50 protein-coding genes and 1 pseudogene (1 of these 51 only partly in view) are annotated in these 56913 nt (G+C 71.9%); 23 read left to right on the forward strand and 28 right to left on the reverse strand.

What is annotated here, in order from left to right; translation table 11 throughout:
- Positions 1–399 (forward strand): annotated as a pseudogene (locus ACWGDE_RS03695) (hypothetical protein); the annotation flags it as partial.
- Positions 400–502: 103 nt separating this feature from the next.
- Here the strand turns inward: ACWGDE_RS03695 and ACWGDE_RS03700 are convergent.
- Together ACWGDE_RS03700 and ACWGDE_RS03705 are read right to left on the reverse strand one after the other, a co-directional pair.
- Positions 503–2092, reverse strand: coding sequence for an FAD-dependent oxidoreductase (locus ACWGDE_RS03700; protein WP_453387338.1), 1590 nt, complete (start codon positions 2090–2092; stop codon positions 503–505).
- A complete protein-coding gene (locus ACWGDE_RS03705) occupies positions 2089–3057 on the reverse strand; it encodes a methyltransferase (protein WP_453387339.1) in 969 nt (322 codons plus the stop codon). The genes ACWGDE_RS03700 and ACWGDE_RS03705 overlap by 4 nt, the downstream gene beginning before the upstream one ends.
- Positions 3058–3349: 292 nt before the next feature.
- Here ACWGDE_RS03705 and ACWGDE_RS03710 point away from each other — a divergent pair, with 292 nt between their 5' ends.
- From ACWGDE_RS03710 to ACWGDE_RS03730, 5 genes are all read left to right on the forward strand, one after another.
- A complete protein-coding gene (locus tag ACWGDE_RS03710) occupies positions 3350–3850 on the forward strand; it encodes an SgcJ/EcaC family oxidoreductase (protein ID WP_453387340.1) in 501 nt (166 codons plus the stop codon).
- A 79-nt stretch (positions 3851–3929) separates the two neighbouring features.
- The gene (locus ACWGDE_RS03715; RefSeq protein ID WP_453387341.1) at positions 3930–4445 is read left to right on the forward strand and encodes a MarR family winged helix-turn-helix transcriptional regulator; all 516 of its coding nucleotides are present in this window, start codon (positions 3930–3932) and stop codon (positions 4443–4445) included.
- A gap of 142 nt (positions 4446–4587) precedes the next feature.
- Complete coding sequence (locus ACWGDE_RS03720) at positions 4588–5172, forward strand: DUF4865 family protein (RefSeq protein WP_453387342.1); 585 nt, start codon at positions 4588–4590, stop codon at positions 5170–5172.
- A 92-nt stretch (positions 5173–5264) separates the two neighbouring features.
- A complete protein-coding gene (locus ACWGDE_RS03725) occupies positions 5265–7445 on the forward strand; it encodes an MMPL family transporter (protein ID WP_453387343.1) in 2181 nt (726 codons plus the stop codon).
- 456 nt (positions 7446–7901) lie between these two features.
- Positions 7902–9395, forward strand: coding sequence for a peptide MFS transporter (locus ACWGDE_RS03730; protein WP_453387344.1), 1494 nt, complete (start codon positions 7902–7904; stop codon positions 9393–9395).
- A 93-nt stretch (positions 9396–9488) separates the two neighbouring features.
- Here the strand turns inward: ACWGDE_RS03730 and ACWGDE_RS03735 are convergent, their stop codons facing one another.
- Both ACWGDE_RS03735 and ACWGDE_RS03740 read right to left on the reverse strand, forming a co-directional pair.
- The gene (locus tag ACWGDE_RS03735; protein WP_453387345.1) at positions 9489–10163 is read right to left on the reverse strand and encodes a hypothetical protein; all 675 of its coding nucleotides are present in this window, start codon (positions 10161–10163) and stop codon (positions 9489–9491) included.
- 94 nt (positions 10164–10257) lie between these two features.
- A complete protein-coding gene (locus ACWGDE_RS03740; RefSeq protein ID WP_453387346.1) occupies positions 10258–11766 on the reverse strand; it encodes an MFS transporter in 1509 nt (502 codons plus the stop codon).
- A 127-nt stretch (positions 11767–11893) separates the two neighbouring features.
- Here ACWGDE_RS03740 and ACWGDE_RS03745 point away from each other — a divergent pair, with 127 nt between their 5' ends.
- Positions 11894–12622 (forward strand): TetR/AcrR family transcriptional regulator, encoded by a 729-nt coding sequence (locus ACWGDE_RS03745; RefSeq protein ID WP_453387347.1) that lies wholly within the window; start codon positions 11894–11896, stop codon positions 12620–12622.
- A 23-nt stretch (positions 12623–12645) separates the two neighbouring features.
- Here the strand turns inward: ACWGDE_RS03745 and ACWGDE_RS03750 are convergent, their stop codons facing one another.
- The 16 genes from ACWGDE_RS03750 to ACWGDE_RS03825 form a co-directional block, all read right to left on the reverse strand.
- Positions 12646–13593 (reverse strand): ornithine cyclodeaminase family protein, encoded by a 948-nt coding sequence (locus ACWGDE_RS03750; RefSeq protein WP_453387348.1) that lies wholly within the window; start codon positions 13591–13593, stop codon positions 12646–12648.
- 2 nt (positions 13594–13595) lie between these two features.
- Positions 13596–14303: an ABC transporter ATP-binding protein gene (locus tag ACWGDE_RS03755; RefSeq protein WP_453387349.1), complete on the reverse strand. Its 708-nt coding sequence runs from the start codon at positions 14301–14303 to the stop codon at positions 13596–13598.
- Positions 14296–15192 (reverse strand): ABC transporter ATP-binding protein, encoded by an 897-nt coding sequence (locus ACWGDE_RS03760; protein ID WP_453387350.1) that lies wholly within the window; start codon positions 15190–15192, stop codon positions 14296–14298. Before ACWGDE_RS03760 ends, ACWGDE_RS03755 begins: the two co-directional genes overlap by 8 nt.
- A complete protein-coding gene (locus ACWGDE_RS03765) occupies positions 15189–16193 on the reverse strand; it encodes a branched-chain amino acid ABC transporter permease (protein ID WP_453387351.1) in 1005 nt (334 codons plus the stop codon). The genes ACWGDE_RS03760 and ACWGDE_RS03765 overlap by 4 nt, the downstream gene beginning before the upstream one ends.
- Positions 16190–17083 carry a branched-chain amino acid ABC transporter permease gene (locus ACWGDE_RS03770; RefSeq protein ID WP_453387352.1) on the reverse strand — a complete coding sequence of 298 codons (894 nt, stop codon included), beginning with the start codon at positions 17081–17083 and terminating at the stop codon, positions 16190–16192. Before ACWGDE_RS03770 ends, ACWGDE_RS03765 begins: the two co-directional genes overlap by 4 nt.
- A 9-nt stretch (positions 17084–17092) precedes the next feature.
- On the reverse strand, positions 17093–18253 hold the full coding sequence (locus tag ACWGDE_RS03775) for a branched-chain amino acid ABC transporter substrate-binding protein (protein WP_453387353.1): 1161 nt from the start codon (positions 18251–18253) through the stop codon (positions 17093–17095).
- A gap of 43 nt (positions 18254–18296) precedes the next feature.
- Entirely contained in the window at positions 18297–19514 is a 1218-nt protein-coding gene (locus tag ACWGDE_RS03780) for an aminotransferase class I/II-fold pyridoxal phosphate-dependent enzyme (RefSeq protein ID WP_453387354.1), read from the reverse strand.
- A gap of 37 nt (positions 19515–19551) precedes the next feature.
- Positions 19552–20541 (reverse strand): aldo/keto reductase family protein, encoded by a 990-nt coding sequence (locus ACWGDE_RS03785; RefSeq protein ID WP_453387355.1) that lies wholly within the window; start codon positions 20539–20541, stop codon positions 19552–19554.
- Entirely contained in the window at positions 20538–22619 is a 2082-nt protein-coding gene (locus tag ACWGDE_RS03790) for a molybdopterin-containing oxidoreductase family protein (protein WP_453387356.1), read from the reverse strand. The genes ACWGDE_RS03785 and ACWGDE_RS03790 overlap by 4 nt, the downstream gene beginning before the upstream one ends.
- A 67-nt stretch (positions 22620–22686) precedes the next feature.
- The gene (locus ACWGDE_RS03795) at positions 22687–23949 is read right to left on the reverse strand and encodes an ATP-grasp domain-containing protein (RefSeq protein WP_453387357.1); all 1263 of its coding nucleotides are present in this window, start codon (positions 23947–23949) and stop codon (positions 22687–22689) included.
- Between the two features lie 43 nt (positions 23950–23992).
- Positions 23993–25243 (reverse strand): MFS transporter, encoded by a 1251-nt coding sequence (locus ACWGDE_RS03800; protein ID WP_453387358.1) that lies wholly within the window; start codon positions 25241–25243, stop codon positions 23993–23995.
- Entirely contained in the window at positions 25240–26169 is a 930-nt protein-coding gene (gene dapF / locus ACWGDE_RS03805; protein WP_453387359.1) for a diaminopimelate epimerase, read from the reverse strand. The genes ACWGDE_RS03800 and dapF overlap by 4 nt, the downstream gene beginning before the upstream one ends.
- 29 nt (positions 26170–26198) lie before the next feature.
- Entirely contained in the window at positions 26199–26888 is a 690-nt protein-coding gene (locus tag ACWGDE_RS03810; protein ID WP_453387360.1) for a 2OG-Fe dioxygenase family protein, read from the reverse strand.
- 60 nt (positions 26889–26948) lie between these two features.
- The gene (locus ACWGDE_RS03815; protein WP_453387361.1) at positions 26949–27992 is read right to left on the reverse strand and encodes an iron-containing redox enzyme family protein; all 1044 of its coding nucleotides are present in this window, start codon (positions 27990–27992) and stop codon (positions 26949–26951) included.
- A gap of 181 nt (positions 27993–28173) precedes the next feature.
- On the reverse strand, positions 28174–28362 hold the full coding sequence (locus tag ACWGDE_RS03820) for a hypothetical protein (RefSeq protein ID WP_453387362.1): 189 nt from the start codon (positions 28360–28362) through the stop codon (positions 28174–28176).
- A gap of 170 nt (positions 28363–28532) precedes the next feature.
- On the reverse strand, positions 28533–28829 hold the full coding sequence (locus ACWGDE_RS03825; RefSeq protein ID WP_453387363.1) for a hypothetical protein: 297 nt from the start codon (positions 28827–28829) through the stop codon (positions 28533–28535).
- 266 nt (positions 28830–29095) lie between these two features.
- Here ACWGDE_RS03825 and ACWGDE_RS03830 point away from each other — a divergent pair, with 266 nt between their 5' ends.
- The 8 genes from ACWGDE_RS03830 (at position 29096) to ACWGDE_RS03865 (ending at position 37598) form a co-directional block, all read left to right on the forward strand.
- Positions 29096–30043: a LuxR C-terminal-related transcriptional regulator gene (locus ACWGDE_RS03830; protein WP_453387364.1), complete on the forward strand. Its 948-nt coding sequence runs from the start codon at positions 29096–29098 to the stop codon at positions 30041–30043.
- A gap of 209 nt (positions 30044–30252) precedes the next feature.
- On the forward strand, positions 30253–31506 hold the full coding sequence (locus ACWGDE_RS03835; protein WP_453387365.1) for an ATP-grasp domain-containing protein: 1254 nt from the start codon (positions 30253–30255) through the stop codon (positions 31504–31506).
- A 3-nt stretch (positions 31507–31509) separates the two neighbouring features.
- Positions 31510–32775 carry an ATP-grasp domain-containing protein gene (locus ACWGDE_RS03840; RefSeq protein WP_453387366.1) on the forward strand — a complete coding sequence of 422 codons (1266 nt, stop codon included), beginning with the start codon at positions 31510–31512 and terminating at the stop codon, positions 32773–32775.
- Complete coding sequence (locus tag ACWGDE_RS03845; RefSeq protein WP_453387367.1) at positions 32772–33971, forward strand: MFS transporter; 1200 nt, start codon at positions 32772–32774, stop codon at positions 33969–33971. The genes ACWGDE_RS03840 and ACWGDE_RS03845 overlap by 4 nt, the downstream gene beginning before the upstream one ends.
- Before the next feature lie 7 nt (positions 33972–33978).
- Entirely contained in the window at positions 33979–34977 is a 999-nt protein-coding gene (locus tag ACWGDE_RS03850; RefSeq protein ID WP_453387368.1) for a diiron oxygenase, read from the forward strand.
- Positions 34978–35007: 30 nt separating this feature from the next.
- Positions 35008–35844, forward strand: a complete 837-nt coding sequence (locus ACWGDE_RS03855; RefSeq protein WP_453387369.1) for a methyltransferase domain-containing protein — start codon at positions 35008–35010, stop codon at positions 35842–35844.
- A gap of 15 nt (positions 35845–35859) precedes the next feature.
- Positions 35860–36801: an FkbM family methyltransferase gene (locus tag ACWGDE_RS03860; RefSeq protein WP_453387370.1), complete on the forward strand. Its 942-nt coding sequence runs from the start codon at positions 35860–35862 to the stop codon at positions 36799–36801.
- Positions 36802–36809: 8 nt separating this feature from the next.
- Complete coding sequence (locus ACWGDE_RS03865; protein WP_453387371.1) at positions 36810–37598, forward strand: gamma-glutamyl-gamma-aminobutyrate hydrolase family protein; 789 nt, start codon at positions 36810–36812, stop codon at positions 37596–37598.
- Here the strand turns inward: ACWGDE_RS03865 and ACWGDE_RS03870 are convergent.
- Both ACWGDE_RS03870 and ACWGDE_RS03875 read right to left on the reverse strand, forming a co-directional pair.
- The gene (locus ACWGDE_RS03870) at positions 37549–37902 is read right to left on the reverse strand and encodes a hypothetical protein (RefSeq protein WP_453387372.1); all 354 of its coding nucleotides are present in this window, start codon (positions 37900–37902) and stop codon (positions 37549–37551) included. The two genes, ACWGDE_RS03865 and ACWGDE_RS03870, sit on opposite strands and share 50 nt — an antisense overlap.
- A 106-nt stretch (positions 37903–38008) precedes the next feature.
- Entirely contained in the window at positions 38009–38977 is a 969-nt protein-coding gene (locus ACWGDE_RS03875) for a helix-turn-helix transcriptional regulator (RefSeq protein WP_453387373.1), read from the reverse strand.
- 63 nt (positions 38978–39040) lie between these two features.
- On the opposite strand from ACWGDE_RS03875, the gene ACWGDE_RS03880 reads away from it, so the two are divergent.
- The 5 genes from ACWGDE_RS03880 (at position 39041) to ACWGDE_RS03900 (ending at position 44421) form a co-directional block, all read left to right on the forward strand.
- Entirely contained in the window at positions 39041–40180 is a 1140-nt protein-coding gene (locus ACWGDE_RS03880; protein ID WP_453387374.1) for an epoxide hydrolase family protein, read from the forward strand.
- 111 nt (positions 40181–40291) lie between these two features.
- Positions 40292–40855: a dihydrofolate reductase family protein gene (locus ACWGDE_RS03885; RefSeq protein ID WP_453387375.1), complete on the forward strand. Its 564-nt coding sequence runs from the start codon at positions 40292–40294 to the stop codon at positions 40853–40855.
- Positions 40856–40929: 74 nt separating this feature from the next.
- A complete protein-coding gene (locus ACWGDE_RS03890; RefSeq protein WP_453387376.1) occupies positions 40930–41142 on the forward strand; it encodes a hypothetical protein in 213 nt (70 codons plus the stop codon).
- Between the two features lie 126 nt (positions 41143–41268).
- On the forward strand, positions 41269–42825 hold the full coding sequence (locus ACWGDE_RS03895; protein WP_453387377.1) for a multicopper oxidase family protein: 1557 nt from the start codon (positions 41269–41271) through the stop codon (positions 42823–42825).
- 87 nt (positions 42826–42912) lie between these two features.
- Positions 42913–44421 (forward strand): hypothetical protein, encoded by a 1509-nt coding sequence (locus ACWGDE_RS03900; protein WP_453387378.1) that lies wholly within the window; start codon positions 42913–42915, stop codon positions 44419–44421.
- A 10-nt stretch (positions 44422–44431) separates the two neighbouring features.
- Here ACWGDE_RS03900 and ACWGDE_RS03905 read toward each other — a convergent pair whose 3' ends face one another.
- A complete protein-coding gene (locus ACWGDE_RS03905) occupies positions 44432–45577 on the reverse strand; it encodes an epoxide hydrolase family protein (RefSeq protein ID WP_453387379.1) in 1146 nt (381 codons plus the stop codon).
- Between the two features lie 62 nt (positions 45578–45639).
- Between ACWGDE_RS03905 and ACWGDE_RS03910 the strand changes: the two genes are divergently transcribed.
- Positions 45640–48063: an ATP-binding protein gene (locus ACWGDE_RS03910; protein ID WP_453387380.1), complete on the forward strand. Its 2424-nt coding sequence runs from the start codon at positions 45640–45642 to the stop codon at positions 48061–48063.
- Between the two features lie 338 nt (positions 48064–48401).
- On the opposite strand, the gene ACWGDE_RS03915 is transcribed toward ACWGDE_RS03910, so the two are convergent.
- Positions 48402–49697 carry a ricin-type beta-trefoil lectin domain protein gene (locus ACWGDE_RS03915; protein ID WP_453387381.1) on the reverse strand — a complete coding sequence of 432 codons (1296 nt, stop codon included), beginning with the start codon at positions 49695–49697 and terminating at the stop codon, positions 48402–48404.
- A gap of 326 nt (positions 49698–50023) precedes the next feature.
- Between ACWGDE_RS03915 and ACWGDE_RS03920 the strand changes: the two genes are divergently transcribed.
- Positions 50024–50674, forward strand: a complete 651-nt coding sequence (locus tag ACWGDE_RS03920) for a GNAT family N-acetyltransferase (RefSeq protein WP_453387382.1) — start codon at positions 50024–50026, stop codon at positions 50672–50674.
- 167 nt (positions 50675–50841) lie between these two features.
- On the opposite strand, the gene ACWGDE_RS03925 is transcribed toward ACWGDE_RS03920, so the two are convergent.
- On the reverse strand, positions 50842–52269 hold the full coding sequence (locus ACWGDE_RS03925; protein ID WP_453387383.1) for a phospholipase A2: 1428 nt from the start codon (positions 52267–52269) through the stop codon (positions 50842–50844).
- 49 nt (positions 52270–52318) lie between these two features.
- Entirely contained in the window at positions 52319–53356 is a 1038-nt protein-coding gene (locus ACWGDE_RS03930) for a hypothetical protein (protein WP_453387384.1), read from the reverse strand.
- A 281-nt stretch (positions 53357–53637) separates the two neighbouring features.
- On the opposite strand from ACWGDE_RS03930, the gene ACWGDE_RS03935 reads away from it, so the two are divergent.
- Entirely contained in the window at positions 53638–54741 is a 1104-nt protein-coding gene (locus ACWGDE_RS03935) for a hypothetical protein (RefSeq protein WP_453387385.1), read from the forward strand.
- A gap of 501 nt (positions 54742–55242) precedes the next feature.
- On the opposite strand, the gene ACWGDE_RS03940 is transcribed toward ACWGDE_RS03935, so the two are convergent.
- Together ACWGDE_RS03940 and ACWGDE_RS03945 are read right to left on the reverse strand one after the other, a co-directional pair.
- The gene (locus ACWGDE_RS03940) at positions 55243–56781 is read right to left on the reverse strand and encodes a DUF2637 domain-containing protein (RefSeq protein ID WP_453387386.1); all 1539 of its coding nucleotides are present in this window, start codon (positions 56779–56781) and stop codon (positions 55243–55245) included.
- 87 nt (positions 56782–56868) lie between these two features.
- Positions 56869–56913: the 3' end of an RICIN domain-containing protein gene (locus ACWGDE_RS03945; protein WP_453387387.1), read on the reverse strand. It continues 1305 nt past the right edge of the window; only the last 45 of its 1350 coding nucleotides appear in the window; the start codon falls outside the window, past its right edge; the stop codon is at positions 56869–56871.

Here is a 56913-nt window from a genome sequence, read left to right on the forward strand (position 1 = left end):
GAGGCGAAGACGGCCAGTTCGGTGTTCCGGGGTGTGGGGCGTCTGGGTGACGTGGCCTTCGAGAGTGCGCACGGCACGGTCAAGCTCGACGAGGCCGCCAGCGCCCAGCTGACTCTGATGGCCGGTGATGTCTCGGTCGGCCGCCTGGGCGGTCCGGCGCAGATCAGCACGCAGAAGGGTGACCTGAGCATCGGCGAGGCCATGCGCGGCACGGTCACGCTGCGGACCGAGCACGGCGAGATCTCGGTGGGTGCTGCTCGTGGTGTTTCGGCCACGCTCGACGCCGGCACCGGCTACGGCCGGATCGTCAACACGCTGAGCAACACCGAGGGTGCCGCCGCGGGTCTGAACATCCAGGCGACCACCTCGTACGGCAACGTCACCGCCCGCAGCCTCTGAACCCGCGGTGTCCGACCGGACCGGCAGGGTGTCCATCGAGGAACGCCGGCCCCCGAGACCACCACCAGGTCTCGAAGGCCGGCGTCACGCCTCGCGCCGCGCCCTACCCCAGTACCGCGTCCAAATGGCGTTCCAGCGCCGCGCCGTCGTGCGCGCCGCCGCGGAAGGCCACGTATCCGTCCGGCCTGACCAGGAAGACCGCCCCGGCCGCCGCGCCGAACGCGGCGCGCAGCGCCCCGTCAGGGTCCGCCAGCGTCCGGGTGCCGCCGCCCACCGTGCCGCCGAACGAGTTGCCCACCACACGGGCGGTGACGCCGGCCCGCACCGCGGCCGGTCCGACCTCCTTGGCCACCACGCCCGCCGATTCGGCGTCCGCCGGGTCCGCGGGGAAGGCGAGCAGGGTCCAGGAGTCCCGCCCGATCAGGCGGAACAGCCGGCCCTCGGGGGAGTGCAGCGGCGCGTCCGGCACGCGGTCGCCCGCAGCCGGCCCCGGCCCGTCCGCCGCGACGGCCTCCGAGCTCGCGCTCAACGGGCTGTCGCCGTAGGAGAGCGGCAGTCCGGTGTGGCCCGCGCCCATGTGGTCGAGCGCCTCGTACAGCCGGTCGAAGGGCGGCACGGGTCCCGTACCGCCCCAGTACGTACGGTGGTTGCGCTCGGCCAGCCCCAGGGCGACCGGCCGCCGCTCCGCCTCGTAACTGTCGAGCAGGGCGTCCCCGGCCTCCCCGCGGACCACCGCGGCGAGCTTCCAGCCCAGGTTGAAGGCGTCCTGGATGCCGGTGTTCATGCCCTGGGCGGTCACGGGCATCAACGTGTGGGCGCTGTCGCCCGCCAGCAGCAGGCGGCCGTCCCGGTAGGAACCGGCGACCGCGTTGTACAGCCGCACCCGCCAGTTGAAGCGGGAGTCGTGGAACTCCAGGTCCTCGACACCGGTGACCCGGCGCGCGGCCTCCAGTACCTCCTCGACCTCGGGATCGCCGGTCCGCCCGGTGTCGGCGACGCCGATGTAGAAGCGGTGGCGCCCGTCCGGCAGGGGCGCGCTGCCCAGCGAACCCGCCTCCGTCAGGAACAGGTGGCAGTGCGAGGGATCGCCGGGGAGCGAGCCGGTCCAGCGCGTGTCGACCTGGAGCAACTGGGTGCCGGGGTAGTGCTTCTTCTCCCAGGAGGAGTCCATCCCGTCGCGGACCGAACTGTGCGGGCCCTGCGCCCCCACCACCCAGCCCGCGCGGACCAGTTCGGCGCTGCCGTCGGACGATTCGAGGCGCACGGTGACGCCGTCGGCGTCCTGCGCCACGGGCTCGGCCGTACGGTCGCGCTCCACCTCGACGCCGAGCGCCGACAGGTGGCGGGTGAGCATCGCCACGGTGTCCTGCTGCCCGATGAGCAGGGGCAGCGGGTACGGGGTGTCCGGCTGGGCGGCGTCGCGGACGTGCGGGGGGTGCCCGCTGAAGTGGTGGGTGCGGAAGGTGTACGGAACGCCCGAGGCCACGTACTCCTCGATCGGCAGGCCCATGAGGTCGAAGACCTCCAGGGACCGCTGCCACACGGTGCACGCCCGGGTTCCGGTACGCGGCTCCGGCCGCCGGTCGACGACCCGGACGCGCACCCCCCGCCGTACCAGCTCGACGGCGGTGCAGAGCCCGACGGGCCCCGCACCGACCACCAGTACGTCGGGACCGGATGTGCCGGCGGTCACGCGCGCTCCCACTCGAGGAGCGAGTGGTAGGAGGGCAGTCCGGTCACCCCGCGCAGCTTGAGTCCGGCCCGCGCGGCCAGCGCGGCGAACTCCTCCACCGTGCGTTCGCGGCCCTTGTTGAAGACGAGCATGCGCAGGTCGTACTCGGTGTTCAGCTGCTTGCCCTCGTCCTCGGCGATGACGCGCTCGACGATCATGACGCGGCCGTCCTGGCCGGCGGCCTCGGCGCAGCGCTTGAGGATGGCGACGGACTCCTCGTCGTCCCAGTCGTGCAGGATCTGGCTGAGGACGTACATGTCGGCGCCGGCCGGGAGTTCGTCGAAGAAGCTCTGGCCGACCAGCTCCGTACGGCCGGACAGCCCGGCCGCCTCGAAGCGCGCCGCGCCGCCCTCCACCGTGCCGGGCAGGTCGACGACGGTGCCGCGGGTGCCGGGGGCGACCTTGAGTATCTCCGCGAGCAGGGCGCCCGTGCCGCCGCCGATGTCCGCGACGTGGCCCAGGGTGTCCCAGGGGTAGGCGCCGGCGGCCGCGGGGGCGAGCTTGCCCTGGACGGCGGCCATCTGGTCGTTGAACGTGTCGGTCAGCACCTGGTCGTCGGCGAGGTCGTCCCAGAAGGGGCGGCCGAAGACCTGGTCGTAGCCGGGCTCGCCGGTGCGGACCGCGTGCAGCAGACCGCCGCAGGCCGCGAGGTCGATGCGTCCGCTCGCGCCCTCCAGGTCCAGCCAGTGGCGCATCCGGGAGGGGTGGGTGTCGAGCAGGAGCTTCGAGGTGTCGGTGAGCGCGTAGGTGCCGGACGCGGTCTCCTCGAAGATCCCCCGGCAGGACAGGAAGCGCAGCAGCCGGCCCAGGGAGTCCGCGTCGGTCGTGGTCTTCGCGGCGAGTCCGTCGCGCGTGTCGATCCCTGCCGCGATGTGGTCGGCGATGCGCAGGGTGGCCGCGACGCGCACCCCGATGGGGGTGAACACGTCCAGGAACGCCGGGCGCCCGCCCGGACCCCGCGGCGCGGTCTGTGCCTGCGGCGGCGTCGGACCACCGGTCTGCGCGGTCTCGTGGTTGTCGATGGGAATGCACCTCTTCCGAAATCTCCGGTGCCCCTGGCGGGTGGCCGGGCTCCTCTGACGGGCGGCCCGATGGTCCAGAAGGTTCCTCGACACCGGCTCAAGCGCGGCTGGCGGGGTTGACAGACTCCACTACACCTCTCTAAATTAGAGATACACGGAAAGCGAGAAGCGCGAAAATAGAGAGAAAGGGATGATCATGCAGACCACCGCCACCAGCCCCGCAGTCCTCGAAGAGGTCCGTTCCCTGCTGGACGAGCTGTCCGACCGCTGGGACAGCGCCGACGCCGCCGGCTACGGCCGGCTCTTCACCTCGGACGCCGCGTACGTCCAGTTCAACGGGGTGATGCTGGACGGCCGCCAGGAGATCGAGGACATGCACGACCTGATGTTCCGCACGATGCTCTACGGCACCCGGCTGCGGTGCGAGGAGATCGAGAGCGTCCGCATGATCGACGAGCACACCGCGGTCGTCGTCTCCACCGGAGCGGCGCTCTTCCCCTGGCAGCGCGAGGTCACCGCCAAGCGCCTGTCGCGGCAGACGCTGATCCTGGTCCGCGAAGGAGGCCGCTGGATGATCGCGTCCTTCCAGAACAGCCGGGTGAAGCCGTTCCCGACCTCCGGACCGCTGTTCGCGGTCGCCGCCAAGGCCGTGCGCCTGCGCGTCGACCGGGCCCTGCGCTCCCGGCAGACCCGCTGACCGGCCGGGACCCGGCGTACACATGGGGGCCCTCGCCAGTACTCTGTCCGCACCGGACCGGCAGAGAGGCAGCTCGAGGATGCAACCGCACAGCGAAGAAGACCGCTCCTTCGCCACCCTGCTGTCGCTCGCGACGGCACTGCGGGTGCAGGCCGCGCGCACCGTCCTCTTCCAGTCCGCGGTGGCCCAGTCGGTGGGCCTGAACGCCACCGACTTCAACTGCCTGAGCCTGCTCGACCTCGAAGGCCCGATGAGCCCCGGCCGGCTCGCCGAGCGCGTCGGACTCAGCCGCGGAGGGGCCATCACCGCGGTGATAGACCACCTCCAGAAGGCCGGATTCGTACAGCGCCGCCCCGACCCCGAGGACCGCAGACGGGTCATCGTCGAAGCCGTTCCCGAAGCCTTCGCGGAGCGGGTCGAGACGGTCTTCGCCGAGTACCGCGCCGCCCTCGGCAAACTGCTCTCCGGACTGACCGAGGAACAGCAGCAGCTGCTCCTGGAAGTCACCACCAAGGGCAACGAGATCTTCCACACCGAAACCCTGCGACTGCTCTCCCGCGAACCGGCGAAGGCCAAGGTCCCGGCAGGCTCCTGACCTCCGCGGGCTCCTGAACCCCGCAGGCCCCTGAAATCACAGGCTCCAGCAGTACTCGGGCCGCACCACCGCCGCTCGAGCGCGGCGCGCCACACTCCGGTTACCGGCTGCCTTGTCCGCCGGTCAGAGCAAACCGGATGAGGTGACCGAGACCGTGCTGAGCGCCCACTACTCCATCACGCTGCCGGCCGACTACGACATGACCGGCATCGTCCGGCGCGTGGCCGACCGTTCGGCTCCCTGGGACCGGCGGACCGGGCTCCTGATGAAGGCCTTCTGCGTCTCGGAGGCCGCCGACGCGGGCCACAACAGCTACGCCCCCTTCTACATATGGGCCGATCCGGCCGAGTTCGGATCGTTCCTCACCGGCGCCGAGTACGCGGGACTGTGCGCGGCGTTCGGCCCGGTGCCCGTCCACACGGGAACCGTCCTCCAGCACCACCTCGGCACCGGGGGTACCTCGTACCTCCTCTCCGAGAGCGAACCGCTCGGGCCGCTGACCGACCTCAGGGACGTCGCGCGGGCCGAAGAGGCCCGCCACCGGACCGTCCTGGAAGACCCGGCCGTCCACTCGCACATCACCGAACTGGATCCGGCCACCATGACGGTGACCCGGCGCACCTTCCTCCACGAGGGACAGGAAGCCCCGCGGCCCAAGGACGGCGTCCGTGTCCTGCGGGTACTGCACCTGTCCCGCCCACGCCCACCGCAAAACACCACCAGCTGAGTCCAGGCACATCCGCCCGGTGCTTGAGCGGGGCTCCGGCCGCGCTCGACGCCGCTGTGGAGATCTGGGCGAGTTGCCTAGACAAGGAGTGCATGGTGACCACCACCCCGGTCAGGGGCGTCGGCAGCCCCGCCACGCCGCCACCCCCCCGCAAGACCCTTCTGGAACGTACTTCTGCCTTCAGCCAGCGCCACCGCTGGACCGCCCTCCTCCTGTGGACCGTCATCCTTTTCGGTGTCTGGGGCGGCGCCTCGGCGGTCGGAGACTCCTACCGGGACGACTTCTCGCTCCCCGGCACGGAAACCCAGCAGACGCTGGAGGTCCTCGGCAAGCACGGCTCGGCCCAGGCCGGCGACACCCTGGAGATCGTCCTGCGCGACGAGGCCGGAATCGCCGGTGAGGACACCAAGCAGCGGGTGACCGCGATGCTGGACGAGGTCGCCAAGCTCCCCACGGTCGCCCAGGTCCAGAGCCCCTACACGGAGACCTCGGCCGTCTCCAAGGACGGCACGATCGGCTACGCCACCGTCGTCCTCAAGGGCAAGTCCGAGGAGATGAAGAAGCCCGATACCCAGAAGATCCTCGACACCGCGCGTACGGCCCAGAGCGACAAGCTCCAGGTCGACCTCGGCGGTGACGCCGCCCGCAAGATCGCCGAGCAGGAGAGCGGGGCCGCCGAAGGCATCGGCATGCTCGCCGCCCTGGTGATCCTCGCGATCATGTTCGGCACGATCATCGCGGCCGGGCTGCCCATCATCACCGCCGTGTTCGCCGTGGGCAGCACCCTCGGCGGGATCGTGATCGTCTCGCACGTCTTCACCGTCGCCAGCTACACGCCGTACATCCTGATCCTCGTCGGCCTCGGCGTCGGCATCGACTACGCGCTGCTGATCTTCGCCCGTTACCGCGCCGAACTGGTCAAGGGGGCGAGCCCGGAGGAAGCCTCAGCCAAGGCCCTCGACATCGCCGGGCGCACGGTCTTCTTCGCCGGCTGCACGGTCATCGTCGCCCTGCTCGGCCTGGTCGCACTCGGTCTCGGCTCGCTCCAGGGCACCGCCGTCGCCCTCGCGCTGACCGTTCTGGTCACCATGCTGGCCTCGCTCACCCTGCTGCCCTCCCTGCTGGCGATCTTCGGCAAGCGCTTCGCCCGCCAGTTCACCGCCAAGGCGCAAAAGCGCGTCGCCAAGGGCAAGTCCATCGAGGGCGGGGCCGCTTGGCGCCGCTGGGCGAGTGGTGTGCAGCGCCGTCCGCTGGCCGCCCTGCTGCTCGCCGTGGTCGCCCTCGGCGCGCTGGCCGCACCGGCCCTCGACATGCGCATGGGCTTCTCCGACGCCGGCAACGACCCGGCCGCCTCCACCAGCCGCCGGGCGTACGACCTCCTTGCCGAAGGCTTCGGCCCCGGCTTCAACGGCCCGCTCGTCGTGGTCGCCGAGGGCGACGGCCAGGCCGGCGAGGCCCTGTCGGCCAAGCTCAACTCCACGCCCGGCATCGCCGCGGCCACCCCCGCCTTCCCGTCCAACGACCAGCAGGCGTTCACCGTCATCGCCTTCCCCACCTCCGCGCCCCAGGACGCCAAGACCTCCGACCTCGTCCACGAGCTGAGGGACAACGTCCTGCCCGGGCTCGCCAAGGAGCACAAGGCGACGTACCTCGTCGGCGGCGCCACCTCGGCCGTCGTCGACTACTCCGACACCGTCGCCAAGCGCATGCCGGTCTTCATCGCCATCGTCGTCGGCCTCTCCCTGGTCCTCCTGGTGATCGTCTTCCGCTCGATCCTGATCCCGATCAAGGCCGCCCTGCTGAACCTGCTGAGCATCGGCTCCGCGCTGGGCGCCATGACCCTGGTCTTCCAGAAGGGCATGTTCGGCGTCGAGCCGGGACCGATCGAGGCCTTCCTCCCGATCATGATCTTCGCGATCGTCTTCGGCCTCTCCATGGACTACGAGATCTTCCTGGTCTCCCGGGTCCGTGAGGAGTGGGACCGCACCAAGGAGCCCGCCACCGCCATCCGCGAGGGCGTCGCCCACACCGGATCGGTCATCGTCGCCGCCGGCCTCATCATGATCTCCGTCTTCGGCGCCTTCATGCTGGGCGGCGACCGGATGCTCCAGCAGTTCGGCTTCGGCATGGCCGTCGCGGTCTTCGTCGACGCCATCGTCATCCGCCTCCTGATCGTCCCGGCCGCCATGCAGCTGATGGGCCGCAAGGCCTGGTGGATTCCGGCGGGCCTGGACCGGCTCCTGCCCAAGCTCAACATCGAGAAGCACGGCTGACCGAGGACCAGCGCGTGCGAGCGGCCCGGGACGGATACCGTCCCGGGCCGCGGTGCGTCCCGCCCGGCGCCGATGGAACAGGTCCGGCAACCCTGTAGTCCATCGCGAGCGGCGGGCGCTTTCCTGACGGTGTGCGGGGCGAGTCACCGGGGCGGCCCCACCCGACGGCGGGCATCCCCCCGCCCCGTCGTCGCGGGCCGCCCTGGACCCCGCCTTCCTCACCGCGGCGCCCGGCATCCCCCTGCCCGGGCGCCGCAGGTCTTTCCCGCCCGCGCCGCAGGCGCCCCCGCGCCGCACACCCGGATCCGCCCGGGAGCCGGCCCCGAGCCGCCCTCCACCAACGCTCGATCCGGGCTCTGTCCGGGCTCCGTCCGTCCTCCGGTCGTCCCCGAAGGGCCACCGCCACCCTCTCCCCCTCTGCCCGAATGCCCGTACGCACGGAGGAGCCGAAGACAGATGGCCGCCCCGACCCAGCCCCGTCTCGCACCGCACCCGCCCGAGCAGTCCGACGCCGGGCCGTTCGGCCAGCCCCGCTGGTTCCTCACCCTGTGGGGCACGGACATGTGGGAGCGCTTCAGCTTCTACGGGATGTCGGCCATCCTCGTCCTCTACGCGACGGAGCCGTCCTCCGACGGCGGCCTCGGCATGTCCAACGAGGACGCGGCCCTCCTCTTCGGCCTCTACATGGCCTCGGTGTTCATCTCCTCCGTACCCGGAGGCTGGATCGGGGACCGCGTCCTCGGCTCGTACCGCGCGGTCCTCTACGGCGGCGTCACCATCGGCCTCGGCCACCTCTGCATGGCCGTGCCCCTCACCGGCTTCTTCTACCCCGGACTGCTGCTCATCGCCGCGGGCACCGGCCTGCTCAAGCCGAACATGGCCAGCCTGCTGAGCGCCTTCTACGACCGCCAGGACCGGGCCGGACGCGACGCCGGATTCGCCATCTTCTACATGAGCGTCCAGGTCAGCGCCCTCATCGCGCCCATCGTCGTGGGCGCGGTCGGCGAGGGGGTGAACTGGCACCTCGGGTTCGCACTGGCCGCCCTGGGCATGGGCGCGGGACTCGTCCAGTACGTACGCGGCGGCCGCCACTTCCAGGGCGTCGGCAGCGCGCCCGAACGCGCCGCGACCCCCCTGCAGCGCACCCGCGTCCTGCGCGTCTCCCTCGCGGCGGCCGCCGTGGTGCTCGCCGGATACGGCACGGACGCCCTGCTGGGCTCGTTCGAGATCGGCCACGTCATGGCCCTGATCGGCCTGCTCTGCGTGGTCTCGCCCGTGGTCTGCTTCTGGCGGCTGATCCGCAACCCCCTGCTGAGCGCGGGGGAGCGGACCCGGGTCAAGACCTACATCTGGCTCTTCCTGGCCTCCGCGGTCTTCTGGGCACTGTTCCTCCAGGGCGGCTCCGTCTTCACCCTCTTCGCCAAGCACTCCACCGACCGGGAGGTGTTCGGGAACACCGTGCCCGCCAGCTGGTTCCACTCGGCGATCCCGCTGTTCGTCCTCGTCACCGCGCCCGTGTTCGCCTGGCTGTGGAAGCGCGCCGGAGACCGTGTCCCCACCGCCGTGAAGTACGGGATCGGCATGGGCTTCACCTCCTCGGCCTACCTGCTGATGGCCCTCGCCGCGCTCGCGGGCTCCGGCGGGGAGCTCGTCTCGCCGCTGTGGCTGGTGACCGCCTTCCTCCTGCTCGCCGCGGGGGAGGTCGCGTTCGCCCCCGTCGGGATGAGCGCCACCACGGCCATCGCCCCCGCCACCTTCACCAGTCAGATGGTCTCCCTGTTCTGGCTGTCCGGCGCGCTCGGCGGCGGCGTGGGCGGCAACGCCCTGAAGATCTCCGGCGAACAGGTCCCCGGCCCCGGCTACTTCCTCGCCCTGGGCCTCGCCGCCCTGGTCGTCGCGGCCGCCCTCGTCCTGGCCCGCCGCCCCCTCACCCGGCTCCTCGGCGTCTGATCCGACCCGCGAGCGACCAGGGTCCCGTACGCCGACCGGGCAAGGCGTGCGGGGCCCTGGCCGTCGTGGAAACCGCCCGGCCCCCGCGCGAGTTCAGCCCCGCAGCGCCGCCACGAGCGCCAGGACCACGCAGCCGACGGCGCAGACCCCGAGCAGTTCGGAGCCGATCGACCGGGTGAAGCGGCGCCTCACCCGGAAGGACGGGCCGTTCTGCGTTCCCCGGCTGCCGCTCCGCGTACCCTTCCGGCTGCCCCTGCGGGGCACGGCGTGGGCCCGCATCGCGTCCTCACTGACGGAGGAGAAGTCGTACAGCAGGTCCCAGAGGGACCCGTCGAACCAAGGGAAGTCGACCGTCTCCCCTCCGGACGTCTCCAGCCTGAGACCGCCGCGGTACGTCTCGCGGTGCAGCCTCGTGACGGCGGCGGTGGGCACGATGACGCGCTGCCACACGCCGAACCGGACGATCTCGCCGGGCCGCAGCACGACCCTGATGAGGGAGAGGCGCCAGACCAGGGACGCGAAGGCCAGGTACCCGGCGCACAGCAGGGCACCCTGCCAGACGGTCAGGCCGTTGCCCACGGCAGCCAGGAGTACGAGGGGGCACATGGCCATGACGCACGCCAGGGCCCGTATGAACAGCACGCGCAGCCAGCGGACGAGCTTGACGTCCCCGCGGCGGTTCGGCCGGTACGCGCGGAACTTCCGGACGACCGGAGTGGCCGGTCCGTACCACGCGTTCAAGCCGGCGTCCCACAGTCCACCCGTCATGTTCAGAACGTACGCCGCCCGGCCGGTCGCCCGGCGGGCGGGTACGCGAAAGGCCGGCGCCCCGTGGGGCGCCGGCCTTTTCGAAGGTGCGGGATCAGGCGGCGAGTTCGTTGAGCTCCTTCTCCCCGGCGGGGGCCTCGGCGGCCTCCGGCTTGGTGTCCCGCATGACGAAGGCGGCCAGTACGGCGGCGGCCAGGACACCGATCGCGCTGATGGTGAAGGTGGTCGACATCGAGGAGGTGAAGGCCTCCCGGGCGGCGTGCACCAGGCCGGTGTCGCCCTGGGCGACGGCCAGCGCGCCGCCGATCGACTGCTTGGCGGCCTCGGGGGCGTCGGCCGGCATCCGCTCGGTGAACCCGCTGGTCAGGAGCGAGCCGAGGATGGCGATGCCGAGCGCGGTGCCGGCCTGCTGGATGGTGTCGTTGAGGGCCGAGCCGACGCCCGCCTTCTCCTGGGGGATGGTGCCCATGAGGGCGCCGACGGCCGCCGGCATCGCGAGGCCGGCACCGAGGCCGAGGAGACCGAGCGCGGTGGCGGGGACGGCGAACCCGGTGCCGGCCGAGACGGTGGTCAGCAGGGCGAAGGCGGAGGCCATGACGACCATGCCGGCCAGGACCAGGAGGCGGTTGCCGATCTTCGCGGCGAGACCGGCGCCGGCGCCGTTCCCGATGAGCGCGGCCACGGCCAGCGGCACGAAGGCCAGGCCCGCCTTGACGGGCGAGTAGCCGAGCACGAACTGCAGGTACTGGGTGAGGACCAGCAGCAGGCCGCCGTTGCCGATCTGCACGAGGGTCAGCGAGAGCGAACCGCCGCTGAAGTTGCGGTGCTTGAACAGGACCAGCGGCACCATCGGCGAGGGGGTGACGTTCTCCCAGACGACGAACCCGGCGAGCGAGACGACCGCGATGGCCAAGGTGACGGCGGAGCGGCCGCCGAAGGCGCCGTGCTGCGGGAGCTCGATGATCCACCAGATCAGGGCGGTCATACCGGCCGCCGAGAGCACCGCGCCGAGCGGGTCGGGCTTCTGCCAGGGCCCCTTGGACTCCGGCATGAGGACCAGGGCCGCCACGATGGCCAGGACGACGACCGGGACGTTGATGAAGAAGATCGAGTGCCAGGAGAAGTGGTCGATCAGGACGCCGCCGAGCACCGGGCTGCCGACCAGGCCGAGCATGGACACCGAACCCCACGCCGCCATCGCCTTGCCGCGCTCGTCCTCGTCGAAGACGGTGATGAGGATCGACAGGGTCGAGGGCATGATCAGCGCTCCGCCGACGCCCATCGCGATGCGTACGGCGATCACTTCGCCGGGGTTGGTGCAGACGGTCGCGGCCAGTGAGGCCGCCCCGAAGAGCAGCAGGCCGATGATCATGATCTTCCGGCGGCCGAACCGGTCACCCAGGCTTCCCGAGGTGAGCAGGAGCCCGGCGAAGACCAGGATGTAGGAGTCGAGTATCCACTGGGTGTCCTGGGCGCTCGCCCCGATGTCCCCGGTCATGGACGGCACCGCGACGGTCAGGGCCATGCTGTCCACGACCAGGACCAGCGTGCTGAGGCAGAGCACGATCAAGATCCACCAGCGACGTGGGTTGCGGGTTTCCATCGGGGTTTCCTTCCGGCTTGAGCACGCTGTTCCTTCGATGCGCACACTGTACGCATGACGGAACAGTGTGCGCAAGAGGGGAGGTGTGTACGCTGGATGCGAACGATGTACGCAAGGAGGAGCGCCCATGACCGAGAACCCGATCCCGTCCGTGTGGACCCGCCGCCGGCCCGAGGCCCAGCAGCCCGCGCTGAACCGGGCCGCGATCGTCCGCGAGGCGGTCCTCATGCTCGACGCCGAAGGCATCGAGGCGCTCAGCATGCGCAAGCTCGGCGCCCGCCTGAACGCCGGAGCGACCTCCCTGTACCGGCACGTCGCCACCAAGGAGGAGCTGATGGAGCTCGCCGTGGACGAGGTGTGCGCCGAGATCCTCGTCCCCTCCGCGGACCTCGCCCGCGCGGACTGGCGCGCCGCCGTCTCCGGGGCCGCCGGGTCCTTCCGTACGACGGCGCTGACCCACCCGTGGCTGTCCTCGGTCCTGGGCCAGGCGGGCCTCGCCTACCTCGGCCCCAACCTGATGTCCTTCTCCGACCGGCTCGCCGCCCTGTTCACGGCCGCCGGCTTCCCCGAGCCGAGTCGGGCGATCGACACCGTCCTGGCGTACGTCATCGGCATGAGCACCACCGAGGCCGCCTGGCTCACCACGGTCGCGCGCTCCGGGGAGACCGAGTCCGGTTTCATCGCCCGCCTCATGCCCGCCGCCGCGGAGGCCGCGGCCGGCCACGACCACCTGAGCGACTCCTACGCGGCGAGCGCCGCGACCGCGGCCCTGGACCCGGTCGCGATCCGCGACACCAAGTTCGCCTACGGCCTGGACGTGGTCCTCGACGGCCTGGCCCTGCGCCTGCCGGGCTGACCCCCGCCGGGACCACCCGCCCGTCAGGCTTGGGGGAGAGCAGCCGGCCCGTACGCCGCCGCGGCCACCGACAGGTCCTCCCAGGCCATGCCCACGCTCTTGAACAGGCGCGGGCGCGACGGGTCGTGGGCGAGGCGGCCGGTGACGAGCTCGGCCAGGTCGCCCGCGATGTGCCCGGCGGTCATCGCTCCCTCGCGCAGCGGGACGATGACGTCGCCCGCCTCGGCGAGCGCAGCCGCCCGGCTCTCCACGACCAGCGTGGACCGGCACACCAGCTCGGTGTCGACCTCGCGCGCGTCCGGCTCGTGCGATCCGACCGCCACCACCGTGGCGTGCCCGGGCACCAGGTGCCCGGGGAAGAGCGGCTCCCTGGACGTGGTGCAGCAGACCACGACGTCGGCGACCGCCACCGCCCCGGCCCCGGCCGCCACCGCCTCCACGCCGGCATCCGCGCACCGGGCCGCGAAGGCCTCCCCGCGCCCGGCGTGCCGCGCGACCACGCTGACCCTGGAGATCGGCCTGACCGCCCGCACCGCCTCGACGTGCCGCAGGGCCTGCGGTCCCGTCCCGAAGACGACCAGGTGCGCCGCGTCGGGCACGGCCAGGGCCCGTACGGCCGCGGCCGAGACCGCCGGCGTGCGCAGCGAGGTCAGGGCCGTGCCGTCGAGCAGCGCCAGCGGGAGCAGCGTCCCCGCGTCGAGCAGCACGTACAGGCCCGAGATCCGCGGCAGGCCGAGCCCCGCGTTGCCGGGGGCGACCGCCGCCAGCTTCACCCCCGCGTACGGGCCGAGCCGCGCGGGCATGAACAGCAGCTGTCCCGCGCCGACTTCGGCCACCGTCCGGGGCACGTCCCGCTCCGGGTCCCACGCGCCGCCGCGCAGGGTCTCCTCCACCGCCGCGATCGCCCGGCGCATCGGCACCAGCCGGTCCAGCTCGGCCGCGTCGATGAGCCGCAGCGATCCGAGGTCCACGTTCACCCCACCCCCAGATAGGCCTCGGCGACCCGGGGATCGTGGGCGAGCTCGCCCACGGACCCCTCGAACAGGCACCTGCCGGTGTCCATCACGTATCCGCGGTCCGCGATCCTCAGCGCGGCCCGGGCGTTCTGCTCCACGAGCAGCACCGCCGTCCCCTGCTCCTTGATGTCCCGCACGAGCCCCATGACGGTCGCCGCCGTCCCCGGCGCCAGCCCCATCGAGGGCTCGTCCAGCATCAGCAGCCGCGGGGCGGCCATGAGCGCCCGGCCGATCGCGACCATCTGCTGCTCCCCGCCCGACAGGCTGCCGCCGGCCTGGGCGCGGCGGTCCGCCAGCTTGGGGAGCAGGCCGTACACGCGGTCGATCCGCGCGGCCACCTCCGCCGGGCGGCGTACGAGATAGGCCCCGAGCTGCAGGTTCTCGTGCACCGAGAGCCTGCTGAAGACGCGCCGCCCCTCGGGTACGTGGACCAGCCCGCGGGCGACGATCTCGTGCGGCTTCGCCCGCGTGATGTCCTCGCCCTCGAACAGGACGCGCCCGCCGCTCGGCCTGACCAGCCCCGAGACGGCGGACAGCGTGGAGGTCTTGCCCGCGCCGTTGCCGCCCAGCAGGACCACGATCTCGCCGGTCCGCACCGACAGCGACAGGCCGTGCAGGGCCTGGACGCCGCCGTAGTGGATGTCGATGTCCTCCAGCTCAAGCAAGGCTGTCCTCCCGGTCGAGCCGCGGGCCCGCGGCGGTGTCGCCGATGTCGCCGGCGGTCTCGGCGTAGTCGGGATCGGCCCCGAGATAGGCGTCGACGACGGCCGGGTCGGCCCAGACGTCGGCGGGCCGGCCGTCGGCGATCTTCCGGCCGAAGTTCAGCACCACCACCCGCCGCGACACCGCACGCACCAGCCGCATGTCGTGCTCGATGAGCACGACCGAGGTGCCCAGCGCGTGGATGCGCCGGATCAGGTCCGTGAGCGCATCCTTCTCCGCCGAGTTGAGCCCCGCCGCCGGCTCGTCCAGCAGCAGCAGGCGCGGCCGCTGGGCCATGCCGCGCGCGATCTCGACCAGCCGCTGCGCCCCGTACGGCAGGTTCCGTACGGCCCCGGCCCGGTCGACGGCGCCGGGGCCCTGCGCGTCCAGGCCCACGAAGTCCAGCCACTGGTGCGCCTCGTCCGTGCCCTGCCGCTCCGAGCGCCTGTAGCGCGGGGTGCGCAGCAGCGCGTCGAGCACGTGCTGGCCGCCGCGCAGGTGCAGTCCGGCCCGGACGTTGTCGAGCACCGACAGCTCGGGGAAGAGCCGCAGGTTCTGGAAGGTCCGGCACACGCCCCGGGCGGCGACGGCCGAGGGCCGGGCCCCGGTCACGTCGTGCCCGGACACCAGGATGCGGCCGGCCGTCGGACGGTAGAAGCCGGTGACGGAGTTGAACAGCGAGGTCTTGCCCGCGCCGTTGGGGCCGATCACCGAGACGATCTCGTCCGGCCCGACGGCCAGGTCCACGCCGTCCACGGCGCGGATGCCGCCGAAGACCACGTGCACCCCCTCGACGGAGAGCAGCGGGGGAGCGGCCTGGGAAGCGGCCACCGGGGTGGTCTCGGCGGTCATCGGGCGCCCTCCTGCGCGGGTACGGGTGGTGGGACCGCGGCGCCGGAACGGCGCGCGGTGGCCGCCGGTTCGCGCGCCGCGCGCGGCCACAGGCCCTGCGGCCGGAGCACCATGACGGCGATGAGCACCAGCCCGAAGGCGAAGTACCGGTTGTCGGCGACCCCGCGCAGCAGTTCGGGCACGAGGCTGATGCACACGGCCCCGATCACCACCCCGCGCAGGCTGCCCATGCCGCCGAGCACCACGGCCATCAGGACGAGCGCGGACTGGATGAAGCGGAAGCTCTCGGGGGAGACCGCGGACAACTGGGCCGCGAAGAGCACCCCGGCCAGCCCGCCCCAGACCGCCCCGAAGACGTAGGCGGCGAGCTTGACCCGGTAGGTGTGCACGCCCATCGCCTCGGCGGCGTCCTCGTCCTCGCGGATGAACCGCCAGGCCCGGCCCATGCGCGAGCGGTCGAGACGGCCGGCGAGCAGGACCGCCAGCGCGACGATCACGACGACGACGTAGTAGAGGGACACCGGCCCCTCCAGGCCGAACCCGAACAGGGACAGGCCGGGGATCCCGTAGATCCCGGAAGGCCCTCCCGTGATGTCCAGGTTGTTCGCCACGATGCGGATGATCTCGCCGAACCCGAGGGTCACGATGGCGAGGTAGTCGCTGCGCAGCCGCAGGGTCGGAATGCCGACGATCACCCCGGCCAGCACCGTCACGGCGATCACCACCGGGACCGTCTGTACGAGGGAGAGGCCGAACTCGGTGCTGAGGACGCCCGCGGTGTACGCGCCGACCGCGAAGAAGGCGGCGTACCCCAGGTCGAGGAGTCCGCAGTAGCCGACCACGATGTTGAGCCCGACCGCGAGCATCACGAAGATCGCGGCACTGGTCATCACGTTGAGCGCGTAGGGAGTGGCGATCAGGAACGGCGCGAACACCGCACAGGCCAGCCCGACGGGCCCCGCCCCGCGGCTCTGCGCGAGGCTTCGTATCCGGCTGTTCACACGCGCTCCTGTTCTCGGGCGCCGAGCAGGCCCGTGGGGCGCACGCTCAGCAGGACGATGAGGAAGCCGAAGGCGAACACGTCGCGCCACTCGCCGCCCAGCCAGTAGGAGCCGAAGGACTCCAGGAGGCCGAGCACGAGCCCGCCGAGCATGGTTCCCTTCAGGTTTCCGATGCCGCCGATGACGGCCGCGGTGAAGGCCTTGAGCCCGATGATGAAGCCCATCAGGAAGTCGATCTTCCCGTAGAACATCCCGGCCATCACGCCCGCGGCGCCCGCCAGCGCGGACCCCACGAAGAAGGTCCGCGAGATGACCTTGTCGACGTCGATGCCCATCAGGAGGCTGGCCTTCTGGTCCAGCGCGATGGCGCGCATCGCACGCCCCTCCCGGCTGCGGTTGATCCAGGCGTCGAGCCCGAGCATCAGGACCACGGCGACGCCCATCAGCAGCAGTTGCTGGGGGGTGAAGCGCGCACCGAACAGGTTGAGCGCCCGCCCGTCCAGCCGCATGGGGTAGACCTGCGGGTTGGGGCCGACCGCGATGCGCACGCCGTACTCGACGACGAAGGACGCGCCGACCGCCGTGATCAGCAGCGAGAGCCGGGGGGCCTTGCGCAGCGGCCGGTAGGCCACCCGCTCGATCAGCACCCCGGCCGCCCCGGTCGCCAGCATGGACACGACCAGCACCAGCAGCAGGGCCAGTACCGGGATCGAGGCGGAGAACCCGCCCAGGGCGCCGAGCAGCCACAGGCCCGCGAAGGCGCCGAGCATGTAGATGTCGCCGTGGGCGAAGTTGAGCAGCCTGATGACCCCGTACACCAGGCTGTAGCCCAGGGCTATGAGCGAGTAGAACGCCCCGACGAAGAGGCCGTTCCAGATGAGCTGCACCATGGGGACCGGCTACTTTCCGTCGTCCGCGCGGACGAAACGGCCGTCCCGCCAGACCAGGATCACGAAGCCGCCCGAGGACAGGGTCCGGTCGGCGGTGAAGGTCAGCGGGCCGGAGAACAGCTTGAAGTCCTTGATCTGCGTGAGGGCCGCGACCACCTCGGTGTCTCCGGTGGAGCCCGCCCGCTTGATCGCTTCGGCGGCGAGCCGCACGGCGTCGTAGGACTGCGTCGAGAACGGGCCGGGCGCGGAGCCGAACTCCTTGCGGTACGAGGCGGTCCAGGCCTCGCCGCCCTCGATCGTCTCGGGGGTCTGCGTCATGGTGGCGAGCACCCCGCGGACGTTGTCGGCGCCGGCGATCTCGGCGAGCGACGGGCTGACCGCGCCGTCCGCCACCATGATCCGGCCCTGGTAGCCGGCCTGCTTCAACTGCCGGATGAGCAGGCCGCCCTCCTTGTCGTAGCCCGTCCAGTAGATGAAGTCGGGGTTCGCGCCGAGCACCTCGCCGACGGTGGCGCTGTAGTCGCTCTCACCGGGGGTGAGCGCGGCCGCGGCCACCTGCTCGGGACCGCCCGGGCGCCCCAGCCGGGGGTCCATCAGCGTCGCGATGTTCTTCGCGTAGCTGGTGTTGTCGTGGATGACCGCGACCCGCTTGGAACCCGACTTGTCCATCAGGGCGATGGCGGCGTCCGCCTGCTGGGTGCCCGTTCCGTTGATCAGGAACGTGCTCTTGATCCCCTGCTTGTACAGGTCGTCCGAGTTGGCCGCCGGGATGATCATCGGGATCTTCGCCTTGGAGAAGACCGGCAGGGTGGGGAGCGTCGCGCCCGAGCAGTACCCGCCGACCGACAGGGCGATCTTCGAGGTGACGAGCTTGGTCGCCGCGGCGACCGCGGTCTTCGGATCGCAGGCGTCGTCCTCGACGCGCAGCTCCAGCTTGCGCCCGAGGACCCCGCCGGAGGCGTTGATCTCGTTCACGGCCAGCTGGGCGCCGTTCTTCATGTACGGGCCGATGTCCGCGCTGCTGCCGGACATCGGGACGGCCATGCCGAGCGCGATCGGGCCCGACGAGCCGGCCTTCGCGTCGTCGGCGCCGAGCAGACCCTGGCCGCAGCCGGTCGTCAGCAGACCCGCGACCGCGAGGACCGCGACCAGGGCGGATTTCCGGATCATGTGGAGATGTCTCGCTTTCGAAATCGTGCGCACGGTTGTCTCTTCACTTCCGTCCGGGCGGGCCGCAAGGCCCGCCGGCGGCCTCTTCCGAGGCCGGTTCCCCGAGGCCGAGTTCCCTCGAGCCCAGTTCCTTCAGGACGCGTGCCATCCGGTCGAGGGCGGCGGCCAGGTAGGCGGGATCGTGTCCGTGCGTGATGCGCACGTGCCCCTCCACGCCGAAGTGCGCGCCCGCCCCGACCAGTACGCCGCCCCGCACCCGCAGCGCCTCGGCGACCTCGATGCTCGGCAGGTCGACGTGGTACTTGAGGAATCCGAGCGCCGTGGCCTGCGGCTCCACCACGGAGACCAGCTCCGGATGGGCGTCCGCCCACTCCCGCAGCCAGGTCCAGCTCTCCCGGATCAGGGCGCGGTAGCGGCCGGTCAGCCGCTGCCGGGTGCCGTCGGCCAGGGCGATCTCGGCGAGCGCCATGGAGACCGACCCGGTGGAGACGGCCGCGTACTCGTGCCGCCGCCACAGGTCCGGCAGGATCTGCGCCGGCGCGACCAGCCAGCCCACGCGCAGCCCCGGCATCCCGAAGGCCTTCGACAGGCTGCCCACGCAGACCACCCGCTCGTAGCGGCCCCAGAAGCTGGGGGTGGTCGCGTCGGTGGACAGCTCGGTGCCGCGGTGCACCTCGTCGGCGAGGATCCACGCGCCGGCCCCGGCGGCCACCGCCACGATCTCGTCCATCTCCCGCTCGGTCAGGATCGTCCCGGTCGGGTTGTTCGGGTTCGTCAGCGAGATGAGCCGCGTGCCGGGGCGCACCGCCGCGCGCAGGGCGTCCAGATCGGGCCGCCAGCCGTCGGCGGGCGTCGAGTGCACCTCCTCCACCCGGGCCCCGAGGTTGACCGCGGCACCCCACACCTGCCGGTAGCCGGGCGACAGGGTCACCACGTGGTCGCCCGGACGCACCAGGGTCTCCAGGGCGATCGCGTTGGACTCCGCCGCCCCGACCGTGACGATCACGTCGTCCGCCGTACCGCAGTGGTGCTCGGCGATCAGCCGGCGCAGCGTCTCGCCGCCGCGCTCCGGCGGGTAGTGCAGCGGGGTGTCGAGCAGCCGCTCCAGCGCGCTGCCGTCACCGCCGCTGCCGTCACCCCCGCCGTCGTCCAGCAGTTCGCGCATCGTCACCGGCTGGCAGCCGCTGTCGGCGAGGCTGAACTCGGCCGCCCCGTCGTCGCGGGACTGCCATTCCAGAAGTTCGAACGGTTCAAAGTCCATGGATCTCCCCCTCGGACGGCGGGCCGGTTCCGCGCCGCTACCAGGCACTGTCGGTCTTCTTCGGGTCCCGCTCGACGACCGGGCCGAGGGCCTCGTCGATCCGCTCCAGCAGAGCGGCGTCGAGGATGACCCCCGCCGCCTCCGCGTTGCTGCGCACCTGCTCGGGGCGGGAGGCCCCGACGATCGCGGCGGCCACGTTGGGGTTCTGCAGGGTCCAGGCGACGGCCAGCTGAGCCATGGTCAGACCGGCCTCGCGGGCCAGCGGGGCCAGCAGCTGCACCCGCTCCAGCACCTCCTCGCCCATGAAGGCGCCGACCCAGTTCGCCCCGTTCTCGTCGGCGGCGCGGGAGGCGGCCGGCGGGGGACGGCCCGGCAGGTACTTGCCGCTGAGCACCCCCTGCGCGACGGGCGACCACACGATCTGGCTCAGCCCCTCCTGCTCGCAGAGCGGGACGACCTCCTCCTCGATGACCCGCCAGAGCATCGAGTACTGCGGCTGGCTGGCCACGAAGCGCTCCAGCCCGAGCTCGTCCGCGAGCGCCAGCGCCTCGCGGATCTCCTGCGCGGTCCACTCGGAGACGCCGATGTACAGGACCTTGCCCTGCCGGATCAGGTCGTCGAAGGTCCTCAGGGTCTCCGCGAGCGGCGTCCCCCGGTCGAACCGGTGCGCGTGGTACAGGTCCACGTAGTCGGTGCCCAGCCGGCGCAGGGACGCGTGCACGGACTCCAGGATGTGCTTGCGCGACAGCCCGCTGTCGTTGGGTCCGGTGCCCGTCGGCAGGCACACCTTGGTGGACAGCTCCACCGACTCCCGGCGGTGCCCCTTGAGCGCGCGGCCGAGGACCTCCTCCGCCCGGGTGCCCGCGTAGACGTCGGCCGTGTCGAAGGTGGTGATGCCCACGTCCAGCGCGGCCCGCACGCAGGCGACGGCGGTCTCCTCGTCGATCTGCGACCCGTGGGTGAGCCAGTTGCCGTAGGCGATCCTGCTGACCATCAGACCGCTGTTGCCGAGACGGCTGAACTTCATCGGTTCTCTCTCTGCGCGGGGCGGGAGACCGCTTCGATCTCCACCCGGTTGTCGTGGAATACGGCTCCGCCGCCCATGTCCGCGTCCCGCTCCTCGACGGTCGCGGTCGATCCCGAACCACCGTTGAGCTTGGGCCAGTTGCCCTTCGGGCTGGAGGCGACGCCCGGCCGGACGGTGTCGTCCACCCGCAGCTCGGCCTCGAAGGAGCCGCGGTCGTTGAAGACCCGCACCTTCTCGCCCGAAAGCAGGCCGCGGGCCTGTGCGTCCTGCGGATGCACGACGACGTGGGCCTCACCGGCCCTGCGGCGCAGCGCGGGCTTGTTCCCGAAGACGGTGTTGAGGAAGAAGTGCGAGGCACCGGTGAGCAGCACCAGCGGAAAGCGGCCGGCCAACTCCGGATCCGACACCTCTCGCGCCGGGGTGAACCCGGCCAGGGGGTCGAGCCCGTCCGCGCGGGCCCTCTCCGAGACGAACTCGAGCTTCCCCGACGGGGTGGGGAAGCCGTCCGCGTACGGGGCGAAGTGCTCGGGGTAGGAGAGCCGGACCCAGCCCCGCTCGCGCAGGCCCTCCAGCGTGATCCCCTCCAGGGAGGGGTGCGGGGAGTCGAGCAGCTGCCGCGCGAGCTCCTCGTCGGAGTCGTACAGCGAGGGCTCCTCCAGCCCCATGTACCGCGCCAGCCGGCGGAAGGTCTCGGTCGTCGACAGGCACTCCCCGGGCGGCTCGACGGCCGGCTCGTTCCAGGTGAGGTAGACGTGCCCGTAGCCGTCGTGCAGGTCCATGTGCTCGGGCTGCATGGTCGCCGGCAGCAGGATGTCCGCGTAGTCGGCCGTATCGGTCTGGAAGTGGTCGAGCACGACCGTGAAGAGGTCCTCGCGCTCCAGCCCGCGCCGGATGCGGTTCTGGTCGGGCGAACTGGCCACCGGGTTGGCCCCGTAGACCACCAGCGCCTTGACCGGCGGGTCCGAAGCCTCCAGCAGCCCCTCCGCCAGCCTCGTCATCGACAGGCCGCGCACCGGTTTCTTCAGCAGGTCGTCCCGGTACAGCGCCTCGCGGTTGCCGCCGAAGTACCCGTCCGTCGTGTAGTGCAGACCGCCTCCGGGGAGCGCCCAGTCGCCCGTCACCCCCGGAATGCACGCGAGCGTCCGTACGGCCGTGCCGCCGCCCGCGTGCCGCTGGATGCCCTGCGCGACCCGGATCGCGGTGGGCCGCGTGGTGGCCAGTGCCTCGCCCAGGCGGACGATCTGCTCCTCATCGACGCCCGTGATCCGCGCGACATTCTCCGGCGTGAACTCCAGGACCCGCTCGCGGAACTCCTCCCAGCCCACCGTGTGGCGCTCCAGGTACGCGCGGTCCTCGGCGCCCATGGAGACCACGACGTTGAGCAGGCCCAGGGCCAGCGCCGCGTCCGTGCCCGGCAGCGGCGCGAGGTGCTCGTCCGCTCCCTGCGCCGTCTTGGTCCGCACCGGATCGATCGCCACGACGCGCGCACCGGCCCGCCGTGCCGCCTGGATCGGCTTCCACAGGTGGTGGCCCGAGGTGAGCGTGTTGGTGCCCCACAGCAGGATCAGCCGCGACGCGCTCAGGCTCATCGGATCCAGGCCCCGGCTGCTGCCCAGCGTGTACTCCAGACCGGCGAGGCCCGCGATCGAGCAGATCGTCATGTCGTGGCGCGACGCGCCCAGCACGTTCCACAGCCGGCTTCCCGCCCGCCCCTGCAACCCCTGCAGGAACCCCAGCGTGCCGGTGCCCTGGTACGGCCAGATCGCCTCGCCGCCGTACTCCTCGACGATGCCCGTGAGCCGCCCGGCGATCTCCGTCAGCGCCTCGTCCCAGGAGATCCGCTCGAAGCGCCCCTCGCCCTTGGCGCCGACCCTGCGCATCGGGTGCATGAGCCGGTCGGGGGCGCGCGTGTGCTCCAGGAACTGATTGACCTTCACGCACAGCGCGCCCTGCGTGTACGGGTGTTCCGGGTTGCCCTGCAGTTTGACGGCGGCGCCGTCCTCGACCGTCAGCAGCCAGCTGCACCCGTCCGGGCAGTCCAGCGGGCACGCCCCCGGAATGGTTCTCGACTCTGTCACGGTGTTCCGTCCTCGGGATGTGCGTTCGCGCCGGGGCGGCGCCCGGGGGCGCCGCCCCGGCCGCGCTTCACTGGAGTTCCAGCTCCAGCTCCACCAGGGCGGTGGCGGCCAGGAGGCGCTGGTGCACTTCCTCGTAGGTGTCGGCCTCGACGTACACGTACGTCGCGTCCTGCTGCACGGCCTCGGGTACGGTGACCAGCCGCGCGCCCGGGTCCAGTACGACCTCGATGTCGTAGACCCCGGCGCTGGACCGGGCGTCGCCCAGGCCGTTGATGGCCTTGAGGGTGCCGGGGACCTCCGGGCACACGGCCCGGTAGCCCGCGTAGCCCTTGCGCTGCGGCGTGATCGTCGGACGGTGGCCGAGGGCGATCTCGATGGCGGCGCCCATCAGGTCGACGCCGAGCGAGCGGCCGATGATCTGCGGCACGCGCTGGCCGGCCGGGCGGGGGTGCAGTTCGAGCAGGCGCGGGCCGCGGCTGGTCATCCGCATCTCCGCGTGCACCACCGCGTTGTCCAGGCCGAAGCCCTTGATGGTCAGCTCGTTGGCCGCGAACGCGGTGGCCACCGTCTCGGCGTCGAAGGCCGTGGGGGTGATGAACTCCACCTCGGGGAAGACGGGGCCGGGCATCAGCTCGGGGTTGTCGGAGATGTTGTGGAAGAGGATCTCGCCCTCGAACACCAGGGCGTCCACCGTGACCTCGAGGCCGTCGAGGTACTCCTCCACCACCAGGTCGGAGCAGTCGCTGAGGTTGAGCCCCACCTCGCGGGCCTTGTCGAACGCGGCCTCGACCTCCTCGGCCCTGTGGGCGAGGACCACACCCGCGCTGCCGGTGCCGTACGTCGGCTTGATGACGACCGGGTAGCCGATCTCGGCGACGGCCGCCCGGGCCTCCTCCAGGGTGCGGACCAGGATGCTGGCCGCCGAGGGCAGGCCGAGCTCCGCGAAGCGGCGGCGCATGGCCGCCTTGTCCCGCAGGGCCGCGGCGGCGGACGGGGAGGGGCCGTTGAACCCGAGGGTCTCGGCGACCTGCGCCATCACGGGGACGGCGCTGTCGAAGGTGGTGATGATCCCGTCGACCCGCTGGGCGCGGCAGTACTCCACCACCGCGGCGACGGTCTCCTCGAAGTCCGTGTAGTTCTCGACCGGCAGCGAGAGGACGTCGTCGCAGTACTCCTTCTCCCAGGTCGCGTTCTCCTTGATCAGGACGGTACGGATGCCCCGTGCCCGGGCGGCCTGGAAGAGCAGCGGCTTGGAGGGGCCGGCCGCACCGAGGATCAGAAGGGTCCGGTCCTCGAGCGCGGGGCCCGCGGATGCAGAGTTGTCGGCCATGGCCGTCCTTTCGATGGTGTGACAGCAGTGGGAGGTGTGTGGTTCAGGCGCCCCGCGGCGCCCGGGCCCGGGCCGCGCGGCCCGTCCGGCGCAGCAGCGCCCAGAGCAGCGCGGCCGAGGCCGTGAGGGAGAGCGCCATGACGGCGAACATCAGCCAGGCGGGCACGAAGGCCCCGCCGATCCCGATGGCGACCGCGAAGAGCAGCTGCACCACGGACGAGGCGAACTGCACGCCGCTCAGGACCCGGCCGAGCACCGCGTCGGGCGTCTTGGCCTGGACGTAGGCGGGGAAGAGGATGCTCGAACAGCTCAGGGTGAGTCCGAGCGCCGTCGCCGCGACGAGCGAGAGGCCCATCCGCGGGATGACGGCGAACACCAGCATCGTCCCGGCGACCGCGAGCAGGGAGAGCACCAGCGTGCGCAGCTCGTCGCGGATCCGGGCCGCGTAACGGGAGATCAGTACGCCGCCCAGCAGCGCCCCGACCCCCCAGACCCCTTCGAGCAGACCGAAGCCGGCCGGACCCGCGCCCAACTGGTCCTTGGCGAAGACCGGCAGGAGCACGTTGGCCGCGGCCAGGACGCTCGGCGGGAGGATGGAGAAGACGGTGACGAGCAGATGGGTGCGGTCCGCGGCCACGACCTTGGCCGCGACGGCCAGGTCCTGGCGCCAGCCGCCGCCGGCGCCGCCCTCGCTCACGGCCGGCGCCGCGGCACCGGGTACGAGCTGCAGGCAGCCGGCGGCCGCCAGGTAGCACGCGGCGGCGGTCCACAGACCGATGCCCACGCCGCCCCCGCCGACCAGGAGCCCGCCGAGCGCGGAGGCGGCGATGCCGCCTCCCTGGGTGGCGATCTGCCAGACGGCGTTGCCGCCGACCAGCTTCTCGCGGGGCAGGACCTGCGGCAGCATGGCGCCGTAGCAGGGCAGCGTCACCGCGTTGCCCAGCCCCAGGAGCAGGGTGACCCCGTAGAGCTGCCACAGGGCGAGCGGACCCGCCGCGTGCAGGGCGGCGAGGGCGACGACCGCGCCGGCCCTGGCCAGTTCGGCGATCTGCCCGATCCGCCGGCGGTCGTAGCGGTCGATGAGCACGCCGCCCTGCAGCGCCGCGAACAGGCTCGGCACCGTCATGGCGACCGCCAGACCGGCGATCTGCGTGCTCCCGCCGCCCTCGTCGATGAGGAGCCAGGCGGCCGCGATGAAGAAGATCCCGGCGGCGGCCACCGAGGTGAGCCGGGTGGCCAGGAGCGGCAGGAAGCCGCCCGGGGCGAGCGCCGGGCCCGGAGCGAGCGAGGTCATGCCGCGGCCCCGCAGCCGTCCGCCGCGGCGGCCCGGTCGACGCCGGCCGTCGCGGCGGCCCGCAGCCGGTCGAGGAACGCGGGGGCGAAGCGGCCCTCCGCGACCGGCTCGGCCTCGCCCGTCATGGTGACCGAGCCGTCCTCGCCGATCGAGATCCCGACGGATCCGCCGGCCATCTCCACCGTGACCCGGCCGTCCACCAGGCCGAGCCGGTGGGCCGCGGCCGCGGCGGCGCAGGCACTGCTGCCCGAGGCGAGGGTGTACCCCGCCCCGCGCTCCCACACCTCGATCTGGAGGGTGCCGCGGTCCACCACCCGCGCGAACTGCACGTTGGTGCCCGCGGGGAAGCGCGGGTGCCGGGCGATGAGCGGCCCCAGCTCCTCGGCGAGCGGGGCCGAGACCTCGTCCCGCACCACGACCGTGTGGGGATTGCCCAGCTGGAGGTGGGTGACGGTCAGGCGCAGCTCCCCGACGAGGAGTTCGGAGGTCACGCCCTCCTCGAAGGAGGCACGCCCCATCTCCACCCGTACCCGGCCCGCGGCGAAGTCCAGGACCTCGGCCCGGGAGTCGCCCGCCACGGTCCGCAGGACCACGGACGGCCGCGCCGCGCCGTGCTGCCCGGCCCCGTGGTGCTCGTTCCCGTCGTGCTCGTTCCCGTAGTGCTCGGCCAGGTACAGGGCGAACATCCGCAGGCCGTTCCCGCTCTTCTCGCAGGCGCTGCCGTCGGAGTTGAAGATCCGCAGTTCGACCGGGGCGCCGGGGCGCGGAACCTCCAGCGGTCCGATCAGGACGCCGTCGGCCCCCACGCCCACGTGCCGGTCGCACAGCAGCCGGACCGTTTCGGCGGTGGCGGTGAACTCCACCCGCTGGGGGTCCAGTACGAGGTAGTCGTTGCCCAGCGCCTGGTACTTCGTGAAGTCGCTCATCGCTCGATGCCCTCGGGTCGCGGTGCGGGTCAGGCCGGGCGGTCGGCGAGCGCGGCCTCGTCGTGGTCGTCGCCGTACCACTTCTCGCTCCAGCGGGAGAAGGCGACGATGACGATGTCCCGGTGGCCGGGGCCCCCGTCGGCCGACAGGACGTCCGTGACGTCGTGGGCCAGCGCCCGGTCGTCGAGCAGGACGGCCTGGCCGGGGTCGAGGGTGCCCTCCCAGAAGGGGGCGTCCGCGCCCGGCTCCCAGAGACGGGTCTCGCCGCCGGCCACGTTCTCGCGGCGGAAGACGGCGATCATGACGAACTCGTGCCCGTCGTGGTGCACGCCCTCGGGCGTCAGCGGGCCGGGGCGCCCGCCGTCCGCACGCGTCCGGTTCTGGTGGACGTTGATCTGCCAGTCCTCGGAGCGGTCCAGACCGAGGGCCTCGGCGCCGACGGCGATCAGCGGGGTGAAGTCCACCTCGATCGGCTCGTAGCCGCGCCGGATGCCGCCGCCGACCGAGTTGAACGTCTTGTACGTGGTGTAGTCGCGGTGCGGCAGCAGTTCGAAGTGCCAGGTGTCGTCCTTGGGGGACAGGCGGTACTGGTCGAACCGCTTGAAGCGCGTGCCGTTGCCCATGTAGTCGTCGACCGGGAGGTCCTCGTAGCTGGCGAGGATCTCGGCGGAGACCTCGGGCAGGTCGATGACGGAGAAGCCCTGGCTGTTCAGGGGCATGACAAAGCCTTTCGAGCAGTGGAAGTGGTGGGGGGATCGCGAGGGCGAGGGGGCGGCGGCTCAGACGGCCGCGGCGGGCATCCGCTCGTCGAGGTAGCGCGCGGAGGAGTTCAGGCGCCACAGGGTGCCGCGGGCGATGGCGCGGCGCATGCGGGCGGACTCGGCGGCCGGCACGACGACGTTGTGGAACCAACCCGCGGCGTGCTGGGAGTCCACCGTGATGTGCAGGCGGTGGTAGACGATGCCGATGTCCGGCAGGCCCAGGCGCTCCCAGGCGTGCACGACCTGCACGAAGCGGTCGGGAACCATCCACTCGGTCATCCCGAGGAAGCCGACGGCCTCCGGGTAGAACTGGCGGTACCGCGAGAGCATCACCGCGAGGTTGCCGGACAGCAGGGCGTTGGCCGTGAGGCTGCGCTCCAGCTCGTCGTCCGGGATCTCGAAGACCTCGAAGATCTTGTTGAACAGCAGGGTGTGCACCTGCTCGAGATCGCCGTTGCCCATCTCGTCCCAGAAGTTGGCGGCGATCTCCATCTTGGCCTTGCCGGAGGTGCCGACCTGCATCATCGCCAGGAGGTCGTCGAAGCGTCCGTCGACCACGGACTCCTGCATCACGTAGGTGCGCAGGTCGTCGGCGGTCGCCTGGTTGCGGATGAACTCGTGGTAGTACGCGTGCTTGAAGACCCGGTGGCCGCGGGCGAGCTGCTTGAGCCAGGACAGGTAGGCGTGAGGGTCCTCGGGAGCCTCGGCGAGCAGGCCCGGCTCGATCCGGGCGTCCTCGGCGTGGGCCGTCGCGTCCTCGATGAGCCGGGTGATCTCGTGCACCACGACCGAACCCTCGGCCGTCGGTCCGTCGGGGATCAGCGTGTGCAGCCGGTAGATGCGTGCGAGGAGCAACTGCTGTGCGTAGAAGGCGTCCTGATTGCCAATCAGGGCTTCGTCGTTGAGTCCGCGGACGCCGTCGAGGAGGATTTCCCGGGCCTCGCCCGCAAAGGCGGCGTCGACCTCGTCGACGGGCTTGGTGAGCCACTCGGAGATCTCGTTGACGAAAGCGAGGGGATCGGTCGGGGCCGTGGTCCGAACGTGCAGCTCACGGGTTTCCATATATATAAGTTCCTTGTGTATGTGTTCACGCCAATGGCCCATCTGCCTGAATGGTCCGGGGCATGAGGGTGACCGGGGCCGACGGGATTTGTCGGTCCGGATTCGGCGAGCGCGCGCCTGCATTCTTCGATTCATCGCGCCGGGCGTCGTCGCCGGCGTGCGGATTGCCGAGTGCCGGGCTTTACTGCCAGCCGGCGTCTTCGGTCGTGGGCGTCGGCGTGGGCGTCGGCACCGGCGCGGGCGCCTGCCAGCCGGCGTCGTTGGCCGGAGCCGAGACCTGCGCGGACGCGGCGACGGCCACGACCGGAGCGCTGATGCCCACTGCTACTGCGAGTACGACTGCCGTTCCCAGAACCTTCGCTCGACGCATCGTCTTTCCCTCCCCGTATGCGGCTTCGGCGGATCACTCGTCGCCGATCACTGATTCCGATTCTGGCCATCGGCCGATCCGACCTGAAGGGGATCCGGGGCGAGCAAAGTGGCCATGTCCTCAGGAGGACAAAGGTCGTTGGGGATCGTCGCGCAGCGTGGTCGCCGTCGTCACCACTCAGGGATGGGCAGCATCGGGACCTCGGCGCGCAGCAGCCGCCACCCGGACAGCCACGGATGGGCGGCGCGGGCGGCGCGCCACAGCTCCCCCGCGGCGGCCTCGGCCTCGGCGAGCGAAGGAGCCCGCAGGTAGACGCCGAGGACGGGGTCGGCCGCGGTCTCCGCGTGGACGGCGATGTGGACGACGTCCGCGCACCCGGCCGCTGCCTCGGTCATGGCCGAGGCGGTGCGTCCCGGCAGCGGCTCGCCGGACGGGTGTGACGACAGGTGGACATGTACGAGATACATGGGTGACCTTGGGGACGGTTGGGGGACTGACCGTGCTGATTGGGCTGAAAATCGATCCCGAGCGCTGATTTCCAGCCAGCCATAGAGGTAGGAACCGGATTCCACGCTTAAGGGGCAGGGAGAAACTCCCGCGTCCGGCCGGTTGCGGTCGGATAGTCTTGCCATCACTATTCCGCGCGCGAAAGCGGAATGGGTGTGTAACGGGAGAAAACTGAATGCTGACTCGACTGGGGATTGATTCGGTCACCGAATCCGTGTATCGGACCATGCTGGCCCACCCACAGGGCGACGTCCTGGAGTGGGCCGCCCTTTTGAGGCTGTCCGAGGCGGAGGTGCGCCGCGCCCTGGGCCGTCTCAGCGAACTGGCGCTGGTGCGCGCCTCCGCCGACGACGCGTGCCAGATCCGGGCCGTGAACCCGATCCTGGGTCTGGAAGCCCTGATCGCACGTCAGCAGGCAGAGCTGGCCGCGCAGCAGCAGCAGGTCGAGGCGAGCCGTGCCGCGGTGGCGGAACTGGTCGCGGAGTACGCGCACCAGCACTCGCCCGCCGCGGGCGTCGGGATGCAGTACCTGGACGGGATCGACTCCATCCGCGAACACATCGAGACGTTCAACAGCGAGGTCAGGGAGGAGTTCTTGACCTTCGCCCCCGGCGGCCCGCAGACCCCCGCCAACATGGAGGCCTCGCGGCCCATCAACCAGAGCCTGCTCGAACGCGGCGTGAAGATGCGCACCGTCTACCTCGACAGCATCCGCCGTGACCCGCCGACCGTAATGCATGCCGAGTGGCTGGAGAGCCTCGGTGCGCAAATCCGCACCACGCCGAGCCTGCCGAACCGGATCATCATCTACGACCGCGAGGTGGCCCTGATCGCCGCCGACACCGACAACACCGCCGTCGGCGCGGTCGTCGTGACCAGTCCGGGCCTGATAGCGATCCTGTGCGCCCTGTTCGACAGCGTCTGGGAGTCCGCGGAACCGCTCGGCTCCCCGGCACGGCCCGACCCGGGGGAGCTCACCAAGCAGCAGGTCGAACTCATCCGGCAGATGGCCCTGGGCCGCACGGACGAGGCGATCGCCAACAGCCTGGGCGTCTCCACGCGCACCGTGCGCCGCGCCTCGGCCGGACTGCTCCAGCACCTCGACGCGCGCAGCCGGTTCCAGGCCGGCGTGCATGCCGTCCAACGCGGCTACCTCCGTTCCTCGTCCGAGTAGCCCCCGGTCCGCCGCCACCGGTTGTCTGTCCAGGCCGGCGGGCCCCTCACCTCCGAGGATCTGGCCGCGAGAGGTCATGTCTCCTACCGGCCAGGACGATCGCCCCTGCCGCTCCCCGCGGTGGCACATGATCCTGCTGGAGCGAAGCCGACGGCCTCGCCGCGGTCCGGCCGACAGGGCCCGGACCGACCAGTGGAAGGGGAGCGGTCATGTCCAGCGGCAGAACCGTGCTGTTCGTCAACACCCGGCCGAGCCCCGCGGAGGCCGAGCCCTGCTACGAGGCGGCGCGTTCGCTGGGGCTGGACGTGGTCCTGCTCGCGGACAACCCCGTCGCCGTGCAGGAGGGGTACCTCGCCGAGTGGGTCCCGGTGGACACCTTCGACCTGCCGGCGCTCGTCGCCGCCGCCCGCGGGGTCGCCGAAGTCCGCGATGTCGTCGGCGTGGTGTGCTGGGGCGACCGCGACGTCGAGGGCGTGGCCGCGGTGGCCGAGGCCCTCGGGCTGCCGGGCAACACGCCCCTGGCCGCCGCGACCGCCCGCAACAAGGCGCTCACCCGCGCCGCCCTGGCCGGCTCCTGCCCCGACCTGACCCCGGCCTTCGCCCGGGTGAGCACCGAGGAGGAACTGGAGCAGGCCCTCGTACGGGTCCCGCTCCCGGCCGTCCTCAAGCCGGTCAGCGCCTCCGCCAGCAAGGGGATCTACTCGGTCTCCACCCACGAGGAGGCGAAGGACGCCTTCGAGCAGCTGCGGCGCTACACCGACCCGGCGAACGACCCGATCTTCCGCTACAACCCCGGGCAGCTCCTGCTGGAGCAGCGCATCGAGGGCACCGAGCACAGCGTCGACGGCATCGTCCGCGACGGCCGGCTCGTCGCGGCGGCCGTCACCGACAAGTTCGTCCGGGAACCGTTCTTCATCGAGTACCTCCAGACCCACCCCACCAGCCTCGGCGAGGAGGTCCAGGCCCGCGTGCTGGACGCCGCCGCGCGGACCGTCGCCGCGCTGGGCCTGGGCACCACGGCGATCCACCTCGAGCTGAAGGTCACCGCCGAGGGTCTGCCCGTGGTGCTGGAGCTCAACAGCCGCACCGGCGGCGGCTACATCACCACCCACCTGATCCCGCTCAGCCGCGGTTACTCCTTCCTCCAGCAGGTGCTGATCGCCGTCTGCGGACTCGGCTCCAGCGCCGCCGTGCCGCCCGCGCACCTCGTGGCCGGCTCCTGGCAGGTCCTCTCCGACCGGGAGGGCAAGCTCGGCGCCGTCGAAGGCGTCGCCGCCGCACTCGCCGTCCCCGGAGTCCTGCACTTCGCCCAGGACGCGCCCATCGGGACCGCGGTGGCCCAGCCGCCCGCGAGCTTCACCAGCGCCGTGCTCGGCAGCCTCATCTCCCGCGGGCCCTCCCACGCGAGCGTGACGGCAGCCCTCGAAGCCGCACAGGCCCTCGTACGCCCGGAAGTCGAGTAGCCCATGCACCAGCACCAGCACCAGCACCAGCACCAGCACCAGCCCCTCGTCCTCGTCCTCGGCGGCGGCGGACCGGCCGGCCACGTCGCCGACTGGTCCCGCCGCACCGCCGGACAAGCCGCCCGGCGCGGCATCCGCCTGATCGTCGCCGACCTGCCCGAGAACCTGGCGGGCGTGGCCGGCCTCCCCTCCGTCGTCGAGACGGCCGAGGTCGACTACCGGGACGCCGAGGCGTGCACGGCGCTCGCCACCGCCGTCCACGCGCGCCGCCCGCTCGACGCCGTCATCGGCTTCCGGGAGTACTCCCTGATCCCGGCCGCGACCGCCGCCGCCGCGCTCGGCCTCCCGTGGAACAGCGTGGAGTCCGTCCGCACCGCCCGCACCAAGGACCTGTGCCGCGCCGCGGTCGCCGCCGCGGGACTGCCGCAGCCGCAGTGCCACCGGGTCGCGGACCCCGAGACGGCCCGGCGGCTGCTGGAGCCCCGTACGGGACGGTGGATCGTCAAACCCCGGGACGCCTTCGGCAGCGAGGGGGTCCAGCTGTACGAAGCCGGCGCCGGCCGCGAGGACCTCGCCGAACTGGTCCGCTCCGCACTGGAGTTCAGTGACGAGGCGCTGGTCGAGGAGTTCGTCGACGGCAGCGAGTACAGCGCCGAGGGAATCATCGTCGGCGGCGTCCCCCACGTCCTCGAGGTGACGGCCAAGCGCACCACCGAGCCCCCCTTCTTCGTCGAACTGGGCCACGAGCAGCCCGCCCGCCTGCCCGACGCCGTACGGGAGGCGGCCGCCGACACCGTGCGCCGCGCGGTCCGCGCGGTCGGGCTGACCCACAGCCTCTTCCACGTCGAGTTCTGGGTGACCGCCGACGGGCGGATCGTCTGCGGCGAGGTCCACTCCCGCACCGGCGGGGACTGGATCCACGCCCTGACCGAACACCGCAGGCCCGGACTCGAACTGTTCGGCAGCGTCCTGGACGACGTACTGGGCCGCCCGGTCACGCTCCCCGAAGCCGACCCGGAGCGGCGCGCCGCCGTGCACGTCGCGGTCCCGCCCGCCGGCCGGCTGACCAAGGTCCTGGGCGCCGAAGCCGCCCGCACCGAACCCGGATGCATCGCCGTGGACGTGGTGGCCCGCCCCGGACAGCTCATCGCACCGCTGCGGGACTCCTTCGCCCGCGGCGCGGTCGTGGCCGCAGGCACCGACCGGGGCCGGGACGCGGCCGAACTCGCCGGACGCATGGCCGCCGGCCTGACCTTCGAGACCGAATGAGCACCACGGCACTCGACGCACCGGCCCTTTCCGCCCGCGGCCGGGCCGCGTCCGTGGCCCTCTTCGGGGCCGTCAACCTCTTCGTCCGCGGCGGTCTGGCCGTCCTCGGCATCATCGGCGCCCACGACCTGGGCTGGTCCCCGGCGCTCACCGCGCTCCTGGTGGCGTACGCGACGCTGGCCATGCGCTTCGGCCGGATCGCCGTCGCACCGCTCCTGGGCAGGGGCTCCGTCCGCACCGTCACCATGACGAGCATGGCGGCCGTCGGCGCCGGATTCCTGCTGCTCGCCGCGTCCCCCACACCGGGCGCGGCCTGGGTGGCGCTCACGCTCCTCGGCGTCGGCTACGGGGCCGTCGTGCTCTCCATCAAGGTCGCCCTGGTCAACGACCGGCCCCGGGAGGTCTTCAGGGGCCTGGGACTGCTGGCCACCGCGCTCAACGTGGGCGCCGCACTGGGGCCCCTGCTCAGCGGAGTCCTCCAGGCCGCACTCGGCGGCCGCCCGAACTTCCTGGTGCTCGGATGCGGCTCCCTGGCGTGCGCCGCCCTGGCCGGCCTCCTCCCGGGAGGCAGCGCCCGCAGCGAAGTACGCCTGGACCGGGCCTCCTTGAAGCTGCTGATCGACCGCCGGGTACTGGCCCTGGTCGCACTGCTGGCCGTCGCCTTCTGCTTCTACGCCCAGCTGTACGCCACCTTCCCGCTGCTCCTCCACGACCGCACCGGCTCCGACGGCCTGCTCGGCGCGGTCTTCGCCCTCAACGCGGTGGTCGTCATCGCCCTGCAACTGCCGGTGACGGCACTCGCCGACCGCAGCGAAGCGGTCCGCCGCTACGGCAGCGGTGCGGGCCTGGCGATCTTCGCCCTGTCCTTCCTGGTCCTGGCCCTCTGGGACTCCCTCGGCGGCGTCCTCGCCGCCACCGTCCTGGCCAGCGTCGCCGAATGCCTGCTGCTCCCGCTGATCGAGGCCGAGCTCGCCGAGCGGCTCGGACCCCGGGCCCTGACCGCGGCGTTCACCCTCTCCGCCGTCGGCATGGGACTGGGCGAGTCCATCGGCTCGTACGCGGGCGTGCGCTTCACGCTCGCCCCGGGCTCCTCCGCGGTCACCTTCCTGCTGGTCCTGGCCCTCGCCTCGGCCCTGGCCGGCCTCTGCGACGGCGCCCTGGCACACCGCCGCGGCGCCCCGACGAAACAGAACTGACGATCCCATGCTCTTTGACGACTGGTACGCGAAGTCCGGCGTGCGCACCCAGCCGCCCCGCGTGTTCGACGCCTCGGTCCCGGGACACCTGCCGTTCTCGGCCGCGGCCGTCCCCGAGATGGACCATCCGCGAGTCCGCGCCCTCGACCCGGAAGTACGCTCCCGGATCCTGACCCAGCACCTCTACCGCTACCTGCGGTACACGGTGAACCTGGAGACCAGGGTGGTCAACCGCGCACTCACCGTCATGGCCACCGGTGACGTGGCCATGGAACTCTCCGCACGCACCCGCGAGGACGCGCTCAAGATCCTCACCGACGAGGGGTTCCACGCCCTCGCCAGCATGAACATGCTGCGCCAGGTCGTCGACGCCACCGGAGTCACCCCCGTCGCCTACGACTTCGACCCGGTCCTGGACCGCCTCGACGTCCCCGTCCGCAACCCCACCGCCGGCTACGGCTCCGTCCGCCACCTGCTCCAGGCGTGCGTCTTCGAGACGATGGTGACCTCCATCCTCGACCAGCTCCCCGCCGACGAGTCCGTACACCCCACGATCCGCGCCCTCGCGGCCGACCACGCGTACGACGAGCGGTACCACCACGCCTTCTTCTCCCGGTTCTTCCCCGACGTGTGGACCTCCCTCGACCCCACCACCCGCCTGGTCGCCGCCCGCGACCTGCCCGGACTGATCAACGCCTGCCTCGCCCCGGACCTGGCGACCTCACGCGCCGCCCTCGCCGACGCGGGCCTGGCCCGGGACACCGTCGAGGACGTGATCCGGGACTGCTACGCCCCCGACGAGGTGGCGGCGAACACCCGCCAGACCGCCCGGCACACCCTGCGCCTGATGCAGAACACCGGCGTCCTGGACAGCCCCGAGGGCCGGGACGCCTTCGAGGAGGCAGGGCTGCTCCTGCCCGGCTCCAGCGCGCTGCGGCCGCTCGCCGCGCCGTTCGCCGGCCCGCACATCGTCCCGCTCGCCTCCCCCCTCCCCGCGCCCTTCTAAGTACCGGCCCCGAAGGATGAGAAGAAGCAGATGAGCACGAAAACGACCTCGGCCGCCGCTGCCCTCGCCCCGGCGGATTCCCCCGCACCGGGGATCAGCGCCGTACCCCCGCAGATGGTGTTCCCCGCCGCGCGGACAGGCGGCGCCCCCGCCGGCCAGATCACCGTGGGCGACGACATCGTCGCCACCGACACCCGCTGGAGCTTCGCCGGGGACACCCCCAGCCGCTTCGACGCGCACGTCAACAAGAGCGTCCCGCTGTACCTGCACGGACACGAACTCATCCGCAAGTGCGTCGACTTCTTCTCCCGGCCCGGCGGCACCATCATCGACGTCGGCTGCTCCACCGGCACCCTGCTGGCGGGCATCGCGGAGAAGCCCACCAGCAAGGACATCACCCTGATCGGCATCGACATCGAAGCCGACATGGTCCGGGCCGCCCGCGCCAACTGCGCGCACCTGGAGAACGTGACGATCACCCAGGGCGACGCGCTGACCACCGACTACTCCGGCGCCAACGCCGTGATCATGTACTACACGCTGCAGTTCGCACCGCCCCACCAGCGCAAGGCGGTACTGGAGCGGATCTGCGACGGCCTCGTCGAAGGCGGCGCCCTGCTCCTCTTCGAGAAGGTCCTCTACCCGGACTCGCGGCTCCAGGACATGGTCCAGCAGCTGTACCTGGAGTTCAAATTCGACAACGGGTTCGGCGCCGAGGAGATCTACAACAAGGCGCGCAGCCTCCGCTCGGTGATGGCCCCGCAGCCCACCGAAGCCACGTACGAACTGCTGCGCGGAGCCGGCTTCAGCAGCATCGTCACGATCCAGAAGTACCTGTCCTTCGAAGGCATTCTCGCTATCAAGTAAGGGGCTCGGGCCACCATGAGCACGATCAGTACCTATTACGCCGAGGGAACCCAGTTCCTCTTCGAGGACCCCGAGTTCAGCGTCGTACGCGACTGCGTACCCGGCCAGGCCTACGAGCCGGTCGTCGCCTCCCTCCTGTCCTCGGCCCTGCGCGAGCCGGGCGCCAGGTTCGCCGACATCGGCGCCCTCTACGGCTTCTTCGCCTGCTGGGCCGCCCGCCACGTGCCGGGCCTGAGCGTCACGGCCTTCGAGCCCGAGCCCACCTACGTCGACGTCATGCACCGCAACATCGCGCGCAACAACGTCGACGTACGGGTGGCCCAGGTGGCCCTCACCGACAAGGAGGGCGAGGTCTCCTTCCACGGCCGCACCGTCGAACCCGACGGGGAGTGGTCGAACTGGCGCCGCAACTACCTGTCCTCGCTGCGCAACCTGCCCTCGCGCGTGGCCGACCAGATCTCCTCCGCCGACTTCGAACGCCGGATCGTGGCCGGCCACAACGCCCCCGCCGCCGGCCTGCTCGCCGTGCCGGCACGGACCTGGCAGGTCAAGCGCCGCAAGAAGACCGCCGTCGACGAGTCCCACAGCGTGCCCGGCATCGACCTGGACACCTGGGCCCTGCGCGCCGACTGGTCGCCGACCGTCGCCAAGATCGACGTGCACGGCGGCGAGGGCCTGGTCCTGCGCGGCATGCGCGACACCCTGGCCCGCTCGGTCCAGCACCTCTTCCTCGAACTCCACACCCCCGACTACCTCGTCGACACCGGGTACGAGGAGATCTTCCAGATCGTCGAGGACGCAGGCCTGACCCTCTTCGAGGTACGCGGCTTCCGCCACAGCAAGGGCTCCCTGGTCCGGCTGACCCCCGAACGCAAGAAGCGGATGTGCGACCCGCAGACCTGGACGCCCGAGGAGCTCTACTACATGCGCTTCCTGTACGCGTGCCGCACCCCGTGACGGATCCCGTGACGGACCCTGCAACGGGCGCCGCCCCGCAGGCAGGGCCGCTGATCGGCGTCAGCACCTACCGCGAACAGGCCCGGTGGGGAGCCTGGGACCAGCCGGCCGACCTGGTCCCGCACGGCTACACCCGGTGGCTCCGCGCGGGCGGAGCCCTCGTCGGGCTGCTCCCGCCGGCCGATCCGGCACTGGCCGCCGCGGCGATCGCCCGGGTAGACGCCCTGGTGGTGCCCGGCGGACCGGACGTCGAACCCGCCCGCTACGGGGCCGCCCGCGACCCCCGCACCGGCCGGCCCTCCGCGGCCCGCGACGACTGGGAACTCGCCCTGATCGCGGCCGCACTGGACCGGGGCATCCCGCTCCTGGGCATCTGCCGCGGCGCCCAGCTGCTCAACGTCGCCCTCGGCGGGACCCTGGAGCAGCACGTGCCGGACCGGGTGGGCCACGAAGCCCACTCCGGCCGGCCGGGCGCCTTCGGCAGCCACACCGTGAGCCCGGTGCCGGGCACCCTGCTGGCGGCGCTCCTCCCGGACCCGGTCGAGGTGGCCACCTACCACCACCAGGCGGTGGCCACCCTCGGCACGGGCCTACGGGCCTGCGCCCACGCGGCGGACGACACGGTCGAGGCGGTGGAACTCCCGGGCTCCCCCTTCGTCCTGGGCGTCCAGTGGCACCCGGAAGCCACCGACGACCTGCGCCTGTCCCGGGCCCTGACCACCGCGGCCCGCGGCGGGCCCGCACTCCTCACCGGAACGTGTGCACCAGCTGGATCTCACCGACGATGTGGTCGTTGAAGAGGCCGAGCTCCTCCGCCGGGACCCACAGCTCCAGGATGGTCCGCCCGCCGGCCTGCTGCACCGGGTACCGCCGGAGGAACTCGGAGTCGACCTCGAAGCGGGTCACGTGACCGACGCCGCTGTGCTTCACGTTCCAGTCCCGGGCGATCCTGATCGCGTAGTCCTCGTTGAGGACCGGATAGAAGATCGGCTGCTCCGGCAGCCGGGGCGGCCACGCCCGCCGGCCGAGCTCCTCGACCAGCGCCCACTCCTTTGGGCCGGTCGGGCGCCACAGGGTCGTCGTCGCTCGCGGGCTGGTCATCACGGTTCGCCTTCTGGGAGTCGCGGGCCGTCGAAACGGCTGGTCGGAGCTGCCGAAGGTACGCGTCGGGCCGGTCCGGCGGCCACACCATTTCGGTGCGCACGCCTCATCCGGCCGGAGGCGTGGCCCGCCCGAAACGGCCGGCCAGCCGGCGCAGGTGGTCGACCAGCTCCGCGGGTCCGGTGACCTCGAAGTCGAAGTCGAGCAGGCCCAGGTGGACGGCGAGGGTCTCCACCGTGTCCGCGCCCGTGACCAGCACGCAGCTGCCGTCGTCGAGCGCCTCGACCGTGCCGACCGCCGGGTTGATCCGCTCGATCACCGCCGCCGCCGGGGCGTGCACGGTCACCCGCGCGTGGTGGCGCCAGGCCGCGCCCGACACGCGCCGGGAGACGTACGCCGCGAGGTCGCCGCCCGGCGGCTCGCGCGGGGTGAAGCGCGGCCCCGCCGGCGTGCGGGGCCGCATCCGGTCGATCCGGAAGGTCCGCCAGTCCTCGCGCTCCACGTCCCACGCCACCAGGTACCAGCGCCGCCCCCAGTTCACCGCCCGGTACGGCTCCACGACGCGCCGGGTCGCCGACCCGGCGTGGTCCAGGTAGTCGAAGCGCAGCCGCTCCCGGTCGCGGCAGGCGGAGACCAGCGTGGTCAGCACGTCCGCGGAGACGGCCGGGACCGGCCGGTCCGCCGGCACGGCCACCGTGTACGCGGCCAGCGCCCGCACCCGCCGCCGCAGCCGCGAGGGCAGCACCTGCTCCAGCTTGCCCAGCGCCCGCAGCGAGGTCTCCTCGGTGCCGGGCACGGCGCCCTGCGCGGCGGTGCGCAGCGCGATCGTCACCGCGACGGCCTCCTCGTCGTCGAGGAGCAGCGGGGGCATCGCCGCACCCGCGCCCAGCCGGTAGCCGCCGGTGGACCCGCGCGTGGCGTCCACGGGATAGCCCAGCTCGCGCAGCCGCTCGACGTCGTTGCGGACCGTACGGCCGCTCACCCCCAGCCGCTCGGCCAGTTCGGATCCGGGCCAGGCCCTCGGGGTCTGCAACAGGGAGAGCAGGCGCAGCAGCCGCGCCGAAGTATCGATCACAATTGCCAGCCTGCTCCCACATTAGGAACGGAACGTGCCTATATCGAGAATACCGTCGTCCTCATGAAGAACAGCAGCGGCAACGCCACCGACGCCCGTATCCGCCCCTTCCGCATCGACGTCCCCCAGGACGAGCTCGACGACCTGCGCGACCGTCTCGCGCGCACCCGCTGGAGCACCGGGATCCCCGGCACCGGCTGGAGCCGGGGCGTGCCCACCGACTACCTCAAGTCCCTGGCCGCGTACTGGGCCGACGGCTTCGACTGGCGCAAGGCCGAGGCCGAGCTGAACGAGTTCCCCCAGTTCACCACCGAGATCGACGGCCAGAACATCCACTTCCTCCACGTCCGCTCGCAGAACCCGGACGCGCTCCCCCTGCTCCTCATCCACGACTGGCCCTGCTCGTTCGTCCAGTTCGTCGACGTCGTCAAGCCCCTCGCGGAGCAGTTCCACGTCATCGTGACCTCCACCCCCGGCACCGGCTTCTCCGGCCCGCTCACCGAGGCCGGCTGGAACACCGGCCGCATCGCGGGCGCCTTCGTCGAGCTGATGGACCGGCTCGCGTACTCCTCCTACGGGGTCCAGGGGACCGGAGGCGGCGCCTGGATCGCCGCGGAGATGGGCCGGCGCGCCCCCGACCGGGTCAGCGCCGTCCACGTCAACGGCCTGGTCACCTTCCCCTCCGGGGACCCCGCCGAACTCGACGGCCTGACCCCCTCCGAGCAGGAGCGCCTGGCCCGCCTCGAGGACTTCCAGCAGGACAAGATGGGCTTCGTCGCCATCCAGTCCACCCGCCCGCACACCCTCGCCGCCGGCCTGCACGACTCACCCGTGGGACAGCTCGCCTGGATCGCGGAGAAGTTCAAGGAGTGGACCGACCCCGCCGCCGAACTCCCCGAGGACGCCGTGGGCCGCGACCGCCTGCTGACCAACATCAGCGTCTACTGGTTCACGGGCACGGCCGGCTCCTCGGCGAACCTCTACTACGAGTCGGGCCACGACCCGAGCGCCTGGGCCCCCAAGCCGCGCGGCACCGTCCCGACCGGCGTCGCCGTCGCCCTGCCCACGGACATCGCCATCCGCCGCTTCGCCGAGCGCGACCACAACATCACCCACTGGACCGAGCTGGAACGCGGCGGCAACTTCCTGTCCCTGGAACAGCCGGAAGCCTTCGTCACCGAGGTCCGCGCCTTCTTCGGCTGAAATTCCCGGGACCGGACACGCGCCGGATGTCGAAAACCGCCCGCCCCGTTCGACGGAAGGATGAGAGCCGACGCGGGACACCCGCACGAGAACCGAACAGGACACACCACCATGGGCAAGCTCATCCACTTCGTACACCAGTCCCTCGACGGATTCATCGAGGGCCCCGCCGGCGAGTTCGACTGGCCGCTGATGGGCCCCGAGCTGTCCGCCTACGCGCAGGAGCTGACCGGCGGCGACAAGGTGTTCCTGTACGGGCGCGTGGTGTGGGACATGATGTCGGGCTACTGGCCGCAGGCCGAGGAGCACTCGACGCACCCGCACGACCTGGCCTTCGCCCCGGTCTGGCGCGCGGCACCCAAGATCGTGGTCTCCCGCACCCTGGAGAAGGCCGACTGGAACACCCGCGTGATCGGCGAGAACGTGGCGCGGGAACTGACCGCCCTCAAGGACTCCGGTACGACGCTGCTCCTGTTCGGCGGATCCGAACTGGCCTCCTACCTCACCGAACACGGCGTGATCGACGAGTACCGGGTCTTCGTGCACCCGGTGATCCTGGGCGGCGGCAAGCCCACCCTCCGGCCCCAGCCCCGGCGGAGCCCCCTCACCCTCGTGGAGACCCGGACCTTCGACGACCAGGTGGTTCTGCTGCGCCACGCCCTCACCCGGCCCTGACGCGGAATCCTTCCCGCCGGGTGATCGACTGGGTATGGTCGGGATCAGACGTACGTACGACGGGGGTGGGCAGCGTGATCGAACTCGGGGTGTTCTTCGGTGCGGCGGGTCTGGCGGCACTGTGGATGATCGTGAAACTGCTGCGCCGGGGTGGGCGCCGCACCGAACCGGCGGAGGGCCTGCGCATCGAGCAGGCCCGCAGGGAGCAGGCGAGCAGCGACCGCGTCTCCTACAACTCGACCGCCGTGCACGGTTCCCTGACCCAGGGTCACCAGTACAGGCCGTAGCCCAGGGGCACGGGGGCGGGCCCGCGTCGGGGTCGCGCCCCCGAACCTCCTCGGGGGCGATCTCGGGGTAGCCCCCGGGTAACCCCCCGATGCGGTGGTACGAGCCCGGTCTGTAGCTTCGTGATCATGTCGCGAAACGGGAACGACGGGACCAGCGAAAAGCGGCGGATGTCGCGCGGGAAGCGGGCGCTGGTCATCCTCGGCTCGCTGGCCGCGTGCTTCGCCCTCGTCATCGGCTCGCTCTTCACCTGGCTCTACACCGGAGCCGAACTGTCCACCGTGGGCAAGGTGGACTTCCGCAACGCCCTCGCGATACCGCCCCTCGCCGCGTCCACCGTGGAGCCGGACGGAACCCGCGTCTTCGACCTGCGGATGCAGGCGGGGGAGACCGAGTTCACCCCCGGGACCAAGACCCCGACCTGGGGCTTCAACGGCAGCTACCTCGGCCCCACCCTCCGCGCGGCGAAGGGCGAGAAGGTCCGGGTGAAGGTGGCCAACACGCTGCCGGAGGAATCCACCGTCCACTGGCACGGCATGCACCTGCCCGCCGCGATGGACGGCGGCCCGCACCAGATGGTCCCGGCGGGCGGCAACTGGGCCCCCGAGTGGACGGTCTCGCAGCCGGCCTCGACCCTCTGGTACCACCCGCACCCGCACGGTGCCACCGAGACGCACGTCCAGCGCGGCCTCGCCGGCCTGTTCCTCCTCGACGACCCGGAATCGGCCGCCCTGCCCCTGCCCAAGACGTACGGGGTCGACGACATACCGGCCATCGTCCAGGACGTGAGCTTCGACGGCGCGAAGTTCGACCACGGCCACAAGCTGATGCGCAACGTCGGCTTCCTCGGCGACCGGACCATGGTCAACGGCACGCTGGACCCCTACGTCCCCGTCGAGAACGAACTGGTCCGCCTGCGCCTGCTCAACGCCTCCACCGCCCGCGTCTACACCTTCGGACTCGACGACGGCCGCGAGTTCCAGCAGACAGCCTCGGACGGCGGCCTCCTCGAAGCCCCGCACACCACCAACCGCCTGCGCCTGTCACCGGGCGAGCGCGCGGAGATCGTCGTACGGATGAAGGCGGGCGAGCGCCGAACCCTGCGCTCCTACCCCCTGGACGCCGGCCTGGACTTCTGGAACCAGCGCTTCGGGGGCGGCGACGACTCCTTCGACGTGATGCAGCTGCGCGCCGCACCCACCCTGAAGCCGTCGGCGGCCCTCCCCGCAACACTGGTGCCGTCCTCGCTCCCCACCGGCGACGACTCGGTCCGCAGCCGCTTCTTCGAGCTCAAGATGTCCGGCATCAACGGCCGGAAGATGGACATGTCCCGAGTGGACGAGACGGTCACCCGCGGCACGGCCGAGACCTGGACCGTGCGCAACGAGGACGGCATGCCGCACAACTTCCACGTCCACGACGTCCAGTTCCGCATCCTCGACATCAACGGCGAAGCCCCGCCCCCGTCACTGCGCGGCCCCAAGGACACCGTCTTCATCCCGAACGGCTCGACGGTCCGCCTGGCCCTGCGCTTCGAAGGCCCCGCGGACCCGAACACCCCGTACATGTTCCACTGCCACCTCCTCTACCACGAGGACGAAGGCATGATGGGCCAGTTCGTAGTGGTGGACCCAGGCCAACAGGCAGGCACCCCCAACCCCCAACCCAACTCCCACCAGCACTAGCGCGCGCCCGGCGACTCGCGAGGATCTCGTCCGGCTGACGAAGGCCGCTGCCCGCGCGATTCTTCGAGGTGGTGGCAGGATGACGCGGTGTCCGACTCTCTGCATGAACCCTGGCTGCGCGGCATCGCCTTCAATCCGGCGGCGCCCTCCGACGTACTGATACGCCTGATGGATGAAGCGGCCGGTGAGGCCGGCCCGCTGATGTGCGAGGGCCGCGACCTGCCCGACGACGTCATCGACGCGGCCCTGCGCCACCCGGCCAGGACCATCCGCCGCGCGCTCGCCGGCAACCGGCACGTCGACCCCGCGCGGCTAGCCCCCTTGGCAACGGACCCGTTGGGGCTCGTCCGTGTCCGGCTCGCCAACCCCCGCCCCCGCCACCGACGGGTCCGACCGCTGCCGGACGACATCCTCGTCACCTTCCTGACCGCCCGGGACGGGGGCGAGGAGGGCATGCTGACCGAGAACGAGATCATCGAGGAGCTGAGCTTTTCCCGGCAGATCCCCCTGTCCTTCTACCGTTCCATGGCCGGGCACGAACACCCGGAGCTCCGCGTACGGGCCACCTGGAGGTGGCAGTCGCTCACCCCCACGGAGCGGGAGGCCCTGCTCGACGATCCCGACCCCGTGGTACGGGAAGCGGCACGGAGCCACCGCTGGGAGCTGGACCCGGAAGCGGTGGAGGCCAAGCTGCCGACCTTCGGCTCGCACGGCAAGCCGTTCGTGCTCGGCACCTGCGCCCTGTCGCCCGCGCTCGTCGAGCAGTGTTTCGCGGACGACACGGTGGGCCCCCTGACCTGGAACCCCCACACGCCGGCCGATGCCGTCGCCCGGCTCGCCCGCCACCCCGAGGCCAAGATCCGCGCAAGGGTCGCCGCCCGGCCCGACCTGGCACCGGACCTGATCACCGAGCTGAGGGAGGACCCGGACCAGGACGTGCGGATGCGCGCACACCTCCACCCCTTCCCCCGCACCTGGGCCGAGTGCCGGGCGATCCACGAGGTCATCGGGCACGGTCCGGACTGCACCTGCCCGATCACCGAGCCGGCCACCGAGCCTGCGCCCGACTGGTTCGCCGCCTGCGCGGCGTCCGAGGAACCGGTGCTCCGCCGCGTCGCGGCGAGCTGGCCCGGCCTGCCCGCAGCACTCGTCGAGACCCTCGCGCGGGACGACGACGAGGAGGTACGGATCCGGCTGGCCTGCCACCACCCGCTGGCTCCGCCGCACCTCCTCCTGGACGTCTTCGCGACCCGCCCCGCCCACCGTCCGCACCTGCTGACCCTGCCCGGCTTCCCCGGCACCGGCCGAACGCACCTCATCGGCCACCCGGATCCCGAGGTACGCGCCCTCGCCGCAGCCGATCCCGCCCTGCCCGAACCCCCGGTGGACGACCCGGACGAGTCGGTGCGCCGGGCAGCCGCCGCCAACCCGAGCCTGACACCGCAGGCCCTCGAAGCCCTCCTCGCCGACCCCCGCACCGCGGAGGGCGCCGCGGCCAACCCCTCCCTCCCCGTCCCCCGCATGTACGCACTCCTCGACCGCTGCCTGAACGGCACCGCCACCCCACCGATGCCGGCCCCGCACCGCGCTACGTGAAGCCGGCCCCCTACCGCCCGAGCGAGGCGAAGAACTCGCGGACGTCACCGATCAGCAGGTCGGGCGCCTCCAGAGCGGGGAAGTGCCCGCCGCGGTAGAACTCCGACCAGTGGGTGATGTTGTGCGCCTTCTCGGCGAACCGGCGGATGGCGTAGTCGCCGGCGGCGAAGACCGCGACACCGGTGGGCACGGTGGCGGGGGGCTTGGGAGCCCACATGCTCGCGTCGTGGAAGCGCTCGTAGTAGGAGTTCGCCACACTGCGCGCGGTGTCGGTGAACCAGTAGATGCTGACGGTCGCGAGCAGCCGGCCGAGGTCCACCGCGTCCTCGGGCAGCTCCTTGGCCGGGTCCGTCCACTCCTTGTACTTCTCGGCGATCCAGGCGAGCTGTCCGACGGGCGAGTCGGCGAGGGCGTGGGCGATCGTCTGCGGCCTGGTGCCCTGGAGCTGCATGTACGCGGACATGTCGTCCTGGAAGTGCTTCATCGCCTTGAGCCGCCGCTGCTCGGCCTCGGTGAGCGCGGCCATGTCCGCCGGGTCGCCCGTGGGGAAGGCGACGAGCGCGTTGGCGTGCACGCCGATGACGTGCTCGGCGTCGGCCCGCCCGAGGGCCGCGCCGATGAAGGCCCCGATGTCGCCGCCCTGCACGCCGTACCGCTCGTACCCCAGCCGGGCCATGAGCTCCGCGAAGGCCGAGGCGATGCGGGTGTCGTTCCAGCCCGTCTCGCTGACGGGCCCGGAGAAGCCGAAACCGGGCACGGACGGGATGACCAGGTGGAAGGCCGGCTCGCCGGCCTCCGGCGCCGTCAGGGGTTCGATCATGTCGAGGAAGTCGACGACCGAGCCCGGCCAGCCGTGGATCAGCAGCAGCGGGACGGCGTCCTGACGCTCGGAGCGTACGTGCAGGAAGTGCAGGTTCTGCCCGTCGACGACGGTGGTGAACTGAGGGTGCCGGTTGAGCTCGGCCTCGGCGGCGCGCCAGTCGAACTTCTCGGCCCAGGCGGTGGCCAGCTCCTTGAGGTAGCTCACCGGCACGCCGCGCTCCCAGCCCGCGCCGGGCAGCTCGTCGGTCCAGCGAGTACGGCGGAGCCTGCTCCGCAGATCGTCGATGTCGGCCTGCGCGATCTCGATGCGGAAGTTCTTGATCTCGTTCGTCATGCCTTCAACATTGCCGGTAACGAGACCGGCCCCACATCACGAGATCTCGTTATCTTTGCCGCGTGGGGATCTTCGCGAGCAGTAGTACTTTCATCGGCCGCAGCGCTGAACTGACCGCGCTGCGGGCCGCCTACCAGGACGAGAACGTCTCCACCGTGCTGGTCTGCGGAGAGGCCGGGATCGGCAAGTCCCGGCTGGTCGAGGAGTTCACCTCCCGGCTGGGGGCCGCACCGCTGGTGCTGACCGGACGCTGCCTGCAGTTCGGCAACGACGGGCTGCCCTTCGCCCCGTTCCTCTCCCCGCTGCGCCGCCTGTCGGCCGTACCGGGCGACTTCGGGGAAGTCCTCCTGGCCCTGGAGCGCTCCGCGGACACCCGCCCGCTGATCCTCGTACTGGAAGACCTGCACTGGGCGGACCGCTCCAGCCTGCAGCTCCTCACCTTCCTGGTGGCCAACCTGGCCCACAGCGGAGTCTTCCTGCTGGGCACGCACCGTGCGCCGAGCGGGCCGCTGCGCCGACTGGTGGCCGAGCTGACACGGCTCCCCGCCGTCCGCCAGGTCACGCCCACACCGCTGACCCGGCACGAAACGAGCCGGCAGCTGGCCGGCCTGCTGAGCCGCGAGCCCGATCCCGCCGTCGTCACCCGCGTATTCGCCCGCAGCCACGGCAACCCGCTGTTCGTCGAAGCCCTCGGCAGCTCACCCGACCACACCCCCGCGGCCCTGAGCGAACTCCTGCTGGCCGGGCTGCCCGAGCTGCCCGCCGAAGCCCACCAGGTCCTCACCCTCGCCTCCGTGGCCGGAACCGAGGTGGACCACGAGGTCCTGGCGGCCGTCTGCGACCTGCCCGCGCCGGATCTGCACCAGGCGCTGCGCCTGCTCGTCGGCGAACACCTCCTGCTGCCGACCGACACCGGATACTCCTTCCGCCACGCACTGATCGCCCAGGCCGTCCACGACCGGCTCCTGCCGGCGGAGCGGACCCTCCTGCACGCCGGCTTCGCGGCCGCCCTGTCGACGATGCCGCGGCGGGTCGCCCAACTCGCGGCGCACGCGCACGCCGGCGGCGAGCACGCCCTCGCGCTCACCGCGTCCTGGGAAGCCGCCGGACAGGCGAAACTCGCCGGCGCCGAGCCGGAACGGATGCAGCTCCTGCGACGGGTCCTGGAACTCTGGGACACCGCGCCCACCCCGCCGGGGCTGGACCGGCTCACCGTCCTCGACCACGCGGTCGAAGCAGCCCTGGCCACCAGTGCCGTCGACTCCGGACTGCGCTGGTCGGCCGAGGCCCTGGCCGTCGCCCCGCACCCGCGCCGGTTCTACCAACGCGCACGGCTGCGGAACCTGGGCAACAGCGGCGGCATGGACGACCTGCGCACAGCGCTGGAACTCCTGCCCGAACCCTCGCTCCTGCGCGGCCAGGTCCTCGCGGACCTGGCCGCCGCCCACGTGTTCACCGGCGACGCCGACCAGGGCAGGAACCACGCACAGGCGGCCCTGCGGATCGCCGAAACCCTGGACGACGCCGTGCTCATGGCCCGCGCCCACGCCTACCTCGGCCTGGCCGCCGGCGCCGACCCCCGGACCGCCCGCCACCACTTCGCCGCGGCCCGCCGCACCGCCGATCCGCAGACCGCCATCGACGTCGCCACGTGGGAATCGGCCTTCCACGTCGCCATGGGCTCCTACGCCGAAGCCATCGAGGCCGTCCAGTCCGGCCTCAAGACGGCCCACGCCTCGTTCCAGTACGCCCGGCACGCCCCGATCCTGGTCGTCAAATGGGTACAGGCCCTGACGGCCACGGGCCGCTGGACCGAAGCCCTCGACCTCATCGACGAGGCCCTGGGCGAACCCGAACTCCCCCAGCTCAGCCACGCGGCCCTGCTCATCAGCCGCGGCGAGATCCACCTGGCGCAAGGAGACCCGGCCGCCGCCACGGCCGCCGCCGAGACCGCGGCACCCCTGATCGGAGACGGCCCCTGGGCCCGCCCGTACCACCTCCGACTGCACACCCTCCGCGCCCGCCTCGCCCCCGGTACGGACCACCCCCCGGCCCCGGCCGAACTCGCCGCCCACCCGCACGAGGCATGGGCACTCCTCGCCGCGGTCCGCCCGCCCGAACTCCCGGACCTCCCCGTCGTCGGCCCCGTCGACGAGGCCCACCGGGCCATGGCCCGCGGCGACCTGCAGTCCGCCGCACGCACCTGGCAGGCACTGGGCCGACCCTTCGAACTGGCCCTGTGCACAGACCCCGAACCCAAACCACCCCACCCGCCCAAGGGCACCCCGGGCCTACCGGGACTGACCGCCCGAGAACTCGAAGTGCTCCACCTGGTGGCCGAGGGCAAGAGCAACCGCCAGATCGCCGCGGACCTGTTCATCAGCATCAACACCGCCGGCGTCCACGTATCCCGCATCCTCACCAAACTGAACGCGTCCACCCGCACGGAAGCAGCCCGCAAACTCCTCGACGCCACCACGCGCTGAGACCTGACCGCCCCACGGCACGCAGAGCACACGATCCCAGCACGCCATGAACACCGCCGAGCGCTTCCCGACCGTAGATTCTCCGCTGGAGACAGCACCACAGCGTGAGTCGCGGAGGTCGGTCACCCCGCCCGAGCAGGGTGACGACGGCTGCTCCCGATGTGCGTGCCGATGGGTACCACGTCATCAAAGGGGAGACGCGGAGCCGCACTTCTGACCGACCTCCCGGGCATCGCCCCCATCAGCTGAGGCGGGCCGGCCCCTTCCGGCCCGCCTCTACCGGGAGCTCGACCCGCCGTACGGGACCGGTCCGTGGAGCAGCCGACTCCCGCGACCGGTCAGGGCAGGGTCCACCAGTGGTCGTCGCCGCCGGTGTAGTTGCAGGGGAAGACGCCCACACGCTGACCGTTGATCTTCACGGAGTAGTCGTCCACGTCGAGGCACATCGGCCGGCCCGCACGTTCGGACTTGGCGTTGACCAGAAGGAAGGCGCTCTGGTCCACGTTCCACTTCCGGTACCAGAGCTGGTTGTCGCCCGTGGTGTTCTGGCAGGGGTAGAGCCCGACGTAGGAGGCGGTCTTGGGCGCCTCGAGGTCCCCCAGGTCGATGCACAGCCTCGGCTGGTCGGAAGAGCGGATCAGGAAGCCGTCCACCCCGTCGACGAGGTCGAAGGCCTGCTTGTGCCCCGAACCGGCCCCGCAGTCGAACTGCGCGATCCGGCTCCCCTGGTTCGGGATGCCCTCGGCGGCGATGTCCAGGCACTTGCCGGTGGTGACGTTGCGCAGGGTCCGCTGGAAGAAGGAGGACGGCGGCGCCCCCGCGGGCAAGCCTTCGGCCGGCGGGGGAGGGTTCTTCTTCGACGGGGCCGGCTGGCCGGGCCCCGGAACCGGCCCCTGCGACGCCGGGGGCGCCACCGGCTCGGCACTGGGCCCGGGAGCCGGCGCCGACGCTTCCGGGGTCTGGGAGAGCTCGGGTGAGGGCCCCGGTTCGACGGGCGCGGAACTCTGCTGGTCCTGCCCCGGGTCCTGCGGTGAGGAGGCCTCCGCGGCGGGATCCTTCACGTGGTCGGGCCGGTTGGCGATGACGAGGACCGCGACCAGAACGGCGAGCGCGCCCCACTGCGCCGGAGTCCTCCACCGCCGAAGCCGTTCACCTCTCCCACCCGCCCGCGGACCGGGCCCCGCGACCGAGCGCGAGACGACCGTCCCGTCGGCATCGGCCCGGGTCTCCGACTCGGACTCCGACTCCGCCTCCGACTCCGCCTCCGACTCCGACGGAACATCCGCGACGGACACGGATCCCCCGTCCGCCGCCGAGGCGGCATCCGAGGCCGGTGGAACGGCTGCCGCGGCGGCCGTCGCGGCGGTGTACAGTCCCCGCGCCTCCTGGAGCTTCTGCTCTCTCGTACGGGCGTCGCGGGCGAACCGGTCCTCGACGACCCGCTTGAGCCGCGACAACGGAATGATCTTCTGGCCGGAGCGGTACTCGCTCCACACGCTCCGGCTGCCCTCGTACCGCTGCTCCAGCTGACTCACCGTGTACTCGGCGGTCAGGTCCCTCAAGAACTGGGCGAGGGCATTGGCCTCGTCCGTCCGCCCCTTCAACGGACCCGGCGGGCGCCCAGGTCTGCTCATCTCTCTCCCCCTCCAAAGCCCCGTGTGATCCCGCCAGGCTCGTGCAGACTCGCGGACACCAAGCGTCCCCACCCCATCTGAGCTGCACAGACGCAACTGCACCTATGGCCGGACCATCAGATCAGGTTCCAGCGTGCCGTTCCACCGCTTCCGCCAACCAGGACAGCGCGACGGATGTCCGTTGGTTCCGGAAAGACGGACCCCCTCGCCCCTCCTCGGCACCCCCTGGGCAACGCCCTCGGAGACGATCCGGTCCCATCCCCCCCGGACCTCCCAGATGTAATAATCACTCCCCTGGTTGGTCCATTACGCACTCGGAGGAGACCTTGCCTTTCGCGCACACGGCCGAGGCCGCACGAGCATGGGTCCACGGCTGGACCGTTTCGCGCGGCGCAGCCGAACCTGTGCCCCGTGCCTGGGGTTTCACCATCGACGTCGGCCAACCCGGACACGTCGTGCGCCACGTCCTGAACTCCGCGGACGAGGCGACCGTCCGCAAGATCACCGAGAACGCCACCGCGCCCGGCGTCTGGCTTAAGGCGTTCGTCCCACCGGAAGCGCTCGAACCCTGGCTCGCCCCCGGCTGGCACCTCGCCGGCGGAGACGGCTACCTGATGTCCGCCCCGCTCCCCAACGCCCACCCCCGGGCCCTGCCCGAACCCCCCGACGGTTACCGCCTGACCACCTGGACCCGCGCCGGCCTCACCCGATCCCTGGTGCGCACCACCGACGGCGCCTTCGCCGCGCGCGGCCAGCTCGCCGTCACCGCCCTCGGCGCCGTGATCGACCAGGTGGAGACCGACCCGTCCCACCAACGCCGCGGCCTGGGCCGCCTGGTGATGCACAGCCTCACCACCGCCGCCGCGCACCAGGGAGCCAGAGCGGCCGTGCTGGCCGCGACACCGGAAGGCCGAGCCCTGTACGAGTCACTGGGCTGGCACACCCTCTCCCCCCTGACGGGCGCCGCGCGGAACTGAGAGGTTCCGCGCGGCCGGTGGCCGGGCGCTGAGGGAGCGCGGCGAGGGCAGCACGGTCCTGGGTGGCTTGCTCACCGAAGCACGACCGGCCCCGCAACCCCCACCGTCGGTGGCTGTAGGGGTTGCGGGGCTGGGGTGGAGGGCCGGCCGTTCGCCGGCTGCGGGGTCTACACCTTCGGGGGGATGAGGCCCGGCAGCCAGTTGCGGGGGTCGAGCTGGTTCCAGGCCGAGGCGCCTTCTACGCCCTTGAGGTATGCGATGGCAGTCGTCTGGCACAGCTGCTGTGATCCCGGGTACCGGTTCTTGCAGATGTCCAGCATGTCGTTGCCGAAGACCGCGTTGATGTGCATCGCGCCGTCGGTGTTGTTCACGAAGGCCTTCTCGCCCTGCATGTCACGGTAGTTGCGGGACAGGAAGTCGTGTCGGGCGCAGGGCTCGCGGAAGTCGTACTTCTTGAAGGGGACGTCGCGGACGAGGTTGCAGTAGTTCGTGGACCACCGGAATTCGTAGGGGTCGGGCACGCCGCGCAGGTGTTCTTCACGGGCGGTCTTGAAGGCCTTGCGGCTGGCGGCGTTGTCCTGGGAGAGCTCGGCGTAGCGGGCGGCCTTGGCCTGGGCGGAGGGGGCGGGGCCGGCAGCCGGCGCGCCGAGAGTGGCCCACTTGTCGTTGCTGCCGTTGCCGTCGTACTTCTGGACGGAGCGCCTGTCGGGGGCGAGGCGGTAGAGGTAGTGGCCGCTCGTGGCGAAGGCCTTCGCGGGGCCACTGACGCGGTCCCACTTGCCGGGGAGGCCCCTGTACTTGTACAGGTCGCCGTTGTCGGGGTTCGTGGCGTAGAGGGTGTTGCCGGCGAAGATGGTTCCGGCGGGCCCGCCCACGGGGTTCCACTTCTTGGTCCCCGGGTCGTGCTGGACGACGGCCTTGTGGTCGGGGGTCAGGCCGAAGAGGTTCTTGTCGGTGACGGCGAAGGTGGCGCCGGGACCGCCGACGACGTTCCACCCACCGTCGTACCTGTGGATGGTCTTGTCGTCGGGGTTGGTGACGTACAGGTTCTTGTTGGGGCCGGCGAAGAGGTCCTGGGCGCGGTTGCCGACCTTGCGCCAGACACCGGGCTTGCCGCTGTACTCCATGACCAGGTTGTGGTCGGGGCTGACGCCGTAGAGGTGCTTGGAGGTGGCCGCGAACGTGGTGCCCGGGCCGCCGATGACGGGCCACCGGCCGGTCTCGGGGTCGTACTTGCTGATGTCTCCACGGCCCGGTTCGATCGCGTAGACGGTGTCACCGCCCGGGTAGAGCTTCTGCGTCGCGTCCTTGACCTTCATCCAGTTGGCCTGGCCCTCGGACCACTCGTAGACGGCCTGACGGTCGGCGGCGAGCGCGAAGACGGAACTCCCGGCGGCGACGATCTGGTCCATGACCACGGGGGCCGGACCGGTCTGTCGCTTGACCGGGGCCGCGTTCGCGGCGACGCCGACGGCCACGACGCCGATGAGGAGCAGGCAGAGCATGCGGATGGCGCCGTGGATGCGCTGCCACCAGCTCGTGCTCGTGGGCCGTTGAGGGGACTGCCGGTCGTATGCGGGCATGACGGGGTCCATCGGGATTCCTTCCGGGACGTTGAGGTGAAGGGGACGCGGCCGCGGCCGGTCAGAAGGTGAAGGCAATGACGAAGGGGAAGGCCCAGAGCCGGAAAGAGGTCCGGCGGGTGGGGGCGCAGGCGGGGGCGGGAGAGGGGTCGGGAGAGGAGGGGACGGCGTTCGGCGCAACCGCGGCGGGTGCGGCCGGAGGCGTCACCGGCGCGGACGGCACGGGGAGATCCGGTGCCGGAGTGCTGCGCTCCGGAGCCGGGACTCCGGTGCCGGAGGTGGGCCCGGGACGGGGCACCGCGGTGGTACCGGGCTTCGGGGCCGCCGTGCTGGTGGTGGGCTTCGGACGGGGTACCGCGGTGCCGCTGGGCTTCGGGCCCGCCGTGGCGGTCGCACTCGGCTTCGGCTTGGGCTTCGGCTTGGGCGGTGCGGTGGCCGTGGGCGCCGGGGAAGGCACCGCTGTCGTGGTGGGGGCGGGCTTCGCCGGTGCGGAGGGCTGCGGCGGCGTCGGCGGGGCGGTGGAGAGCTTCTTGTAGCGCAGCGGGATGTAGCTGCTGGGGTAGTAACCGCCGATCTTGTAGTCGTGGATGTTGGCGTTGGTCTTGTGGGCCGGGACGCTTGTGTTGCTCTCGCTGTAGTAGAAGAAGTCGCCCTTGGCCTTGTCGGTCCAGCCGCCGAACAGCAGGGCATGGCTCCTCGTGTTGACGAGGGCGTCCCCCGGTTCGAGCTGGTCGCGGGGGATACGGTCCGCGACGAGGGGCAGGGTCTCGGTGCTCATGCTCGAATTCAGCTGCCAGGCCATGGACACGAAGCCGGAGCAGTCCTGCCGGTAGCGGCCGCCCGTCGCTTCGTCCTTCCAGAACAGCTTCTGGCTGTAGGAGACGCGCTGCTCGACCCAGTCCTTGGCGCGGGCGATGATCTGCTCGCGGGTGACCGGCCCACCGGGAGCCGCCCCCTTGCCGATCGTCCCGGTCGACGCGGGACGCTGGACCTGATCGCTGCTGTCGGCCTGGGCCGGGATGACGGCCAGGCCGACTGCCAGGGCCAGCCCGGTGAGGGCCGCGACGACTTTGGGCCGGCGTATGAACGGCTCTTTCACGGGGGTCCCTTCGCCGTGGTGAACTCCGCTGTCCTGGTTGGCGGAAGCGGTGGAACACCACGTTGGAACCTGATCTGATTGTCCGTCGGTACGTACGTGCGTCTGTGCAGGTCAGTGGGGGTGGGGACTCCGGATATCCGCGAACTTGCACGAATTCGCCGGACCGTGGAGGGGAGAGATGAGCCGACCAGGACGCCGGCCGGGCCCGTTGAAGGGACGGACGGACGGCCGAGGCGAACGCGCTCGCGGAGTTCCTGCGGGGACTGACGGCCGAGTACACGATGAGCCAGCTGGAGGCGCGCTACGGGGGGAGCCGGAGCGTGTGGAGCGAGTACCGCTCCGGCCAGAAGATCATTCCGTTGTCGCGGCTCAAACGGGTCGTCGAGGACCGGTTCGCCCGCGACGCCCGTACGCGAGAGCAGAAACTCCAGGAGGCACGCCGCCTCCACCTCGCCGCGGCGAACGCCGCCGTCTCCGCGACCCCGGCCCCGCTCGCGGCGACCACGAACACCATCCCGGCGCCATCCCCCGCCCCCGCTACGGCGGCCCCTGCCCCTGCCCCAGCCCCCACCCCAGCCCCCGCATCCGTACCCGCCCCGGAACCGGATGCGCCGCCGAAGCCGCCGGTGACTGACGAGCCCGACGTGGCCCCGCCCACCCCGGGAGCGGCCTTCGCGGGGGACCGTGACCCGGCACCCCCGGCGGATGCCGACACCGGGAACATCCCGGCCACCACACCGAACCTGGACGCAACGGTCCCCGACGTAGGCGGCGGTGGCGGGTTGTCCGCGAACAACCCGCTGACCTCGAAGGACATTGGGCCCAGCCCTGCGGGCGAACAACCACCACCACCCGCCGGGCAGCCGCCGGACCCCACCCGTGCGGAGCCCCGCTCGCCGCTCCCACCCGCGGACGCCCGCCCACGCGCCACCCGTTCGGGACGGTGGAGGACCCCCGCCCAGTGGGCCGCGCTCGCCGTCCTGGTCACGGTCCTGGTCATCGCGAACCGGCCCGACCACGCGGAGGACCCCTCCGCGGAGGCGTCCTCACCACAGAGCCGGGACCAGCAGAGCGCGGCGCCCTCCGAACCAGGTTCGTCCCCCGCTGCTGCCCCCTCGCCCGAGGCGTCCGTACCCGGACCTGCCCCCGACGTGCCGGCCGGCGAGCAGCCGGCGCTGCCGTCGACGGAAGCGCCGGAACCGGGACAGCCGGCTACGCCCAAGAAGAACCCGCCGGCTTCCGCCCCGCCCGCCGCGCCGTCGCCGACGACGGCGCCCGCGGCGACGAACGGACGCTTCCTGGTCCTCCAGGACGACGGCAACCTGGTCATCCGCGACGCCGACTACAACCCCGTCTGGTCGACCGGTACCACCGTCTCCCTCTAGCCCGCGCTAGAGGATGACCGGCCGATGATCCGGGGATCCGGGGATCCGGTCACCAGCCCCCGGCGCCCGTCTCCGGTCCTCGGCCGATGTGGTCAGTGACCGATCTGCCTCGCCGAGGCCATGGCCGATCCACGAGCACCGGCGATGGCCGATCAACAAGCGCCGGCCGTGACCGCTGGCCGATCAGGCGGTGACCGGTCACCGAGTCCGGGCATCGGTCACGGCGGCCCCTGAACCGGTCAAAGAGCAGGTCAGGCCGGGTATGGTCACACCGATCGCCCCCGCCGGGCAAGCGGCTGAAGGCGACGAACCGGTCACGACCGGGGACCGGTCCATTGGCGATCACTCACCACACGCCGGATCGGTCACGCCCCGGAAAGCGCCCCGTCCTCCGTGACCCCTGCCGGCAACCGGCCCCGAAGGAACCGGTCACACCGCGGTCCGGGCATCACCGCGGCCGCGCACCGCTCCCGGTCGGCAACCACCGGGGGAGAGGCCCGGTCAGCTGCCGGCGACCGATCGCAGGTGCGCGCGCCCCTGGCGTACGCGGCGCTCCTCGAGGAGCTTCGCGGCTTCGAGCACGCGACGCTGACCCGTCTTCGGCGACACCCCCAGCCGCCGAGCGGTCTCCGCGCCGGACAACTTCTTCCCCGCCTCCGCGGCTTCTGCCAGCCACTGCGCGACCTTCTCGATCTCCCGCTGGATCGGGTCGGCGTCGGACCCGTCACTCTGCTGCTGGGGCACCCGAGCCGTCGCCTCGCCGGTACCGGTCACCCCGGCGTCCCGCAGCGTCGCCGCCTGCCCGGCCGGATCGGACGGCGATGACCCGACGACCGGCGTCTGCGCGGAGGCGCTGCGCAAGGAAGCGCCGTCCTCCACCGTGGCAGCGGGCACCGGGACCGGCAACCTCGAGGCTTGGGCCGCAACTACCGGCGCCGCGGCCGCTCCTGTTTCAGTCCTCGGCTCGGCAGGCCCCTCGGCGCCATCGACCGTCCGCGCACCGGCGGAGCCGCGCTCGGCCTCGCGGAGTCCGGCCACGACCGGCTCCGGCCCTCGACCCTCGGCGTACTGGGGGTCGAGGCCCTCCTCGTACGCGGCCTGCGGTGCGCGCGGAGCGGCGAACCAGGCGCTGGTGTGAGCCGCGGGCATGGCCGTCGGGTCCACCACGAAGGGAGCGTCAGCGCGGCCTTGCCCGACCGGTCCCGCCCCGGTCCCCAAGCGGGGCTGCACCCCGGGCACGGCACCGTGCCCGTCCGGTTCGGTGCCCGGTCCCGCGTCCGCCGCGGCAGGCAGCCCCGTGGGCAACTCGCCCTCCGCGGGCCCCGCCAGGGCGGCAGCGGTGTCCGCCGGGAAGGCCGCCTCCGTCGGCTTCGCGGTCAGGAGCAGCGGGTCGATGCCCGCGGCGGCCAGGCCTTCGGGGGCGGTCTGGGAGAGGGGGACGCCGATGCGGGCGAGCCGGAGGGGCATGAGGGCGCCGACGGGGGCCTTGCGGCGCCAGAAGCGGCCGTAGCGGGCTTGGAGGCGGGCCTGGTAGATCAGGCGGTCCTGTTCCATGCCGACGGCTTGTTCGTAGGAGCGCAGTTCCCACAGCTTCATCCGGCGCCACAGCTTGAACGTGGGGACGGGGGAGAGGAGCCAGCGCGTGATGCGCACGCCCTCCATGTGGCGGTCCGCGGTGATGTCCGCGATCCGGCCGACCGCGTGGCGGGCTGCTTCGACGGTGACGACGAAGAGGATCGGGATGACGGCGTGCATGCCGACGCCGAGGGGGTCGGGCCAGGCCGCGGCGCCGTTGAAGGCGATCGTCGCGGCGGTCAGCAGCCAGGCTGTCTGGCGTAGCAGCGGGAAGGGGATCCGGATCCAGGTGAGCAGGAGGTCCAGGGCGAGCAGGACGCAGATGCCGGCGTCGATGCCGATCGGGAAGACGAGCGAGAAGTTGCCGAAGCCCTTCTGCAAGGCGAGGGCGCGTACGGCGGAGTACGAGCCCGCGAAGCCGATCCCTGCGATGACGACGGCTCCGGCGACCACGACACCGATCAATATCCGGTGCGTACGAGTCCACTGAAGCCCCGTAACGCGCTGATATCCCTCCACGAGTCCCCCTCCCACAAGGGCGCCGGCTCCGGCTCACTCCCAGGTCTGGTTCCGGGAGTTGTCGCAGGGCCATTGGCT

Source organism: Streptomyces sp. NPDC054956, assembly GCF_053609185.1.

Excerpts from the sequence above, each read along its gene's own strand:
- ACWGDE_RS03760 (WP_453387350.1), bottom strand. The coding sequence starts at position 15,192 with ATGACCGCCGAGACCACCCCGGTGGCCGCTTCCCAGGCCGCTCCCCCG.
- ACWGDE_RS03870 (WP_453387372.1), bottom strand. The coding sequence starts at position 37,902 with ATGACCAGCCCGCGAGCGACGACGACCCTGTGGCGCCCGACCGGCCCA.
- ACWGDE_RS03710 (WP_453387340.1), top strand. The coding sequence starts at position 3,350 with ATGCAGACCACCGCCACCAGCCCCGCAGTCCTCGAAGAGGTCCGTTCC.
- ACWGDE_RS03915 (WP_453387381.1), bottom strand. The coding sequence starts at position 49,697 with ATGAGCAGACCTGGGCGCCCGCCGGGTCCGTTGAAGGGGCGGACGGAC.
- ACWGDE_RS03730 (WP_453387344.1), top strand. The coding sequence starts at position 7,902 with ATGGCCGCCCCGACCCAGCCCCGTCTCGCACCGCACCCGCCCGAGCAG.
- ACWGDE_RS03885 (WP_453387375.1), top strand. The coding sequence starts at position 40,292 with ATGGGCAAGCTCATCCACTTCGTACACCAGTCCCTCGACGGATTCATC.
- ACWGDE_RS03895 (WP_453387377.1), top strand. The coding sequence starts at position 41,269 with ATGTCGCGAAACGGGAACGACGGGACCAGCGAAAAGCGGCGGATGTCG.
- ACWGDE_RS03795 (WP_453387357.1), bottom strand. The coding sequence starts at position 23,949 with ATGGCCGACAACTCTGCATCCGCGGGCCCCGCGCTCGAGGACCGGACC.
- ACWGDE_RS03825 (WP_453387363.1), bottom strand. The coding sequence starts at position 28,829 with ATGTATCTCGTACATGTCCACCTGTCGTCACACCCGTCCGGCGAGCCG.
- ACWGDE_RS03800 (WP_453387358.1), bottom strand. The coding sequence starts at position 25,243 with ATGACCTCGCTCGCTCCGGGCCCGGCGCTCGCCCCGGGCGGCTTCCTG.
- ACWGDE_RS03860 (WP_453387370.1), top strand. The coding sequence starts at position 35,860 with ATGAGCACGATCAGTACCTATTACGCCGAGGGAACCCAGTTCCTCTTC.
- ACWGDE_RS03835 (WP_453387365.1), top strand. The coding sequence starts at position 30,253 with ATGTCCAGCGGCAGAACCGTGCTGTTCGTCAACACCCGGCCGAGCCCC.
- ACWGDE_RS03715 (WP_453387341.1), top strand. The coding sequence starts at position 3,930 with ATGCAACCGCACAGCGAAGAAGACCGCTCCTTCGCCACCCTGCTGTCG.
- ACWGDE_RS03925 (WP_453387383.1), bottom strand. The coding sequence starts at position 52,269 with ATGGACCCCGTCATGCCCGCATACGACCGGCAGTCCCCTCAACGGCCC.
- ACWGDE_RS03725 (WP_453387343.1), top strand. The coding sequence starts at position 5,265 with ATGGTGACCACCACCCCGGTCAGGGGCGTCGGCAGCCCCGCCACGCCG.
- ACWGDE_RS03830 (WP_453387364.1), top strand. The coding sequence starts at position 29,096 with ATGCTGGCCCACCCACAGGGCGACGTCCTGGAGTGGGCCGCCCTTTTG.
- ACWGDE_RS03840 (WP_453387366.1), top strand. The coding sequence starts at position 31,510 with ATGCACCAGCACCAGCACCAGCACCAGCACCAGCACCAGCCCCTCGTC.
- ACWGDE_RS03785 (WP_453387355.1), bottom strand. The coding sequence starts at position 20,541 with ATGAAGTTCAGCCGTCTCGGCAACAGCGGTCTGATGGTCAGCAGGATC.
- ACWGDE_RS03815 (WP_453387361.1), bottom strand. The coding sequence starts at position 27,992 with ATGGAAACCCGTGAGCTGCACGTTCGGACCACGGCCCCGACCGATCCC.
- ACWGDE_RS03845 (WP_453387367.1), top strand. The coding sequence starts at position 32,772 with ATGAGCACCACGGCACTCGACGCACCGGCCCTTTCCGCCCGCGGCCGG.
- ACWGDE_RS03820 (WP_453387362.1), bottom strand. The coding sequence starts at position 28,362 with ATGCGTCGAGCGAAGGTTCTGGGAACGGCAGTCGTACTCGCAGTAGCA.
- ACWGDE_RS03775 (WP_453387353.1), bottom strand. The coding sequence starts at position 18,253 with ATGATCCGGAAATCCGCCCTGGTCGCGGTCCTCGCGGTCGCGGGTCTG.
- ACWGDE_RS03880 (WP_453387374.1), top strand. The coding sequence starts at position 39,041 with ATGAAGAACAGCAGCGGCAACGCCACCGACGCCCGTATCCGCCCCTTC.
- ACWGDE_RS03855 (WP_453387369.1), top strand. The coding sequence starts at position 35,008 with ATGAGCACGAAAACGACCTCGGCCGCCGCTGCCCTCGCCCCGGCGGAT.
- dapF (WP_453387359.1), bottom strand. The coding sequence starts at position 26,169 with ATGAGCGACTTCACGAAGTACCAGGCGCTGGGCAACGACTACCTCGTA.
- ACWGDE_RS03850 (WP_453387368.1), top strand. The coding sequence starts at position 33,979 with ATGCTCTTTGACGACTGGTACGCGAAGTCCGGCGTGCGCACCCAGCCG.
- ACWGDE_RS03905 (WP_453387379.1), bottom strand. The coding sequence starts at position 45,577 with ATGACGAACGAGATCAAGAACTTCCGCATCGAGATCGCGCAGGCCGAC.
- ACWGDE_RS03780 (WP_453387354.1), bottom strand. The coding sequence starts at position 19,514 with ATGGACTTTGAACCGTTCGAACTTCTGGAATGGCAGTCCCGCGACGAC.
- ACWGDE_RS03740 (WP_453387346.1), bottom strand. The coding sequence starts at position 11,766 with ATGGAAACCCGCAACCCACGTCGCTGGTGGATCTTGATCGTGCTCTGC.
- ACWGDE_RS03770 (WP_453387352.1), bottom strand. The coding sequence starts at position 17,083 with ATGGTGCAGCTCATCTGGAACGGCCTCTTCGTCGGGGCGTTCTACTCG.
- ACWGDE_RS03745 (WP_453387347.1), top strand. The coding sequence starts at position 11,894 with ATGACCGAGAACCCGATCCCGTCCGTGTGGACCCGCCGCCGGCCCGAG.
- ACWGDE_RS03810 (WP_453387360.1), bottom strand. The coding sequence starts at position 26,888 with ATGCCCCTGAACAGCCAGGGCTTCTCCGTCATCGACCTGCCCGAGGTC.
- ACWGDE_RS03735 (WP_453387345.1), bottom strand. The coding sequence starts at position 10,163 with ATGACGGGTGGACTGTGGGACGCCGGCTTGAACGCGTGGTACGGACCG.
- ACWGDE_RS03935 (WP_453387385.1), top strand. The coding sequence starts at position 53,638 with ATGAGCCAGCTGGAGGCGCGCTACGGGGGGAGCCGGAGCGTGTGGAGC.